Origin of the sequence: Sphingomonas pituitosa NBRC 102491 (assembly GCF_001598435.1) — a bacterium.
GTDB classification, from domain to species: Bacteria; Pseudomonadota; Alphaproteobacteria; order Sphingomonadales; family Sphingomonadaceae; genus Sphingomonas; species Sphingomonas pituitosa.
Map to the genome: position 1 here is coordinate 1 of NZ_BCYY01000012.1, position 56,419 is coordinate 56,419.

Annotated in this window: 52 protein-coding genes (1 of these 52 cut by a window edge); 28 read left to right on the top strand and 24 right to left on the bottom strand. The window is 68.5% G+C overall.

Translation table 11 applies throughout. From position 1 onward, the window contains the following. From SPI01S_RS10855 to SPI01S_RS10865, 3 genes are all read right to left on the bottom strand, one after another. Window positions 1-2,012, bottom strand: a 2,012-nt coding sequence (locus SPI01S_RS10855) for a gluzincin family metallopeptidase (RefSeq protein ID WP_157084649.1), incomplete at its 3' end; no start/stop codon positions are given. Window positions 2,013-2,196: 184 nt separating this feature from the next. Next, the gene (locus tag SPI01S_RS10860; RefSeq protein WP_066722048.1) at window positions 2,197-2,646 is read right to left on the bottom strand and encodes a PH domain-containing protein; all 450 of its coding nucleotides are present in this window, start codon (window positions 2,644-2,646) and stop codon (window positions 2,197-2,199) included. A 42-nt stretch (window positions 2,647-2,688) separates the two neighbouring features. Next, window positions 2,689-3,150, bottom strand: coding sequence for an EF-hand domain-containing protein (locus SPI01S_RS10865; protein WP_066722050.1), 462 nt, complete (start codon window positions 3,148-3,150; stop codon window positions 2,689-2,691). Window positions 3,151-3,281: 131 nt separating this feature from the next. Here SPI01S_RS10865 and purB point away from each other — a divergent pair, with 131 nt between their 5' ends. The 3 genes from purB (at window position 3,282) to SPI01S_RS10880 (ending at window position 7,805) form a co-directional block, all read left to right on the top strand. Beyond that, window positions 3,282-4,598 (top strand): adenylosuccinate lyase, encoded by a 1,317-nt coding sequence (purB, locus tag SPI01S_RS10870; protein WP_066722052.1) that lies wholly within the window; start codon window positions 3,282-3,284, stop codon window positions 4,596-4,598. 90 nt (window positions 4,599-4,688) lie between these two features. Next, entirely contained in the window at window positions 4,689-5,234 is a 546-nt protein-coding gene (locus SPI01S_RS10875; RefSeq protein WP_066722054.1) for a biliverdin-producing heme oxygenase, read from the top strand. Further along, window positions 5,235-7,805: an HWE histidine kinase domain-containing protein gene (locus SPI01S_RS10880; RefSeq protein WP_066722056.1), complete on the top strand. Its 2,571-nt coding sequence runs from the start codon at window positions 5,235-5,237 to the stop codon at window positions 7,803-7,805. 221 nt (window positions 7,806-8,026) lie between these two features. On the opposite strand, the gene SPI01S_RS10885 is transcribed toward SPI01S_RS10880, so the two are convergent. Then, on the bottom strand, window positions 8,027-8,506 hold the full coding sequence (locus SPI01S_RS10885; protein ID WP_174539096.1) for a cupin domain-containing protein: 480 nt from the start codon (window positions 8,504-8,506) through the stop codon (window positions 8,027-8,029). A 67-nt stretch (window positions 8,507-8,573) separates the two neighbouring features. Then, the gene (locus tag SPI01S_RS10890; protein ID WP_066722058.1) at window positions 8,574-9,467 is read right to left on the bottom strand and encodes a LysR family transcriptional regulator; all 894 of its coding nucleotides are present in this window, start codon (window positions 9,465-9,467) and stop codon (window positions 8,574-8,576) included. 127 nt (window positions 9,468-9,594) lie between these two features. On the opposite strand from SPI01S_RS10890, the gene SPI01S_RS10895 reads away from it, so the two are divergent. After that, on the top strand, window positions 9,595-10,644 hold the full coding sequence (locus SPI01S_RS10895; RefSeq protein ID WP_066722060.1) for an NAD(P)-dependent alcohol dehydrogenase: 1,050 nt from the start codon (window positions 9,595-9,597) through the stop codon (window positions 10,642-10,644). Between the two features lie 38 nt (window positions 10,645-10,682). On the opposite strand, the gene SPI01S_RS10900 is transcribed toward SPI01S_RS10895, so the two are convergent. From SPI01S_RS10900 to SPI01S_RS10910, 3 genes are read right to left on the bottom strand one after another with little or no spacing between them, the layout of a single operon-like run. Next, a complete protein-coding gene (locus SPI01S_RS10900) occupies window positions 10,683-10,910 on the bottom strand; it encodes a hypothetical protein (protein WP_066722062.1) in 228 nt (75 codons plus the stop codon). Continuing rightward, window positions 10,907-12,349, bottom strand: a complete 1,443-nt coding sequence (locus tag SPI01S_RS10905) for a radical SAM protein (RefSeq protein ID WP_066722064.1) — start codon at window positions 12,347-12,349, stop codon at window positions 10,907-10,909. Before SPI01S_RS10905 ends, SPI01S_RS10900 begins: the two co-directional genes overlap by 4 nt. Beyond that, window positions 12,240-13,022 (bottom strand): prolipoprotein diacylglyceryl transferase, encoded by a 783-nt coding sequence (locus SPI01S_RS10910; RefSeq protein ID WP_066722282.1) that lies wholly within the window; start codon window positions 13,020-13,022, stop codon window positions 12,240-12,242. The genes SPI01S_RS10905 and SPI01S_RS10910 overlap by 110 nt, the downstream gene beginning before the upstream one ends. Window positions 13,023-13,109: 87 nt before the next feature. Here SPI01S_RS10910 and recO point away from each other — a divergent pair, with 87 nt between their 5' ends. The 3 genes from recO to SPI01S_RS10925 are packed head-to-tail and all read left to right on the top strand — an operon-like array spanning window position 13,110 to window position 16,052. After that, on the top strand, window positions 13,110-13,841 hold the full coding sequence (gene recO, locus SPI01S_RS10915) for a DNA repair protein RecO (RefSeq protein ID WP_066722066.1): 732 nt from the start codon (window positions 13,110-13,112) through the stop codon (window positions 13,839-13,841). Between the two features lie 58 nt (window positions 13,842-13,899). After that, window positions 13,900-14,952 carry a 3-isopropylmalate dehydrogenase gene (gene leuB, locus SPI01S_RS10920; protein WP_066722068.1) on the top strand — a complete coding sequence of 351 codons (1,053 nt, stop codon included), beginning with the start codon at window positions 13,900-13,902 and terminating at the stop codon, window positions 14,950-14,952. Beyond that, window positions 14,949-16,052: a glycosyltransferase gene (locus tag SPI01S_RS10925; RefSeq protein ID WP_066722070.1), complete on the top strand. Its 1,104-nt coding sequence runs from the start codon at window positions 14,949-14,951 to the stop codon at window positions 16,050-16,052. The genes leuB and SPI01S_RS10925 overlap by 4 nt, the downstream gene beginning before the upstream one ends. Before the next feature lie 133 nt (window positions 16,053-16,185). Here SPI01S_RS10925 and SPI01S_RS10930 read toward each other — a convergent pair whose 3' ends face one another. Both SPI01S_RS10930 and SPI01S_RS10935 read right to left on the bottom strand, forming a co-directional pair. After that, window positions 16,186-17,304 (bottom strand): NADH:flavin oxidoreductase, encoded by a 1,119-nt coding sequence (locus SPI01S_RS10930; protein WP_066722072.1) that lies wholly within the window; start codon window positions 17,302-17,304, stop codon window positions 16,186-16,188. 84 nt (window positions 17,305-17,388) lie between these two features. Next, the gene (locus SPI01S_RS10935) at window positions 17,389-18,693 is read right to left on the bottom strand and encodes a phospholipid carrier-dependent glycosyltransferase (protein ID WP_066722074.1); all 1,305 of its coding nucleotides are present in this window, start codon (window positions 18,691-18,693) and stop codon (window positions 17,389-17,391) included. Between the two features lie 119 nt (window positions 18,694-18,812). Here SPI01S_RS10935 and SPI01S_RS10940 point away from each other — a divergent pair, with 119 nt between their 5' ends. From SPI01S_RS10940 to SPI01S_RS10950, 3 genes are read left to right on the top strand one after another with little or no spacing between them, the layout of a single operon-like run. Then, the gene (locus tag SPI01S_RS10940) at window positions 18,813-20,021 is read left to right on the top strand and encodes a trans-sulfuration enzyme family protein (protein WP_066722076.1); all 1,209 of its coding nucleotides are present in this window, start codon (window positions 18,813-18,815) and stop codon (window positions 20,019-20,021) included. Beyond that, on the top strand, window positions 20,018-20,422 hold the full coding sequence (gene apaG, locus SPI01S_RS10945; RefSeq protein ID WP_066722078.1) for a Co2+/Mg2+ efflux facilitator ApaG/CorD: 405 nt from the start codon (window positions 20,018-20,020) through the stop codon (window positions 20,420-20,422). Before SPI01S_RS10940 ends, apaG begins: the two co-directional genes overlap by 4 nt. Continuing rightward, window positions 20,419-21,213 (top strand): LysR family transcriptional regulator, encoded by a 795-nt coding sequence (locus SPI01S_RS10950; protein ID WP_066722080.1) that lies wholly within the window; start codon window positions 20,419-20,421, stop codon window positions 21,211-21,213. Before apaG ends, SPI01S_RS10950 begins: the two co-directional genes overlap by 4 nt. Here SPI01S_RS10950 and SPI01S_RS10955 read toward each other — a convergent pair. Next, the gene (locus SPI01S_RS10955; RefSeq protein ID WP_066722082.1) at window positions 21,210-21,992 is read right to left on the bottom strand and encodes an ABC transporter ATP-binding protein; all 783 of its coding nucleotides are present in this window, start codon (window positions 21,990-21,992) and stop codon (window positions 21,210-21,212) included. The genes SPI01S_RS10950 and SPI01S_RS10955 overlap by 4 nt on opposite strands. Continuing rightward, complete coding sequence (locus tag SPI01S_RS10960) at window positions 21,983-22,954, bottom strand: FecCD family ABC transporter permease (protein WP_066722283.1); 972 nt, start codon at window positions 22,952-22,954, stop codon at window positions 21,983-21,985. Before SPI01S_RS10960 ends, SPI01S_RS10955 begins: the two co-directional genes overlap by 10 nt. Window positions 22,955-23,155: 201 nt before the next feature. Between SPI01S_RS10960 and SPI01S_RS10965 the strand changes: the two genes are divergently transcribed. The 12 genes from SPI01S_RS10965 (at window position 23,156) to guaA (ending at window position 34,180) form a co-directional block, all read left to right on the top strand. Then, a complete protein-coding gene (locus SPI01S_RS10965; RefSeq protein ID WP_066722084.1) occupies window positions 23,156-23,716 on the top strand; it encodes a helix-turn-helix domain-containing protein in 561 nt (186 codons plus the stop codon). Between the two features lie 115 nt (window positions 23,717-23,831). Then, on the top strand, window positions 23,832-24,413 hold the full coding sequence (locus tag SPI01S_RS10970) for a M17 family peptidase N-terminal domain-containing protein (protein WP_066722086.1): 582 nt from the start codon (window positions 23,832-23,834) through the stop codon (window positions 24,411-24,413). Between the two features lie 73 nt (window positions 24,414-24,486). Beyond that, complete coding sequence (locus SPI01S_RS10975; protein ID WP_066722088.1) at window positions 24,487-25,149, top strand: response regulator; 663 nt, start codon at window positions 24,487-24,489, stop codon at window positions 25,147-25,149. A 246-nt stretch (window positions 25,150-25,395) separates the two neighbouring features. Then, window positions 25,396-26,052 (top strand): hydrolase, encoded by a 657-nt coding sequence (locus tag SPI01S_RS10980; protein ID WP_066722090.1) that lies wholly within the window; start codon window positions 25,396-25,398, stop codon window positions 26,050-26,052. 45 nt (window positions 26,053-26,097) lie between these two features. Beyond that, window positions 26,098-26,937 carry an alpha/beta fold hydrolase gene (locus tag SPI01S_RS10985; RefSeq protein ID WP_066722092.1) on the top strand — a complete coding sequence of 280 codons (840 nt, stop codon included), beginning with the start codon at window positions 26,098-26,100 and terminating at the stop codon, window positions 26,935-26,937. A gap of 26 nt (window positions 26,938-26,963) precedes the next feature. Then, window positions 26,964-27,212 carry a DUF1427 family protein gene (locus SPI01S_RS10990; RefSeq protein WP_066722094.1) on the top strand — a complete coding sequence of 83 codons (249 nt, stop codon included), beginning with the start codon at window positions 26,964-26,966 and terminating at the stop codon, window positions 27,210-27,212. 89 nt (window positions 27,213-27,301) lie between these two features. Next, window positions 27,302-29,155 (top strand): amidohydrolase, encoded by a 1,854-nt coding sequence (locus tag SPI01S_RS10995; protein WP_066722284.1) that lies wholly within the window; start codon window positions 27,302-27,304, stop codon window positions 29,153-29,155. A gap of 26 nt (window positions 29,156-29,181) precedes the next feature. Next, the gene (locus tag SPI01S_RS11000; RefSeq protein ID WP_066722096.1) at window positions 29,182-30,066 is read left to right on the top strand and encodes a VOC family protein; all 885 of its coding nucleotides are present in this window, start codon (window positions 29,182-29,184) and stop codon (window positions 30,064-30,066) included. Beyond that, complete coding sequence (locus tag SPI01S_RS11005; RefSeq protein WP_066722098.1) at window positions 30,066-30,494, top strand: DoxX family protein; 429 nt, start codon at window positions 30,066-30,068, stop codon at window positions 30,492-30,494. The genes SPI01S_RS11000 and SPI01S_RS11005 overlap by 1 nt, the downstream gene beginning before the upstream one ends. Window positions 30,495-30,510: 16 nt before the next feature. Beyond that, window positions 30,511-31,857, top strand: a complete 1,347-nt coding sequence (locus SPI01S_RS11010) for an alginate export family protein (protein ID WP_066722100.1) — start codon at window positions 30,511-30,513, stop codon at window positions 31,855-31,857. A gap of 11 nt (window positions 31,858-31,868) precedes the next feature. Further along, a complete protein-coding gene (locus SPI01S_RS11015; RefSeq protein WP_066722101.1) occupies window positions 31,869-32,570 on the top strand; it encodes a YoaK family protein in 702 nt (233 codons plus the stop codon). A gap of 50 nt (window positions 32,571-32,620) precedes the next feature. After that, window positions 32,621-34,180 carry a glutamine-hydrolyzing GMP synthase gene (gene guaA, locus SPI01S_RS11020; RefSeq protein ID WP_066722102.1) on the top strand — a complete coding sequence of 520 codons (1,560 nt, stop codon included), beginning with the start codon at window positions 32,621-32,623 and terminating at the stop codon, window positions 34,178-34,180. Between the two features lie 65 nt (window positions 34,181-34,245). On the opposite strand, the gene SPI01S_RS11025 is transcribed toward guaA, so the two are convergent. Beyond that, window positions 34,246-35,253 (bottom strand): aldo/keto reductase, encoded by a 1,008-nt coding sequence (locus SPI01S_RS11025; RefSeq protein WP_066722103.1) that lies wholly within the window; start codon window positions 35,251-35,253, stop codon window positions 34,246-34,248. A gap of 340 nt (window positions 35,254-35,593) precedes the next feature. On the opposite strand from SPI01S_RS11025, the gene SPI01S_RS11030 reads away from it, so the two are divergent. From SPI01S_RS11030 to SPI01S_RS11040, 3 genes are read left to right on the top strand one after another with little or no spacing between them, the layout of a single operon-like run. Next, on the top strand, window positions 35,594-36,511 hold the full coding sequence (locus SPI01S_RS11030; protein WP_066722285.1) for an alpha/beta fold hydrolase: 918 nt from the start codon (window positions 35,594-35,596) through the stop codon (window positions 36,509-36,511). Continuing rightward, on the top strand, window positions 36,508-36,963 hold the full coding sequence (locus tag SPI01S_RS11035) for a cupin domain-containing protein (RefSeq protein WP_066722105.1): 456 nt from the start codon (window positions 36,508-36,510) through the stop codon (window positions 36,961-36,963). The genes SPI01S_RS11030 and SPI01S_RS11035 overlap by 4 nt, the downstream gene beginning before the upstream one ends. 37 nt (window positions 36,964-37,000) lie before the next feature. Beyond that, window positions 37,001-37,612 carry a hydrolase gene (locus SPI01S_RS11040; protein ID WP_066722107.1) on the top strand — a complete coding sequence of 204 codons (612 nt, stop codon included), beginning with the start codon at window positions 37,001-37,003 and terminating at the stop codon, window positions 37,610-37,612. A gap of 15 nt (window positions 37,613-37,627) precedes the next feature. Here SPI01S_RS11040 and SPI01S_RS11045 read toward each other — a convergent pair whose 3' ends face one another. From SPI01S_RS11045 to SPI01S_RS11055, 3 genes are all read right to left on the bottom strand, one after another. Beyond that, complete coding sequence (locus SPI01S_RS11045; protein WP_066722287.1) at window positions 37,628-38,269, bottom strand: response regulator; 642 nt, start codon at window positions 38,267-38,269, stop codon at window positions 37,628-37,630. Next, a complete protein-coding gene (locus tag SPI01S_RS11050; protein WP_066722109.1) occupies window positions 38,266-41,223 on the bottom strand; it encodes a sensor histidine kinase in 2,958 nt (985 codons plus the stop codon). The genes SPI01S_RS11045 and SPI01S_RS11050 overlap by 4 nt, the downstream gene beginning before the upstream one ends. Window positions 41,224-41,603: 380 nt before the next feature. Further along, window positions 41,604-42,710: an LLM class flavin-dependent oxidoreductase gene (locus SPI01S_RS11055; protein ID WP_066722111.1), complete on the bottom strand. Its 1,107-nt coding sequence runs from the start codon at window positions 42,708-42,710 to the stop codon at window positions 41,604-41,606. 24 nt (window positions 42,711-42,734) lie between these two features. Here SPI01S_RS11055 and SPI01S_RS11060 point away from each other — a divergent pair, with 24 nt between their 5' ends. Then, entirely contained in the window at window positions 42,735-43,838 is a 1,104-nt protein-coding gene (locus SPI01S_RS11060; protein ID WP_174539097.1) for a Gfo/Idh/MocA family protein, read from the top strand. Here SPI01S_RS11060 and SPI01S_RS11065 read toward each other — a convergent pair. From SPI01S_RS11065 to SPI01S_RS11095, 7 genes are all read right to left on the bottom strand, one after another. Next, window positions 43,820-45,046: an MFS transporter gene (locus SPI01S_RS11065; protein WP_066722113.1), complete on the bottom strand. Its 1,227-nt coding sequence runs from the start codon at window positions 45,044-45,046 to the stop codon at window positions 43,820-43,822. The genes SPI01S_RS11060 and SPI01S_RS11065 overlap by 19 nt on opposite strands. Continuing rightward, window positions 45,027-47,258 (bottom strand): TonB-dependent receptor, encoded by a 2,232-nt coding sequence (locus tag SPI01S_RS11070; RefSeq protein ID WP_245653556.1) that lies wholly within the window; start codon window positions 47,256-47,258, stop codon window positions 45,027-45,029. Before SPI01S_RS11070 ends, SPI01S_RS11065 begins: the two co-directional genes overlap by 20 nt. 132 nt (window positions 47,259-47,390) lie before the next feature. Next, window positions 47,391-48,335 carry a formylglycine-generating enzyme family protein gene (locus SPI01S_RS11075; RefSeq protein WP_157084651.1) on the bottom strand — a complete coding sequence of 315 codons (945 nt, stop codon included), beginning with the start codon at window positions 48,333-48,335 and terminating at the stop codon, window positions 47,391-47,393. Next, entirely contained in the window at window positions 48,332-49,987 is a 1,656-nt protein-coding gene (locus SPI01S_RS11080) for an arylsulfatase (protein WP_066722293.1), read from the bottom strand. Before SPI01S_RS11080 ends, SPI01S_RS11075 begins: the two co-directional genes overlap by 4 nt. Window positions 49,988-50,051: 64 nt before the next feature. Next, window positions 50,052-51,005: a TauD/TfdA dioxygenase family protein gene (locus SPI01S_RS11085; RefSeq protein WP_066722117.1), complete on the bottom strand. Its 954-nt coding sequence runs from the start codon at window positions 51,003-51,005 to the stop codon at window positions 50,052-50,054. 18 nt (window positions 51,006-51,023) lie between these two features. Further along, window positions 51,024-52,424: an MFS transporter gene (locus tag SPI01S_RS11090; protein ID WP_066722119.1), complete on the bottom strand. Its 1,401-nt coding sequence runs from the start codon at window positions 52,422-52,424 to the stop codon at window positions 51,024-51,026. 4 nt (window positions 52,425-52,428) lie between these two features. Further along, entirely contained in the window at window positions 52,429-54,855 is a 2,427-nt protein-coding gene (locus SPI01S_RS11095) for a TonB-dependent receptor (RefSeq protein WP_066722121.1), read from the bottom strand. A gap of 500 nt (window positions 54,856-55,355) precedes the next feature. On the opposite strand from SPI01S_RS11095, the gene SPI01S_RS11100 reads away from it, so the two are divergent. Continuing rightward, on the top strand, window positions 55,356-55,724 hold the full coding sequence (locus tag SPI01S_RS11100) for a cupin domain-containing protein (protein WP_066722124.1): 369 nt from the start codon (window positions 55,356-55,358) through the stop codon (window positions 55,722-55,724). An 88-nt stretch (window positions 55,725-55,812) separates the two neighbouring features. Then, entirely contained in the window at window positions 55,813-56,364 is a 552-nt protein-coding gene (locus SPI01S_RS11105; protein WP_066722126.1) for a PRC-barrel domain-containing protein, read from the top strand. Between the two features lie 16 nt (window positions 56,365-56,380). On the opposite strand, the gene SPI01S_RS11110 is transcribed toward SPI01S_RS11105, so the two are convergent. Then, window positions 56,381-56,419, bottom strand: partial view of a hypothetical protein gene (locus SPI01S_RS11110; protein ID WP_066722128.1) — the 3' end only. Its footprint extends 378 nt past the window's final position; 39 of the gene's 417 nt are visible here — the last part of the coding sequence; its start codon lies off the right edge, out of view — the gene reads right to left on this strand; the stop codon is at window positions 56,381-56,383.

Genomic DNA, 56,419 nt, shown 5'->3' on the forward strand with positions numbered 1-56,419 from the left:
CCACTGCGAAAGGCGCGTTCGCGCTCCAGCCGGTCGTCATCGTCGATCCGCTTGCGCAGGATACGCAGCAGCCGGCCGTCGCGAAGGTCGACATGCAGCGTCGCGCCACCGCGAAACCAGAAGTCCGGCGTCGTCCAGCGGGCATCGCCGATCACCTGCCTGTCGCCCCGATCGGCAGCGGCCTGTTCTTCCCGGTCAAAATAGCCGCGGCGGCGCTGGACGATCTCGGCAATCAGCATGTGCATCTCGTATCCATCCGGGCCGGTGCGCCGCGAGATCCGGGCCGAATGGACCTCGAACTTCGGCTGCGGCTTGCGCCGCCGATCGCCAAGGCTGCCTTCGATGGAGAGCAACGGGTTGCAGGTGTCGTCGGGCCGGTTCGCCAGCGGCATCAGGCGAAGGCCGAGCAGCCGCTCCCAATCGGCCGAATCGGTGACGCGGCCGGCCAGCCAGTCGTGGATGGCGCGCTGGTTGTGGACGACCACTTCCATCGCGAGGTTGCGCAGGTTGCGGTGCCGATAATCGCCCATCGCATAGGCAGCGTCGCCCTTGCCGGCGGCCTCGAAGGTCACACCGAACTTGAGCCGGCTGAGCATGTCGGTGAACAGCATGTTCAGCGCATCGGCCGGGTCCGCCAGCGGCGCCGGCAGATCGGCCTCGGCGTGCTTGAGGATCTCCGGATAGTCCTCGAGCCGCGGCGCGTCCCACAAAAGGCTGTCCGGCGCCATCGAGATGCAGCCGGGTACGGTAATGCCCCAGCGCTTGAACGCCTCGACAAAGGCGATGCGGTAGCGGAGCGGATCGTCGCGGACGAGATCGGTGTCGGCGGTGATGATCGCGCGCAGATATTCGCCGTACTTCACCGCCGCGGGCGGCAGGTAATCGAGCGCGCGGACGCACATGCGCAGCACCTGGTCCGCCGCCGTCGCCGCCTCGCTCGCCAGCCGCCCGACCAGATCGGGGCTGAGCCCGTTGCCCGTCACCAGCCCGGGCCGGGCCAGCCGCAGCAGGTCCTCGGTGCGGCGCTCGTAGATGGTGACGAACGCATCGAACACGGCGGCGACCAGGAAGCCGCCGCGCGCGTGCGGCTCGGTCGTTTCGCCCAGCCTGGCGATGGCGGCGGCGATGCTGGCCGCCGAACCGTCGGCCGGCGCCGCCGCGCGGTCGCCCAGCGCCTCCAGCGCATAGCGGAGCGACTTGCTGCGGCCGATCGCCCGACCGAACTGTTCGGCCAGCCCCGTCAGCAGACCGGGTTCACGCAGCGAACCGCCATTGGCGGCGAGCAACTGCCGAACCACCGGCGTCATCGAGAAATGCTGGAGCAGCGCGACGATGTCCGCAAAGCCCTCGTGAAAGGCGGCGGCGTCGATGCCGCTCGGCTCGATCGAGCGCTGGCGCATGCCGTGGAGGATGGCGTGGGTGGTCTCATGCGTCACGATGTCCTGCGACAGGCAGGTGAACACCCAGCCGGCCTGCACGTCGGCGGCCTCCTGGTCGGGCTTGAAATAGCCGAACAGCAGGGCGCGCTTCGCCGGGCTGTAATAGGCGTTCGCTTCGCGCAGCGCGTGGGGATAGATGCGCAGGCGGCGGGTGAAGTTGCGCTCCACCGGAGTCAGCCCGTTGTCCCGCCACGAAAGCTGGTCGTCGCGCGCCCACAGCACGACGCGGCCCAGCGCCCGCTCGAACGCGCGGATCGTCCGCATCACCACCGCGAACACCATCTGCTGGTGGAACTGCGGCCGCCCCTCCGACGGATCGAGGCCGCCGTCGCGCAGCCAGGGATCGTCGAGGTCCACCGGCGCGTAGAACAGCCCTGCGGCCGGATCGACGTCGATCACCTCGACATAGTCGTTGACCGGCCCCTTCTCGAGCGGCGCTTCCCAGCGCTCCTCCCAGGGCAGCTCGATGACATAATCGTTGGCCATCGCCGTCGACAAGGTGACCGACGCCTGCGGATCGAAGGCATAGACCTTCAACCGGCGAACGGCTGGTTTCGGATAGTTCGTACCCACACGCCTCTCCCCCTTGAGAGCAGTGTCTTGCGATCAGAACGTTACGATTTTTATGGTGCGACCGTCAGATGAAATTCCGGCCGTGCGAAACTCCCGAATGGAGCAGCGATGGCAGGACGCAGTACGAGTCGATATACATTGACTAGCAGCTTAGCGTGACGATGGATAGCGTTTCGTACGGGGCTCAGCCGCGCAGGTCTTCCTGCACCATGTCGATTTCGCGCACCCCGCGCAGGCGGCGGGCGTTGCTGACCAGTTCGCGCAGCTTCTCGCGACGTTCGCGGGCATATTCCACGTCGCGGATCACCAGCGGGCCGCCGCGCGTCGTCTCGTCGGAGGCGGTGATGGTCAGCGTGCCGATGCCGGAGATCTGGTTGACGATCGAATAGTCGAGCCGCACGTCCTTCACCCGGTACAGCTCGATCTCGTCGATCGATTTGCGGACGATGCCACGATAGAGGATAATGCGATCCTCGGTCACTTCGTACAGCGTCGCCTTGTTGCCGACCCAGCGCACCGCGAGGATCACGAACCCGATCCCGACCAGGCACGAGGCGACGGTCGCCCAGCCGGCGAACGAGCCCTTCAGCCAGCCTGCGGTGGAGGATTGAAAGCGATCGATCAGCTGCGCCATGCACGCATCATAGCCGGGGCAGCGTCCATCGCAACGGCGAAGTCATCCGGCCTTGGGGGTGAGGAAACGAACGAGTTCGTCGCGGCTCACTTTCTGGTCGCGGTTCGCATCCGCCGAGGCGAAGCTGCCGTCGATCCAGCCGCGCCCTTCGGGGCTGTCCGCCTTGAAATCCGATTCCTTCGCGGTCCGCAGCGCGACCAGCCAGCTGCTATATTCGGCCTTGTCGAGCACGCCGTCGCCATTGGCGTCGTAGCGCGCGAACTGTGCGTCGACCGGTAGCCTGGCCGGATCCGGGCGCGGCGTGGGCTGCGCGGCTTCCGCGGCGGGGGGTGGCCCGGCCGAGGGCGCGGGGCTGGCCATCGGCCGGTCGGCCGGCACGGGTTGCGTGCCGGGCATCGCCTGGGTCGCAGTGGGGGACTGGCCCGTCCGCGAAGGCTGGGCCGGCAGGTCCTGCGCCGGTGCGGTTGCCTGCAGCGCGGCGGCGAACAACAGGGACGTGAGCATCGGGCATCTCCTCTGCGAGGGATAACGGCCGGCATGCGCGTTCGGTTGCCGCTGTGGCCGGTTCTTGCTAGGCGCGGCCGCGACCCGCCCGGGGCTGCCGGGCACTCCCTTTCCGGACACAAAGGAACGCCATGGTCCCCCGTTATGCCCGCGCCGCGATGACCGACATCTGGTCGCCCGAGACGCGCTTCGCCATCTGGTTCGAGATCGAAGCGCATGCGACCGAAGCCCTCGCGGAACTCGGCGTGGTGCCGAAGAGTGCCGCCAAGGCGCTGTGGGACTGGTGGGCGACCAAGCCGGTGATCGACGTCGCCGCGATCGACGCGATCGAGGCGGTGACCAAGCATGACGTGATCGCCTTCCTCACCTGGGTGGCCGAGCAGGTGGGCGACGAAGCCCGCTTCATGCACCAGGGCATGACCAGCTCCGACGTGCTCGACACCTGCCTCGCGGTGCAGCTGGCGCGCGCCAGCGACCTGCTGCTCGCCGATATCGACGCGCTGCTGGAAGTGCTCGAGCGCCGCGCGCGCGAGCACAAGATGACGCCGACGATCGGCCGCAGCCACGGCATCCATGCCGAGCCGGTAACCTTCGGCCTCAAGCTCGCCGAGGCGCATGCCGAATTCCAGCGCGCCAAGGTGCGCCTGCTCGCCGCCCGTGCCGATGTCGCGACCTGCGCGATCTCGGGCGCGGTCGGCACTTTCGCCAATATCGATCCGCGCGTCGAAGCGCATGTCGCGGCCAAGCTGGGCCTCTCGGTCGAGCCGGTTTCGACCCAGGTGATCCCGCGCGATCGCCACGCGATGTTCTTCGCCACCCTCGGCGTGATCGCCTCGTCGATCGAGCGCGTCGCCACCGAAGTCCGCCACCTGCAGCGCACCGAAGTGCTGGAGGCCGAGGAATATTTCTCGCCCGGCCAGAAGGGCAGCTCGGCGATGCCGCACAAGCGCAACCCGGTGCTGACCGAGAACCTGACCGGCCTCGCCCGCATGGTGCGCGGCTATGTCACCCCCGCGCTGGAGAATGTGGCGCTGTGGCACGAGCGCGACATCAGCCACTCCTCGGTCGAGCGCTATATCGGCCCCGACGCGACGATCACGCTCGATTTCGCGCTCGCCCGCCTCACCGGCGTGGTTGACAAGCTGCTCGTCTACCCGGTGCGGATGCAGAAGAACCTCGATCGCATGGGCGGCCTGGTCCACTCGCAGCGCGTGCTGCTGGCGCTGACCCAGGCGGGCGTGAGCCGCGAGGATTCCTATCGCCTCGTCCAGCGCAACGCGATGAAGGTGTGGGAATCGGACGGCGAGCTCTCGCTGATGGAACTGCTCAAGGCCGATCCGGAAGTCACCGCGGCGCTGAGCCCGGAGACGATCGAGGAGAAGTTCGACCTCGGCTACCATTATCGCCATGTCGATACGATCTTTGCGCGGGTCTTCGGCGCGGCGTAACGAAGGGGCCGAATCGGCCGCATTGGAACGGATCTGCGGCGAGTGCTTTGTGCTCGCCGTGGATCGCCGCTTCATGACATCTTCGCCCGCATGAACCTCGCACATCTCCGGTTGCGAGAGTCGACGGGTGCCGCACATGCACGGGTCGACACGCTGTTCAGCCGCTTCGATCTCGCCCGCCGCGACGATTACGCGGGGCTGCTCGCCGCCCATGCCGAGGCGCTGCTGCCGGTGGAGGCGCTGCTCGACCGGGGGGGCGCGGAAGCGATCACCGGCGACTGGCCGCAGCGCCGCCGTGCAGGCGTGATACAGGTAGATCTGGACGCGCTTGGCATCAGGGTGCCCACGCCGAAAGCCGAGGATTCCGTTACGTCCAGCGCGGCGATGGCGGGCATGCTCTACGTGCTCGAAGGCTCGCGGCTGGGGGGGCGGTTCCTGGCCCGCAGCGTGCCGGACAGCTGGCCCCGCGCCTATCTCGGTAGTCACCAGCCGCCGCATATGTGGCCGGAATTGCTGGAAAAACTCGAAGCGTTCCTGTACGAGCCTGCGGCATTGGAGACTGCCGTAACCGCCGCCAACCAGACCTTCGGGCGGTTCGAGGCCGCCGGCACGAAGTGGCTGGCGAAGGTTGGTTAAGTGGACGATGGCGTTTTTCAGGTCGATCTGACCAATTGTGACCGCGAGCCGATCCACCAGCTGGGCGCAATCCAGCCGTTCGGTTTTCTCATTGCCTTCTCCAGCGACTGGCTGATCAAGCGCGCTTCCGCCAATGTCGGGGAGCATCTGGACCTTTCGGCCGAGGAAATGCTCGGTACGCACGCCAGCGACTATCTCGAAGACGAGGCGATTCACGCGCTGCGCAACCGCCTGACGCTGCTGCGCGGCGACGATGCGCTGGAGCGGATCTTCGGGATCAAGGCGCTGCGCATGCGGGCCGGTGCCTATGATCTCGCGCTCCACATGATCGGCGACACGATCGTCGTCGAGGGCGAGCCCTGCAGGTCCGATGCGGCGGGAGATGCGGCCAGCACGCTCCGCGCGATGATGGGCCGGCTGGACGAGAAGGAAAAGCTCGCCGACTTCTTCCGCGAAGGCGCACGGCAGGTGCGGGCGCTGACCGGTTTCGACCGGGTGATGGTCTATCGCTTCGAGCGGGACGGTTCGGGCGTGGTGGTGGCGGAGGCGGCGCGGAGCGGCATCGGCAGCTTCATGGACCTGCGCTACCCGGCCAGCGACATCCCCCAGCAGGCGCGCAAGCTTTACCTGCGTACGCCGTTCCGGATCATCGCGGACGTGCACTCGACGCCGGTGCCGATCGTGCCGCAGCGCGACGAATTCGGCGCCCCGCTCGACCTGTCGCTGTCGGTGCTGCGTTCGGTTTCGCCGATTCATGTCGAATATCTGAAGAACATGGGGGTGAAGGCCTCGCTGTCGATCTCGATCATCGTCGAGGGCAAGCTGTGGGGCCTGTTCGCCTGCCACCATTATGGCGGCCCGCGCTGCCCGGGGTTCGAGCGCCGTTCGATGGCCGAGCTGTTCGGCCAGATGTTCGCGCTGAAGCTCGAAAGCCGCGAGCGCAAGGAGCTTTCGATCTACGAGGCGGCCGCGCGGGCGACCAGCGACCGGTTGCTCGCGGCGGTGGCGAGCGACGGCGGGTTGCTCGACGATCCCGAATGGCTGGGTAGTCGGCTTCGCGAAGTGGTGCCGTGCGACGGCATCGCGATCTGGATCGGCGGCAAGGTGGCGTTCAGCGGCATCACGCCGCCGCCTTCGTCCTTCGCCGCAATCACCCGCCGCCTCAACGCGATGGCGGCCGGGCGCGTCTTCGCCACCGATCGCCTGGCCGATGTGCTGCCCCAGGCGGCGGACTATGCCGATGTGGGGGCCGGGCTGCTGGCGATCCCGATCAGCCGTAGCCCGCGCGACTATGTGCTGCTGTTCCGCCAGGAGCTGGTGCGCACGGTCAACTGGGCGGGCGACCCGCACAAGCCGGTCGAGCTGGGGCCGCACGGTGCCCGCCTTACGCCGCGGCAGAGCTTCGAGACCTGGAGCCAGGAAGTCCGCGGTCGCTCGCTGCCGTTCAGCGAGGTCGAGCTGCGCATCGCCGAGGTGCTGCGCGCCTCGCTGATCGAGGTGGTGCTGCGCCTGTCCGACGACGCGCAGGAAGAGCGCCAGCGCGCCTCCGAGCGGCAGGAACTGCTGATCGCCGAGCTCAACCACCGGGTGCGCAACATTCTCGGCCTGATCCGCGGCCTCGTGCGCCAGTCGCGGGCGCCGGGGATGGATGCAACGACCTATATTCGCCTGCTCGAAGGGCGGATCGAGGCACTGGCGCGCGCGCACGACCAGATCACCGAAGACAATTGGGCACCCGCGCCGCTCGGCCGGCTGCTGCGGACCGAGGCGGCAGCCTATCTGGGCGACCGTTCCGGCCGGCTGGAGCAGGACGGGCCCATGGTGCTGCTGCGCCCGGCCGCTTTCTCGACGCTGGCGCTGGTGTTCCACGAACTGATGACGAATTCGGCCAAATATGGTGCGCTGTCGGACAGCGGGATCGTCTCGGTGCGGTGGTGGCTCGACCCCGAGGGCGACTGCCGGGTCGAGTGGCGCGAGCGCGGCGGGCCGGTAGTCCAGCCGCCGACGCGCCAGGGCTTCGGCACCACGATCATCCAGCGCTCGGTGCCGTACGACCTGGGGGGTAAGGCGACGGTGCGCTACCCGCTGACCGGCCTTGAAGCGGAGTTCTGCATCCCGGCACGGCACGTGGTGCTCGACGGGGCCGCTGCGGCGAAGCACGCGCGCGATGTGGAAGAGCCGGTGCCGCTACCGGCGAGCGGGGAACTAAGGCCGGTGCTGCAAGGGCCGGTGCTGCTGGTCGAGGACAGCCTGATCATCGCGATGGACGCGGAGGACATCCTGCTGCGTCTCGGCGCAGACCGGGTGGCGACGGCAGCGTCGATCGGCAGCGCATTGGAGGAAATCGGCAGGGAGCGGTTCGACGTCGCGATCCTGGATGTGAACCTGGGTGCCGAGACCAGCCTGCCGATCGCCGATCGTCTCCGCGCAGAGGGCGTGCCCTATGCCTTCGCCACCGGCTATGGCGAGCAGCTCCAGCTGGGCGAGGAGCATGCCGGGGTGCCGGTGCTGCAGAAGCCCTACACCGCCGTGAACATGGCGCGGATGCTGGAAGGGCTGCTGGGCCGGTAGAGCGTTCGAAACGCATCGCTCCCGTGCAAAGCGGGGGCATCGCATACGGCCACCCATACCCCGTCATCCCGCGAAGGCGGGGATACATTGGCGCTGTGGCCGCGGCTCATTCCCCCAGCGCACTGGCGAATGGATTCCCGCCGTCGCGGAAATGAGGGTGGTTTTTGGCGATGCCGTCCTCTCTTTCCAGCTGCCTTACCCTGCTCGCAGAGGAAGTATTTTCACTGCCCCTTGGGCAGCTTGATGCCCAGGAGCACCAGCCGTTCGCCGGTGATGCCGAACCAGTGCGGCACGCCGGCCGGCACCAGGATCACGTCGCCTGGCGCGAGGGTGCGGGTGGTGCCGCCCTCGATGCGGCTGCCTTCGACCAGCGTGGCGTTGCGGACCTCCTGATCGGGCATCGTCCCGCCTGAAATCAAGGTGCCTGCGCCTTCCAGCACGATCGCATATTCGGCCTGGTCGGGGTGCACGGCCGGCTTGCCCGGCGTCTTCCAGATCTCGATCGCCGCGATGTTGGTGCCGTCGCGCACCAGCGGCTTCCATGCGAAGCCCTGGCCCGGCTTCATCTCCGCCAGCATCGTCTTCAACTGCGCCTGCACGTCCTTGGCGGCGGCGAACGATGTCGGATCGGCGGCGGTCTGGGCGGCGGCGGGGGCGGCGACCAACACGGCCCCGGCAAGGGCGCTGAGCAGGATCTTCACGACATCTCTCCCTGTAGGCGATTGAGAACGCTTGGCGTTCCTTCGCCGACACCCTGCCACAGCCCTGTTACCCTCGCCAGCGCAACCGCTCGACCAGCAGCGCGAAGGCCGGGGTCGGCTGGCGGCGGCTCGGGTAATAGAGATGGTAGCCCGCGAAGGGCGGCGAGAAGCGCGTCAGCACCGCCTCCAGCGCGCCGCTCGCCAGATGCGGCTGTACCACCGCATCGGGCAGGCAGGCGATGCCGAAGCCATCCAGCGCCGCGCGCAGGATCGGGAAGACCGAGGAGAAGGTGAGCGGCCCGTCCACCCGCACCTTGCGCTCGCGGCCCTCTTCCTCGAACTCCCAGGCGTAGAGGCCGCCATAGGTGGGCAGGCGCAGGTTGATGCAGGCATGGGCGGTGAGATCCTCGATCGACTGCGGGCGCCCGGCGCGCTCGAAATAGGCGGGGGAGGCCACCGCCAGCATCCGCGCGTCAGGGCCGATCGGCACCGCCACCATGTCCTTGGCGATGATGTCGCCGAAGCGCACGCCCGCGTCGAACCCCGCGGCGACGATGTCGGTGAGGCGATAGTCGGTATCGATGTCGATCCGGATGTCGGGGAACTCGCGCAGGATCGGTGCGAGGCGGGGCCAAAGCAGGGTCTTCAGCGAATGCTCGTCGGCGCTGATCCGGACGAGGCCCGCCGGCTTCTCGCGCAGCGCGCTGAGTGCCGCCACCTCTGCTTCGATCTCGTCCAAGCGCGGGGCAAGGGTCGCGAACAGCCGCTCGCCTGCTTCGGTGAGGTTCACGCTGCGGGTGGTGCGGTGGAGCAGCCGCAGGCCCAGCCGCTCCTCCAGCCCGCGCATCGCGTGGCTGAGCGCGGAGGGAGTGACCCCGCTCTGCGCCGCCGCCCGCGTGAAGCTCTTCTGGCGGGCGACGGCGAGGAAGGCGGCGAGTTCGGACAGCTGCTGGCGGTTCATTGCTGAACTCTATTCAACACTGCATGCAGCTTCCAGCGTCTAATCGCATGCTGGCGCGTTCCCCATGTTGTGCGACGAGGGGCTATTGCGCCCCGAGTTTTCAACCGCACCCAAGGGGACCCGACACATGGCCACCAAAGCCTATGGCGCCTATGCCGCCGACAAGCCGCTCGAGCCGATCGACATCGAACGCCGCGCGCCCGGCGACCACGACGTGCAGATCGACATCCGCTATTGCGGCGTCTGCCACTCGGACCTCCACCAGGTCCGGTCGGAATGGGACGGGACGCTCTATCCGTGCGTGCCGGGCCACGAGATCGTCGGCCGGGTGAGCGCGGTCGGCGGGCACGTCTCGAACTTCTCGGTCGGCGATGTCGTCGGCGTCGGCTGCATGGTCGACAGCTGCCAGCATTGCGCCTCGTGCGACGAGGGGCTGGAGCAATATTGCGAGAACGGCTTCGTCGGCACCTATAACGGCCCGACGCCGGACGCCCCCGGCCACACGCTGGGCGGCTATTCGCAGCGCATCGTTGTCAGCGACAAGTTCGTGCTGAAGGTCGGGCATGGCGAGGAGCATCTCGCCGCCGTCGCGCCTTTGCTCTGCGCGGGCATCACCACCTGGTCGCCGCTGCGCCACTGGCAGGTTGGCCCGGGCAAGAAGGTCGGCATCGTCGGCATCGGCGGGCTCGGCCATATGGGCGTGAAGCTGGCGCATGCGCTCGGCGCGCACGTCGTCGCCTTCACCACCTCGGAGAGCAAGCGTGCCGATGCGCATGCGCTGGGCGCCGACGAAGTCGTCGTCTCGCGCGACGCCGATGCAATGGCCGCCCATGCGAACAGCTTCGACTTCATCCTCGATACGGTCGCGGCGAGCCATAATCTCGATGCCTTCACCACGCTGCTCAAGCGCGACGGCACGCTGACGCTGGTCGGCGTGCCCGAGCATGCGCACCCGTCGCCCAACGTCGCGGCGCTGATCTTCAAGCGCCGCTCGATCGCGGGCTCGCTGATCGGCGGCATCGCCGAGACGCAGGAGATGCTCGATTTCTGCGCCGAACACGGCATTGTCGCGGACATTGAGATGATCCGCGCCGACGAGATCGAGTCGGCGTATGAGCGCATGCTCAAGAGCGACGTGAAGTACCGCTTCGTGATCGATATCGCGTCGATGGGCTGAGGCCCGGCGCTCCCGCCCGGTTTGACGGGCGGGAGCCGCTAGTCCTCCTGTTCGTCTCTGCGGAGTTCCCAGAGCATGAATCGGCCCGCCGCGAACACGCCATAGCCGACAGCGAACGGCACCCCGCCAAAACCCAGCATCAACAACAGCATAAACGCGTCGATATACTGCCAATTATTCACGACAAACGAGAGTGAGCAGAGCCCGCTGGTCGTCATGATCAGCAGCCCGATGCTGATCAGCAGTCCCGAGAAAAAGCGCTTCATGCCATCGCCCTCCCGCGCGCCAGCACGCCCGCGCCCTCGGCGCCCGGGCGATAGAATGTATTGTACGTATCGAAGGGGATGATCTGCCCTTCCGGAGTCACGAAGTGGACGCAACTGCGCTTCACCGTGCCCAGGTCGAAATTGTATCGGTCGAGGAATTGCTGGATCACCACGCGGAAGCTGTTCGCATAGGTTATCTCCTGCGGCACCAGCGCCTGGGGCAGGCAGCAGAGCAGGTCGGCCAGCTTGTCCTCGGTATTGCACTGGGCGGTGGCGAGGCTCAGCAGTTCCAGCACCGCCTCCCGAAGCTTCGGATAGGCTTCGTAGCTCACCGTATTCGGCCCCTGCAGGATCAGCTCGCGCGGCAACAGCGAGGTGACGGGTGTCACGTCGCGGCCGCTGCGCACGCCATAGCCGATGCAGATCTGGTCCGGATTGCACGGCAGCGGGATCATGTCCTCGGCGGCGAACACGCCCGCCTTCACCACCTCGCGGCGAATCTGGGTGAGCAGCATCCGGTTCGCTTTCCCGTCGAACCCCTCGTTGCGCCCGGCATCCTGCACCGGCTGGAAGGTCACGCCGCGCACGCACGCCCATTCCAGCGCATGCTGGACGATGGCGGCGACCTCGCCGTCGTTCACCCCGCGCTTCACCACCGCGACCAGGGTGGTGGAGAGCGCCGCCCGTTCCAGCGCCTCCAGCGCCGCATGGCGGACGCGGGCGAGCCGGGCGCCGCGCAGATCCATCAGCGCATCGTCGTTCAGGCTGTCGAACTGGAGATACACTTCCAGCGCCGGCTTGTAGGTTGCCAGCCGCGCGACGAACGCCGGATCCTGCGCGATCCGCACCCCGTTGGTATTGATCATCACATGGCGGATCGGTCGGCGCTTCACCGCGTCGAGGATCTCGAAGAATTGCGGGTGGAGGGTCGGCTCGCCGCCGGAGAGCTGCAGCAGATCGGGCTCGCCTTCGCTGGCGACCAGCGCGTCGAGCATCGCCTCGATCGTCGCGAGCGGCAGATGCGCCCCGTGCAAGTCCTCGGCATCGGCGAAGCAGACCGGGCAGGCGAGGTTGCAGGCGGAATTGATCTCGACGATCGCCAGGCAGCTATGCTGTTCGTGATCGGGGCACAGCCCGCAGTCGAACGGGCAGCCGGCCTCGGTGCGGGTCTGCGTCGCCAGCGGGCGATCGCCGGGCTTCAGCCAGTCCTTCTGCGCCCGCCAATAGGCGAGGTCGTCGCTGATCAGCGTCTTCTGCACGCCGTGGCTGCGGCAGCGCTTCAGGTAGTAGACGCAGTCGTCCTCGAGGATCACCTTTGCGGGGACGACCTCAAGGCAGGTCTCGCACAGGCTGCTCGTCTGGCCGTGGAACAGATAGGGCGCCGCCTTGCGCGGCGGCGCCGCCAGTGCGGTTTCCGCGTGCGATCCAGACAAGGGCATAGAGGCACAATCCCATCATGGTGAGGTGGAAGACGTTCAGCGGGCCGATCAGCGGCGGATAGGGCTTGAGGAATTCCCAGGCAAAACGCTGCACGGCATAGGCCAGGACGAAGACGTGGAAGCCATGCGCCGTCGCCCAGTGCCGTCCCGCCCGCAGCGCGCGGGCATAGACGAGCAGGAACAGCCCCACCGCCAGCGATTCGTAGAGTTGCACGGGGTGGCGGGCGATGCCGTCCCCCAGGTCGATCCCCCAGGGCAGGCTGGTCGGTATGCCATAGGTCTGGTCGGCCGGCCCGGCGAACAGACATCCCCACCGCCCGACCATGATGCCCAGCGCCAGCGGCACCACGAACGGGCCGCCGGTCGAGCCGCGCACGCCGCGCAACAGCTTCCAGAGTTCGACCGCGACGATCGCCCCGGCCAGCGCCCCGGCGATCGAGTGCGACAGCACCGGCCGGGCATCGCGCAGGGTGTTCAGCGAGCCCAGCAGCCACGCCCCCAGCGCGCCGCCGATCGCGAGGGTCACGAAATAGCTGGGGTCGGTCTGCCGGGCGAGCCCCTCGACGCTGGCGCGCCGCTGCCGGTATACCCAGCGCCCACCGGCCGCCGCCACAAGCCAGGCCGCTGCGTCGCCGACATAATGGAGCCAGGGTGCGGTGGGCAGATAGAGCATCGCCGCGAGGCTAGCGGCACTTCGCGCGGGCAGGAAGAGCGTGCTCCGCCATTTCCCTTTCCGGCGCGCAGACCCTACATCGCGGTGATGCATCTCCGCGCCGAAGCCATCCTGCTCAGCGTTCGCGCGCATGGCGAACATGGTGCGATCGTCCGGGCGCTCACCGAAGGCGAGGGCGTACAGCCCGGCTATGTGCGCGGCGGGCGCTCGCGCGCGCTGCGGCCGGTGCTCCAGCCGGCGAATCTCATCCTCGGCGAATGGCGGGCGCGGACCGAGGAGCAACTCGCCGGCCTCACCGTCGAGCTGCTCCATAGCCGCGCGCCGATGTTCGGCGAGCCGCTGCCGGCTGCCGCGCTCGCCTGGGTGACCGCGCTCACGGCGGCGACGCTGCCCGAGGGGCTGCCTTATCCCCGTCTCCACGAAGCGCTGGGCGGCGTGCTCGATGCGATCGAGGCCGCGCCCGCCGCCCGGGGCTGGGCGGTGGCGCTGGTGCGCTATGAGCTGCTGCTGCTCGCCGAACTGGGCTTCGGCCTCGATCTGGAACGCTGCGCGGCGACCGGGGGCAGCGACGATCTTGCCTATGTCAGCCCCAAGAGCGGCATCGCGGTGAGCCGGGCAGGGGCTATCGGCTATGAGGCGCGGCTGCTCGCGCTGCCCCCGTTCCTTACCGAGGGCGGAGCGGCGGAGTGGGACGACATTCTCGCCGGCCTGCGCCTCACGGGTCACTTCCTGGCGCGCGATCTGCTGATCGGGCGGGGGGCGGAACTGATGGCCGCGCGGGAGCGGCTGGTGGACCGGTTGTTGCGAGCGGTTGCATAAACGGCCCCGAGGCGGCTAAGCGGCGCGCGTACCAGCTGCTGCTTGCGTGGGGATCGGAATGCCGTTGATTGCTGTTCTGCCGGGTGACGGGATCGGCCCCGAGGTGACGCGCGAGGCGCGCCGCGTCCTCGAGGCGATGAATCTCGGCCTCAGCTTCGAGGAAGCGCCCGTCGGCGGCGCGGGCTATCTCGCGTCCGGCCATCCGCTGCCCGAAGCCACGCTGGCGCTCGCCAAGCGCGCCGATGCGGTGCTGTTCGGCGCGATCGGCGACCCGCGGTTCGAGAAGCTGGAGCGCCACCTGCGCCCGGAAGCCGCGCTGCTCGGCATCCGCAAGGCGCTGGGCCTGTTCGCCAATCTGCGCCCGGCCACCCTGTTCCCCGGCCTCGAAGACGCCTCGCCGCTCAAGCCCGAGGTGGTGAACGGCCTCGACATCGTCATCGTCCGCGAGCTGATCGGCGACATCTATTTCGGCGAGAAGGGCCACCGCACCACGCCCGACGGCCTGCGCCAGGGCTATGACGTGATGAGCTATGACGAGCAGGAAGTGGGCCGGATCGCCCGCGTCGGCTTCGAGATGGCCAAGCGCCGCCGCAAGAAGCTCTGCTCGGTCGACAAGGCGAACGTGCTCGAGACTTCGCAGCTGTGGCGCGACGTGGTGATCGAGATGTCGGCGGAATATCCCGACGTCGAGCTGACCCACATGTATGTCGACAACGCCGCGATGCAGCTGGTGCGCGCGCCGGCGAGCTTCGACGTGATCGTCACCGGCAACCTGTTCGGCGACATCCTCTCCGACCAGGCGAGCATGTGCGCCGGATCGATCGGCATGTTGCCCTCGGCCTCGCTCGCCGCCTGGTCGGGCGCGAACGGCATGTACGAGCCGATCCACGGCAGCGCGCCGGACATTGCCGGCCAGGGCAAGGCGAATCCGTGCGCCGCCATTCTTTCCGCAGCCATGCTGCTGCGACACTCGCTGGGCGACGAAGCCTCGGCGCAACGTATAGAAAAAGCGGTTGCCGCAGCCCTCGCCAAGGGCGCGCGGACGGCCGATCTCGGGGGTACTCTTTCGACCGCTGCCATGGGGGACGCGGTGCTGCTGGAGCTTCAGTGAGCGACACTCTGCTCGAACTCGCGATCGTTATTCCTACGTTCAACGAACGCGCCAATGTTCCCCTGCTGATCGCCAAGCTGGACGCGGCCCTTGCCGGTCGCGCCTGGGAAGCGATCTTCGTCGACGACGACAGTCCGGACGGCACGTCGGATGCTGCGCGCGACATCGCCCGGCGCGATCCGCGCGTGCGCGTGATTCAGCGGATCGGGCGGCGCGGCCTGTCCTCCGCGTGCATCGAGGGGATGTGCGCGACCGCGGCGCCCTGCGTCGCGGTGATCGACGGCGACCTGCAGCATGACGAGACGCTGCTGCCGAAGATGCTCGACGCGCTGCAGGCCGATGCCGGGCTGGACGTGGTGATCGGCTCGCGCTTCTGCGAAGGCGGTTGCACCGGCGAGTGGGACAGCGAGCGCGTCGCCAAGTCCGCCTTCGCGACCAGGCTGTCCCGCAAGGTGCTCAAGGCCGACCTGACCGATCCGATGAGCGGCTTCTTCATGATCCGCAGCGAGATCGCGCGCAAGCTGGTGCCGGTGCTCTCCGGCATCGGCTTCAAGATCCTGCTCGACATCATGACCGCCAGCCCGAAGCCGCTGCGCTTCCTGGAGCTGCCCTATACTTTCCGCGTGCGCACGGAAGGGGAGAGCAAGCTCGATTACGTCGTCGCGATGGAATATCTGATCGCGCTGTACGATCGGATGTTCGGCAAGGTCGTGCCGGTGCGCTTCGCCATGTTCTCGGCGATCGGTGCGATGGGCGCGGCGGTGCACCTCGGCGTGCTGTTCCTGCTGTTTCGCCTGGGTAGCCTGCCGTTCGTGACGGGGACGATCGTCGCGACGATCGTGGCGATGACGTTCAACTTCCTGCTCAACAACGCGCTCACCTATCGCGAACGGCGGTTGAAGGGGCCGGGGGCGTTGTTCGCGGGCTGGGTGAGCTTCTGCCTGGTCTGTGGGGTGGGGGCGGCGGCCAATGTCGGCCTCGCGGCCTTCCTGCACAATGTCCAGCATGGCGACTGGCGGCTCTCGGCGCTGGCGGGGATCGCAGTGGCGGCGGTGTGGAATTTCGCGCTGTCGTCGCGGTTCGTCTGGGGGCGGTACTAGGCTGCCGGTAAAAGCCCCTCCCTTCAGGGGAGGGGTTGGGGTGGGGCAGTGTCTCACAGAGACCAACGAGTGGTCTGGAATCCCTCCACCCCAACCCCTCCTCCGAGGAGGAGGGGCTAAAGATGGTTCAGCCTTACACCAGCTCCGCCAGCGCCGCCGGGCTGAAGCCCTGCAGCTCGTCGCCGGCACCCGCCTGGACCTTCTTCACCCAGTCCGCATTGCTGATCAGCGCGCGGCCGACCGCGATCAGGTCGAACTCGTCGCGCTCCATCCGCTCGACCAGCTTGTCGAGGTCGCTGTGCTGCGACGTCTCGCCGCCAAATGCCGCGATGAACTCGCCCGACAGGCCGACCGAGCCGACGCTGATCGTCGCCGCGCCGGTGAGCTTCTTCGCCCAGCCGGCGAAGTTGAGGCCGTTCTCGCCGTCGATCTCGGGGAACTCCGGCTCCCAGAAGCGGCGCTGCGAGCAGTGCAGCACGTCCGCGCCGGCATCGACCAGCGGCTGCAGCCACGCGGCCATCTCGTCCGGCGTGGTGGCGAGGCGGGCGCTGTAATCCTGCTGCTTCCACTGGCTGAGGCGCAGGATCACGGGCATGTCCGGGCCCACCGCCGCGCGCACCGCCTTGACCACGTCGACCGCGAAGCGCGAGCGTTCCGCGATCGTCGCGCCGCCATAGCCGTCCTCGCGGGTGTTGGTACCGGCCCAGAAGAACTGGTCGATCAGATAGCCGTGCGCGCCGTGGATCTCGACGGTGTCGAAGCCGAGCCGCTTGGCGTCGGCGGCGGCCTTGGCGAAGGCGGCGATGGTCGCCTCGATGTCCTGCTCGGTCATCGCCACGCCGCGCGGCTTGCCCGGCGCGACCACGCCCGAGGGGCTCTCCACCGGCGACTCCGGCTGCCAGTTGCGATCGGGGCCGAAGGTGGAGCCGGTGTGCCAGATCTGCGGCGCCATCTTGCCGCCGGCGGCATGGACCTCGTCGATGACCGTCTTCCAGCCCGCCAGCGCGGCGTCGCCGTGGAAGAACGGAATGTTCGGATGGTTGCGCGACGCGGGGCGGTCGATCACCGTGCCTTCGGACAGGATCAGGCCCACGCCGCCTTCGGCGCGGCGACGGTAATAGGCGGCATTGGCCGCGCCGGGGATGCCCTCGGGTGCGAAGGTCCGCGTCATCGGGGCCATGACGATCCGATTCGGCAGATCGAGCGACTTGATGCGGAAGGGACGGAAAAGCACGTCTGTCGTCGCGGTCATGGGGGCTCCGTTGCGATTTGAAACTGGCCAGAAGCTAAGACCGCCCGCGCCGCAATCAAGATGGCGACGGGCCCGCAACGAAATTTAGCGCCAGCTCTGGAGCCACATCCAATGGGTGTAGCCCTGGGCGTCGCCCAGCGGCGCGGCGGAGAGGATCGGGTAGAAATAGCCGAAGCAGACCAGCGCCAGCCCGACATACCATTCCTCCCAGCCCTTCGCGCGCAGCCGGTCGAACTGGTGGAACGTCACCGGCAGCAGCATGCACAGGAACAGCGCGGAGAGGTGGTAGTAATAATAAAAGCCCAGCGACTTCGGGATGATCGCATAGATCGCCACCGAGAAGGTCCAGAGCAGCGCCAGCACCAGCGGCCGCCATGCCCGGGTGCGGAACCAGAGCAGGTAGCCGGCCAGCACCGCGACCAGTCCGCCCCACATGATCACCGGGTTGCCGATCAGCAGCACGCCGCGCTGCGCGCCATGATCCCATTCGTAGAAGAACCAGATCGGCCGGAGCATGATCGGCCAGCTCCACCATTCGGACTGGTAATTGTGGTGGGGCAGGACCTGGGTCTGCGCCGCATACATCTCCCGCTGGAGATGCAGCAGGCCGCGCAGCCCGTCGGTCGCGCCGGTGAGGTAGAAGAAGGTCGGCGCGAAGGTCGCGAAATAGACGGGTATGCTGATCGCGCCCAGCAGCACGAGCCCTGCGAGAGTCGACAGCCCCGGCCAGTGCGGCTGGTCGCCGGAGAGAATTGCCGTCGCCAGAGGACGTCTGGCGCGACGGGCGTCGATCAGCCGCACGGCGATCAGCGCCAGCCCGATTGCGGCGATGTACGGCGCCGCTGCCCATTTCACCGCCGTCGCCAGTCCGAGCAGCGCCGCGCCGGCGCACCAGCGCCATCGCACCTGGTTCCGCGTGCCGTGCATTGCCCACAGCAGGAACACCAGCCCCCACAGCAGGAAGGCGCCGAGGAACACGTCGAGCATCGCCGTGCGCGCCTGCACGAACAGGCTCTGGTCGAGCATCGCCAGCACCGCGCCGGTTACCGCCACGCGCATCCGGCCGCGCATCAGGATCCACAGGAAGGCGAAGATGCCGAGCACGGTCGCCGTGCCCGCGACCGTGGGCATCAGTCGCCAGCCGAAGGGATTGTCGCCCAGCAGCTCCATGCCGGCGCCGATCAGCTCCTTGCCGAGCAGCGGATGCTCGGTGTTGCGCGGGCCCGACAGTTCGATCAGCGATTTGGCCGCGGGCACATAATGCACCTCGTCGAACATGATGCCGCCCGGCTGGTCGATATGCAGCGTGAACAGCAGCTGCGCGGCGATGCCGATCAGCAGGGCGACGAGCCAGGGGCGGGTGGCGAGGGCCGAAAGGCGAAGGCGCATGGCACAGGCCTAGCCGAGCACGCGGCGGATCGGAATAGCCCGCGGATCCTTCCTGCACCGGAAAGGATCAACGCACCCAAAGGTTGACGCCGCGCCCCCAAGCGCCGCAAAGCACGCCCATGAAGCGTCGTACCGGACAGGATCCCAGCGTCACCCGTAACTGGAAGCCCGCGACTCAGGCGGTGCGCGGCGGCACCGCGCGCTCGGAGTTCGGCGAGACCAGCGAGGCGCTGTTTCTCACCTCGGGCTATGCCTATGATTGCGCGGGCGACGCCGCCGCGCGCTTCGCCGGCGAACAGGCGGGCATGACCTATTCGCGCCTCCAGAACCCGACCGTGGAAATGCTGGAGCAGCGCATCGCCCTGCTGGAAGGCGCGGAGGCCTGCCGCACCATGGCCACCGGCATGGCGGCGATGACCGCGGCGTTGCTCTGCCAGGTGAGCCAGGGCGACCATATCGTCCAGGGCCGCGCCGCCTTCGGTTCGTGCCGCTGGCTGACCGACAGCCTGCTGCCGCGCTTCGGCGTCACCACGACGACGATCGACGCGCGCGACCCGCAGCAGTTCGAGGACGCGATCCGGCCGAACACCAAGATCTTCTTCTTCGAGACCCCCGCCAACCCGACGATGGACGTGGTGGACCTCGAAGCCGTCTGCGCGATCGCCAGGAAGCACGGCATCGTCACGGTGGTCGACAATGCGTTCGCGACGCCCGCGCTGCAGCGCCCGATGGAGTTCGGCGCGGACGTCGTCGCCTATTCCGCCACCAAGATGATGGACGGGCAGGGCCGCGTGCTGGCCGGTGCGGTGTGCGGCACCGAGGATTTCATCACCAACACGCTGCTGCCCTTCACCCGCAACACCGGGCCGACGCTCAGCGCGTTCAACGCCTGGGTGGTGCTGAAGGGCCTCGAGACGCTCGACCTGCGCATCCGCCGCCAGAGCGAGAATGCGCTGAAGGTCGGCAGCTTCCTGGAGGGCCGCGTCCCCCGCGTGAACTTCCCGGCGCTGCCCAGCCACCCGCAGCACGCGCTGTTCATGCGCCAGATGGCCGCGGCGGGGCCGATCTTCAGCTTCGAGCTGGACGGCGGCCGTGCCCAGGCCCACGCGCTGCTCGACGGGCTGGAATTGATCGACATCTCGAACAACATCGGCGACTCGCGCTCGCTGATGACGCACCCGTCCTCCACCACCCATTCGGGTCTGGCCGAGGAGAAAAGGCTGGAGATGGGCGTGGTCGAGGGCATGATCCGCATCAATGTCGGCCTGGAAGACGCCGACGACCTGATCGCCGATCTCGACCAGGCGCTGCGGGGCGCCGGCTTGTGAAGGCGCTCTTCACCGACGAGGCGACGACGCGCGGCGTGGTCGTCCGCGTGTCGGTGTCGTATCTGCCCGAACAGTCGGAGCCGCATCGCGGCCGCTGGTTCTGGGCCTATCATATCCGCATCGAGAACGAAGGCCCGGTGGCGGTGCAACTGCTCACCCGCCACTGGATCATCACCGACGGGCGCGGCCTGCGCCACACGGTGGAGGGCGAGGGCGTCGTCGGCGAACAGCCGATGATCGCGCCGGGCGGCAGCTTCGACTATGTCTCGGGCTGCCCGCTCTCGACGCCGAGCGGATCGATGCAGGGCAGCTACCACATGATCGCCGAGGACGGTTCGGCGTTCGACGTGTCCATCCCGCGATTCGCGCTGATCGCCCCGGCGGTGACGGGCGAACAATGAAGCGGACCCATCTCCCCCTCAACGGCATGCGCGTGCTCGATGCGGCCGCGCGGCACCTGTCGTTCACCCGCGCCGCGGACGAACTGGCGGTGACCCCCGCCGCGGTCGGCCAGCAGATCCGCGCGCTGGAGGATACGCTGGGCGTCGTGCTGTTCCGCCGCACCACCAAGGGGCTGGAGCTGACCCCCGAGGCGGAGAGCGGCCTCACCGCGCTGCGCAACGGCTTCCTCCAGTTCGAGGAAGCGGTGCGGGCGATGCAGGCGGGCCAGTCCTCCAAGTCGCTGACCATCGCCGCGCCGCGCGACCTCACCGCCAAATGGCTGATGCCGCGCCTGTCGGACATCGCCCGTGCGGACCCGGACCTGCGCTTCGTGCTGGTGCCGGCCGACGATGCGCTCGATTTCACCGAGGCCAATCTCGATCTCGCGATCCGCTGGGGCGAAGGCCCGGGCGAGCATGAGGGCGAGGCGCTGGAAAGCGACGGCATGGTCACGGTCGAGCGGCCGGGCGGCGGCGGGATCGACGTGCGCATCTCGTGGCTGGGCTGCATGGCCGAGGATGCCGGATCGCTGGTCCGCGTCGCCGATGCGGGCCTCGCGATCGATGCGGCGGCGCAGGGGCTGGGGCGGGCGACCGTCCCCGAGCTTCTTGCCCGCGCCGATATCGAGGCGGGCCGCGTCGCCCTGGTCGGTGAGCCCAAGGCCTCGCGGCTAGGCTATTGGCTGGTCGCGCCGCTGCCGCAGTGGCGGCAGAAGAAGGTGCAGACGCTGGTCGAGGTGCTGGGCAGCTAGCTGCCCTTCACCCGCCCGATCGGCACCGGCAGCAGCCGGCCCTGATCGTCGCCGATCACCATCACCTCCACGCCGAACGCGTCGCGCAGCGGCTGATGGGCCAGCGCCGTCCCGGCCGGACCGAAGGCCACGACGCGGCCTTCGCGCAGCAGCAGCACGTCGTCGGCCGCGCGGGCGGCCTGGAGGAAATCGTGCAGCACGATCACCACGCCCATCCCGCCGGCGGCCAGCGCGCGCAGCCGATCGAGCAGATCGAGTTGGTGCACCGGATCAAGGCTCGCGAGCGGTTCGTCCGCCAGCAGCCAGTGCGGCTCGCCGGCGAGTACCCGCGCCAGCAGCACGCGCGCCCGCTCGCCGCCGGAAAGCCGGGTGACGCGCCGATCGATCAGCGGGCGGACGGCGGTGGCGTCGATCGCGGCGTCGATCGCGGCGTGATCGGCGGCGGAAAGTCCCGCGAAGGGCGCGCGGTGCGGTGCCCGGCCGAGTGCGATCACCTCCGCCACCTGCAGATCCCAATGCACGGTGGCGTCCTGCGGCAGATAGCCGATGCGACGCGCGCGCTCGCGCGGCTCCAGCCGGGCGAGCGGCTTGCCGCCGAGCTTCACCTGACCGGCGTCGGGATCCAGCAGCCCGGCGAGCGTGCGCACCAGCGTCGACTTGCCCGAGCCGTTGGGGCCGAGGATCGCCGTGACCCGGCCGGGCCGCAGCACCGCATCCAGCCCGTGGAGTACGCGGCGCTTGCCGAGGCTGACCGCGAGATCGGAGATGCTCAGTTCCATGTCGACCGCCGGAGCTTGAGGAGCAGCACGAAGAAGAAGGGGGTGCCGAGCAGCGCCATCGCGACGCCCAGGCGCACCTCGCTCGGGCCCGGGGACAGGCGCACGAGGCTGTCCGCCGCCAGCAGCAGCGCGGCCCCGCCCAGGGCGCTGGGGAGCAGCAGCGCCGAAGGGCGTGCACCGGTGAGCGGGCGGAGCAAATGCGGCACGATCAGCCCGACGAACCCGACGATGCCGGTGACCGCGACGCTGGCGCCGACCGCCAGCCCGGTGCCGAGCACGACCAGCAGCTGTACCCGATCCAGCCGCACCCCCATCGAGCGGGCGGCCGCCTCCCCCAGCGTGAGCGCGTCGAGCGCGCGGCCGGTGAACAGCAGCAGCGCGCACCCGATCGCGATGAAGGGCAGGGCGAGCTGCACTTCGGCAAAGCTGCGATCGGTGAGCGCCCCCATGATCCAGTCGAGGATTTCGGCGGTGGCATAGGGGTTGGGCGCGATCGAGATCAGGAAGCTGGTGAGCGCCGCGCCCAGGCTGGCGAGCACCGTGCCGGCGAGGATGAAGGCGACGGCGCTTTCCGCCCTCCAGGCAAGCCCCGCGAGCAGCAGCATGGATCCGCAGGCTGCCGCCATGGCGCAGCCGAACAGAACCAGCGGCGCGCTGCTCCCCAGCAGCACGATGGCGCCAACCGCGCCCAGCGCCGCGCTGGAAGAGACGCCCACCACCGCCGGGTCGGCGAGCGGATTGCGCAGGAACCCCTGCAGCGCCGCGCCGGACAGCCCCAGTGCCGCGCCGATCGCGAGGCCCAGAATGGAGCGCGGCAGGCGCAGCTCGGCGATGATCCACCAGCGCGGATCCGGGCTGAACCAGACGGCGGGGGGCACCCAGAACTTGCCGGCGATCAGCGAACCGGCGAACAGCAGGGCGACAAGCAGCGCAAGGCCGAGGTTGAGGGCAAGCCGGTGCATGCCGGGCGCCATAGCATCCCGGCGGCGTTCGCCTACCCCCACATTGCCCGTCGGCACGGGTGCGCAGGCGCGCAAACGGGCTTGACCACCCAAACCTTGGTTTAGTCTTCCCACATCAAAGCCGTGCCCGATGGTGCGGAGGTTCGATTCCGCCACGCGGCCGCCTGCGCGACACTCCATTCGGCAAGACGGGATGGAACCATGTACCACCAGGCGTTGATCGATGTTGCTGCAGGGGGCCAGGCGAGCGGCGCGCCGGACCTTTCGGCGCTGCTCGCCAGCGCGATGCGATCGCTGGACGAGGACCCGCCGCTCGCGCGCCGCTGCCTCGAACGGCTGCCCGGCCTGCTCGCCGCTCCCGATGCCGCCGGCCCTCCGGACCTGTTGCCCGAGGGGCCGATCCTGTCCGACGGCCCGGCGAAAGGGGGCTTGGCCGGCTGGCAGCTCCGCCGTGTGGCGGCGCATGTCGACACCCATCTTCAAGGGCCGATCTTCACCTCCACGCTGGCTGGCGTCGCCCAGCTGAGCACCGGGCATTTCTGCCGGGCGTTCAAGGCGAGCACCGGCGAGACGCCGCACGCCTATATCGTGCGCCAGCGCATTCGGCGCGCGCAGCTGCTGATGCGGGAGACGCGAGACACGCTATCGCAGATCGCCTGCGCCTGCGGGCTGAGCGACCAGGCGCATCTCACCCGGCTGTTCCGTCGCCTGCTGGGCACGACGCCGCACGCCTGGCGATGCAGCTGGCAACCGGCCGGCTGATCGCAGCAGGAATCTTCAAGACTCGTCGCTCGGACACCGGATGATGTGGCTTCGGCCGGGCGGGTGGCGAGCCGCTACGGTTGCAATGGAGGGGGCAGGAAGCTGGACGCCGGAAATGACCGATAATGTTTCGCTGCCGATCGGCACGTGGCGCGGCGTATCCTTCGCGGTGGCGCAGATCGACGTGCTGCGGGCGGCGGAGGACCTGCTCGTCGTCGGCATGCTCGAGAAGGATGTCGCCGGTGCGCACCGCGGCGGCGCCGAGGCCATCGATCATGCGCTGCACGGCACCCTTTCCCGATTGCGCGAGGGCGGCATCTTCACCGGCGGCTTCGGGGAAACGCTGATGCTCACCCGCCCGCCGGCGCCGATCCGCGCTGCGACGTTGATGCTGATCGGCATGGGCGCTTCCCTCACCGGCGATCCGGAGGTGGTGGGCGCGCTCACCGGCCTTGCGATGCAGGCCGCATTGCGGATCGGCGCGGCATCGGTGGGGTGTCTGCTCGGCTGGTCCGAACTCGATCTGCCGGCACCGCTGGTGGCGCCGAGCGCGGCCGCGATGATGCGCGGCGCGCTTGCCGCCATCGATGCGCAGGAGCAGCAGGCGGCTTCGATTGCCTGGACCTTCGACATCCGCAACGGTGCCGCCGCCCACACCACAACCGCGCTTCGCGAGGCGCTGGCCGCCTGGCGCTGACGGGTGGTCGAGGCGTGGCGACGGCGACGCAGCCATGCTAGGATGCGCTTCTCAGGGAGTTGATGCGCTTGCCATGTTGACCAGGGTTTCCAGCGGGCGTGTGCCGGCACGCGGCACGACGCCGATCCGCATCCTGCTGGTCGACGATCACATGCTGCTGCGCGAAGGGGTTCGGGCGGTCGTCTCCACCCAGGACGACATGGAGATCGTCGGGGAAGCGGGTGGTGGTGCGGAGGCGATTCGGGAATTCGCCCGGCTCCAGCCCGATCTGGTGCTGATGGACCTGCAGATGGCCGACATGTCCGGCCTCGACGCGATCACCGCGATCCGCGCGGCCACGCCCAACGCCAGGATCATCGTCCTGACCACCTATTCGGGCGACGGTCGTGCGATCAAGGCGCTGCGGGCGGGCGCGATGGGCTATCTGCTCAAGGCGAGCCTGCGCAACCAGCTGCTCGAGGCGATCCGCTCGGTCCATCACGGCGGCAAGCATCTCGACGCCAGCGTGGCGACCGCGATCGCGCTGCACGTGCTCGACGAGGATCTCACCGAGCGCGAGGTGTCGGTGCTGACCCTGGCGGCCTGGGGCAATTCGAACAAGCAGATCGCCGCCCGGCTCGCCCTCTCCGAAGAGACGGTGAAGGGCCATATGAAGGCGCTGTTCGCCAAGCTCGGCGCCAGCGACCGGACGCACGCGGTGACGATCGCCGCCAAGCGCGGGCTGATCGAGCTCTGATCCCGTCGCGCGGGCGGAACCGCGCGATCGCATCAAACCCGTCCAATACCTGTCCGACTGGCGCGCCCTAAAGATGGCGGCGGCGGTCCGTCGCCGTGCAGGCGTGATGCCGGCGGGCAGACGGAACTGCCGAACTATTCGAAAGAATGGAACGGTACGCGTAACTTTATCCGAGTTTTCGGAAAACGTGCGCCGGCTATTCTGCACCCATCACCGCCGGACCCCGGCAGCAACAGGAGCCGCACCATGACCCTCACCGCCACCGCCACGCCGGGCAAGTCGCTGATCTCGCCGACCAATCACGCGCTCGTCCTGATCGATTTCCAGTCGCAGATGGCCTTCGCCACCAAGTCGATCGACGCGACGATCCTGCGCAACAACGCGGCGCTGATCAGCCGCGGCGCCAAGTCGTTCGGCGTACCGACGATCCTCACCACGGTCGCCGAGAAGAGCTTCTCGGGCCCGATGTTCAGCGAAGTGACGGATGCGTTCCCCGGCCAGAAGCTGCTCGACCGCACCTCGATGAACACCTGGGAAGATGCGGCGGTGATCGAGGAGGTCAACCGCATCGCCAAGCCGCGCATCGTGTTCGCGGGCCTCTGGACCAGCGTCTGCATCGTCGGCCCGGTCGCCTCGGCGATCGACCAGGGGTTCGAAGCCTATTTCATCGCCGATGCCTGCGGCGACATCTCTCCTGAAGCGCATGAACGCGCGGTGCAGCGGATGATCCAGCTGGGTGCGGTGCCGATGACGTCGCTCCAGTATCTGCTCGAGCTGCAGCGCGACTGGGCGCGCGGCGAGACCTACGACTCGACCACCGGCATCGCGAAGCAGTGGGGCGGGGCCTACGGCCTCGGCGTCACCTACGCCAAGACGATGTTCGGCGCCTCCGAAGGCCATTGATCTCCAGACCCAGTTTCCTGCCCCCAAACGACAAGGAATGCTCCCATGACTTCCACCGTGACCACCAAGGACGGCGTCTCGATCTTCTTCAAGGATTGGGGCCCCAAGGACGCCCAGCCGATCATGTTCCACCATGGCTGGCCGCTCTCGTCGGACGACTGGGACGCGCAGCTGCTGTTCTTCCTCAACGAAGGCTTCCGCGTCGTCGCCCATGACCGCCGCGGCCATGGCCGTTCGGAGCAGGTGAGCGACGGCCACGACATGGACCATTATGCCGCCGACGCTGCCGCGGTCGCCGAGCATCTGGACCTGCGCAACGCCGTGCATATCGGCCACTCGACCGGCGGCGGCGAAGTCGCGCGCTATGTGGCGAAGTACGGCATCCCGCAGGGCCGCGTCGCCAAGGCGGTGCTGGTCGCCGCCGTGCCGCCGATCATGGCGAAGACCGAAGCCTATCCGAACGGCCTGCCGCTCGAAGTGTTCGACGGCTTCCGCAAGGGCACCGCGGACAACCGCGCGCAGTTCTTCCGCGATGTCGCCGCGGGGCCGTTCTACGGCTTCAATCGGGACGGCGCGACAGTCTATCCGGGCGTGATCGACAATTGGTGGCGCCAGGGCATGATGGGCAGCGCCAAGGCGCATGTCGACGGCATCAAGGCCTTTTCCGAGACCGACCAGACCGCCGACCTCAAGGCGATGACCGTGCCGACGCTGGTGCTGGCCGGCGACGACGACCAGGTGGTGCCGTACCACCAGGGCGCCGAGCTGCAGGCCAAGCTGCTGCCGAACCCGACGCTGAAGATCTACCCGGGCATGCCCCACGGCCTGCTGACGACGCACGCCGACGTGCTGAACCCCGACATCCTCGCCTTCGTGCGCGGCTGATCGACCGGCGCCGGGGAGGACGTACCATGAAGCCCTATCTGATCTCGCTCGCCATCGGCTTGCTGGTGGGGGTCATCTACAGCCTCTTCGGCGTCAAATCACCGGCGCCGCCGACGATCGCGCTGATCGGCCTGCTCGGCATGCTGCTGGGCGAACAGGCGGTGCCGGTGGCGAAGCGGCTCTTCGCCGGCCACGACGTGGTCGCCTATCTCCGCACCGATTGCGCCGAGCAGGTGCTCGGGCGTCCGGTGAAGAAGCCCGACGACCAGGCATGAGCCTCACCCGCCGCCAGACCCTCGCTGCCGCCGGCGCTACCGCCGCCGGCGCGCTGCTGCCCACGCCCCTCTTCGCAAGGAATGCCCGCATGCCCGCCACCGACCTGATCCTCGTCAACGCGCAGGTGACGACGCTCGACCGGGAGAACCCGGTGGCCGAGGCGGTCGCGATCCGCGACGGCAAGTTCCTGGCGGTGGGCAACGAAGCCGAAGTCCGCGCCGCCGCGGCACCGGGCGCGCAGGTGATCGACGCGCATCGCCGCCGGGTGATCCCGGGGCTGATCGACAGCCACATGCACATCATCCGCGGCGGCCTGAACTACAATATGGAGCTGCGCTGGGACGGCGTGCCGAGCCTTGCCGACGCGATGGCGATGCTCAAGCGTCAGGTCGACAATACCCCCGCGCCGCAATGGGTGCGCGTGGTCGGCGGCTTTACCGAGCACCAGTTCGCCGAGAAGCGGCTGCCGACGATCGACGAACTCAACGCGGTGGCGCCCGATACGCCGGTGTTCATCCTCCACCTCTATGATCGCGCGCTGCTCAATGCCGCGGCACTTCGGGTGGTGGGCTATACCAAGGACACGCCGAACCCGCCGGGCGGCGAGATCGTCCGCGATGCCGCCGGCAACCCCACCGGCCTGCTGCTAGCGCACCCCAACGCCACGATCCTCTATTCGACGCTCGCCAAGGGCCCGAAGCTGCCGGAGGACTATCAGCTGAATTCCACCCGCCACTTCATGCGCGAAGTGAACGGGCTGGGCGTCACCGGGGTGATCGACGCAGGGGGCGGCTTCCAGAACTATCCTGACGATTACGCGATCATCGAAAAGCTCCACGCTGACGGCCAGCTGACCGTACGGATCAGCTACAATTTGTTCACCCAGAAGCCTAGGCAAGAGCTCGCCGATTTCGCCGGCTGGGTGAAGCAGGTGACGCCGGGGCAGGGCGACGACAGCTACCGGCACAACGGCGCGGGTGAGATGCTGGTCTATTCCGCCGCCGACTTCGAGGACTTCCGCGTCGCCCGGCCGGACATGGCGCCCAGCATGGAAGCCGATCTGGAGCCGGTGATCCGCCTGCTCGCCGAGCATCGCTGGCCCTGGCGTCTCCATGCCACCTATGACCAGACGATCGGCCGCGCGCTCGACGTGTACGAGAAGGTCCACCGCGACATCCCGCTGACCGGCATCAACTGGTTCTTCGACCATGCCGAGACGATCAGCGACCGCAATATCGACCGGATCGCCGCGCTGGGCGGCGGCATCGCCGTGCAGCACCGCATGGCCTATCAGGGCGAATATTTCGTCGAGCGCTACGGCGCGAAAGCCGCCGAGCGCACCCCGCCGATCGCCAAGATGCTCGCCGCCGGGCTGCCGGTGGGTGCCGGCACCGATGCGACGCGGGTGGCGAGCTACAACCCGTGGGTGTCGCTCAGCTGGCTGGTCACCGGCCGCACCGTCGGCGGGCTGTCGCTCTATCCCGGCGCCAACCGCGTCAGCCGGGAAAAGGCGCTCGCCATGTGGACGCACGAGAACACCTGGTTCTCGAACGAAATCGGCAAGAAGGGGCAGATCAAGGCGGGCCAGCTCGCCGATCTCGCGGTGCTCTCCGCCGATTACTTCGCGGTGCCCGAGGACCAGATCGTCCACATCCGATCGGTGCTGACGCTGCTCGGCGGGCAGGTGGTCCACGGCGATGGTGACTATGCCCCGCTCGCCCCCGTGCTGCCCCGGCCGATGCCCGACTGGTCCCCGGTCGCGACCTTCGGGGGCTATCACCAGTCGCCCGAAGCGCGCGCCCAGCTCGCCTCTGCCTGCGCCTGCCACAGCGGCTGCTCGGTCCACGGCCACGACCATGCCGCAGCCCTCGGCGCGAACGTGCCCGCCGGCGACGTCCAGAGCTTCTGGGGCGCGCTCGGGTGCGGCTGCTGGGCGGTGTGAACCCTTTTCATTTTCAGGAGCCAGCCATGCGCCTCTTCCTTCTCGCCTCCACGCTCGTCCTCGCCACCCCGGCGCTCGCCCAGAAGGCGCCCGTCACCGCCGAGTATTCGGTCGGCGCGCAATACGACACGACCCACGTCTACGTGCCCGAGGACCAGTTCGACAGCTTCGTCACCAGCTTCCAGGCGACCTTCGGCGGGACCACCAGCAAGCAGGGCGTGTTCCAGGTGACGCCCACCACCAGCCTCACCAAGTCGCAGCTGGTGCTGACCCCCGCGGGGACGGTCTCGGTATTCGGGTTCAAGACGCCGATCCCGTTCCCGTTCGGCGACGAGCGTACCGGCTATCTGGTGACCGATCTCGACGCGGCGGTCGCCTCGGCCGTCAAGCACGGCGCGGTGCGCCGGCTGGTGACCTTTCCCGATCCGATCGGGCGCGATTCGCTGATCCAGTGGCCGGGCGGGGTGAACATGCAGCTCTACTGGCACACCACCAAGCCGAGCTACGCGCCGCTGCAGACGGTGCCGGAAAACCGCATCTACCTGACCGCCGACGTCGCCGATCGCTTCGTGAAGAGCTGGGTCGGCTATGCCAGGGCCAAGGTGACCGCCGATGATCGCGCTGCGCCCGGCGTGGAAGTGGGCGAGCCCGGCAAGACGATCCGCCGCATTTCGATCACCAGCGGCTATGGCAAGATGGTGGTGTTCGTCACCGACGGCCTGCTGCCCTGGCCCTATGGCCGCGACATGACCGGCTACGGCGTGCCGGACCTCGACGCGACGCTCGCCAAGGCCAAGGCTGCCGGGGTCGAGACGCTGGTGCAGCCCGTCGCGGCGGCCGGCGGCCGGTCGACGATCGTTCGCTTCCCCGGCGGCTATATCGCCGAGATCCACAGTCCGGCCGGCAAGTGATGCCCGGCGAACGCGACCCCCGCTTCGTCGACGCCATTCTCGACTGGCGGCCGACCTGGTTCCTCGCCCGGTTGCTGCTGGTCGGCGCCTATCTGCTCGGCGGGCTGGTGAAGCTCGCCGACTGGCCGGGCGCGGTGGCCGAGCAGGCGCATTTCGGCATGCACCCGCCGGCGCTCTGGGCGGCGCTGACCATCGCGGTGGAGCTGGTCGGGCCGGTGCTGATCCTCACCGGCCGCTGGGTCTGGCTGGGGGCGGGGATGCTGGGGGTGTTCACCCTGCTCGCCGCGTTCACCGCCAACGCCTTCTGGACGATGCCGCCGGGCCCCGCGCGGTTCGGCGCGACCAACGCGTTCTTCGAGCATCTCGGCCTGATCGGCGGCTTCGTCCTCGCGGCGCTGGTAGCGGAGCAGGCGAAGCGGCGTGGCTAGCCTTGCGGCGGCGGTGATGGTGCTGGCGGGACAGGTCGCCGGCTCCACGCCGCCACCGGTCCCCCCGGCCCCGGAAGCGTGGCAGGCGCCGACGCTCAGCATCACCCGCTATGACGAGGACTGGTCCGATCTCGCCGATGCCGAAAAACGCGCCCACCACTGGACCGGCCCGTTCAAGTACATCCCGCTCGGCGGCGATGCATGGCTTTCCACCGGCGTCGAGGTCCGCCTGCGCAGCGAGTCCTTCGCCAACAACGCGCTCGGCAACGCCGCGTCAGCCGACGACGCCTATCTCTGGACCCGCGCGCTGCCCTATGCCGACCTGCATCTCGGCCGGGTCCGCGCCTTCGCGCAGCCGATCCTCGCCTATGCCGCCGGGGTGCGGCCCGCCAACGGTCCGATCGACCAGACCCGCACCGATCTGCTGCAGGGCTTCGCCGAACTCGATCTCGGCGCGGTGACCCTGCGCGGCGGCCGGCAGATGCTGTCGCTCGGCACCGAGCGGCTGATCGGCACGCGCTATGGCCCGAATGTGCCGCTCGCCTTCGACGGCGTGCGCGGGATCGTGGCGGTGGGCCGGGCCAAGATCAGCCTGCTCGCCGTTGCGCCGGTAGCGCCGCGGCTGGGGACGTTCGACGATCGCACCTCGCCCACCAAGAAGCTCTGGGGCGCCTATGCGGTGCTGCCGGGGCTTGACCTCTATTATCTCGGCTATCGCAACCGCGCCGCGCAGTTCGGCACCCGCACCGGCCGCGAGCTGCGCCACAGCGTCGGCGCGCGCGTCTATGGCGCCCGCGACAACTGGCACTGGAACGTCGAGGGCGTCGCCCAGTTCGGCCGCTTCGCCGACGGGCCGATCGCTGCCTGGACGCTCGGCACCGAATTGGGGCGCACGCTGCCGAACCTGCCCTTCGCGCCCGACGCGGTGCTGCGCTTCAACGTGATCAGCGGCGACGGCCATGCCGGGGACCGCCGGCTCGGCACGTTCAACGCGCTGTTTCCCAAGGGCAAGTATTTCGGCGAGCTGTCGCCCATCGGCCCCTACAACCTGATCAACCTCAACCCGCGCATCGCCGGCACGTTTGCGCACGGCGTTTCCGCCAGCATCGCCGGCAGCGCCTATTGGCGGTACAGCGCGGCCGACGGGGTGTACGATGTTCCCGGCAATTTGCTCCGCCCGCCCGGTACCAGCCGCGCCCGCTTCATCGGCAAGCAGATCGAAGGCGCGATCGCCTGGCAGGCGACGGCAGAACTCGAGCTTTCCGCCTCGCTCTCCTTCTTCGAGGCCGGCCGCTTCCTGCGCGAGACCGGCGCGCCCCGCCCGATCCGGATGATCGGCCTCGAAAGCAATTTCCGATTCTGAGGACCTCCATCATGCCCGATCCCAAGACCACCAGTTCACCGCTGCCGCCGCTCCTCCTGTTGCTGTCCGTCACCACCGGGTTGGTCGACGCGGTGAGCGTGCTCGGGCTCGGCAAGGTGTTCACCGCGAACATGACCGGCAACATCGTGTTCCTCGGCTTCGCGGCGGCGGGTACGCCGGGCTTCACCATCGCCCCCTATCTGGTCGCGCTCGCCTCGTTCCTCGGCGGCGCGCTGGTTGCCGGAAAGGTGGGGACGCACCTCGCCGGGCAGCCGCTGCGGCGTTGGCTGGTGCTCGCCGCGGTGACCGAAGCGGTGCTGTTCGCCGTCGCCGCCGGGATCGCCGCCTGGGCGGGCACGATGGGCATCCTGCCGGAGACCTGCGTGTTCGCGATCATCGCGCTGACCGCGATCGCGATGGGCTTTCGCAACGCGACGATCCGCCAGCTCAAGGTGCCGGACCTGACCACCACCGTGCTGACGCTTACCCTCACCGGCATCGCCGCCGATTCGCACCTCGCCGGCGGGCGAAACCCGAATATCGGCCGGCGCCTGGCAGCAGTGACGGCGATCCTGCTCGGCGCGTTCCTCGGCGCGGTACTGGTCAACCGTTATGGTCTCGCGATTCCGCTGCTGGTGGCGGGGCTTACCGTGCTGGTGGGTACGCTCGCCTGCATCCGCCATCCGATCGCGGCAGCGCCGCTTGGCGTCTGATCGCGCGCCACCCCTTTGACAGCCCGACGATCGCTCCCTATCGGCCAGCCATGACGCTCCAGCACACCGACTCCATCCTGATCGTCGATTTCGGCAGCCAGGTGACCCAGCTGATCGCGCGCCGCGTTCGCGAAGCCGGGGTCTATTCCGAGATCGCGCCCTTCACCACCGCCGCCGAGGCCTTTGCCCGGATGAAGCCCAAGGGCATCATCCTGTCCGGCTCGCCCGCATCGGTGCTGGAGGAGGGTTCCCCGCGGGTACCGCAAGAGATCTTCGACAGCGGCCTGCCGGTGCTCGGCATCTGCTATGGCCAGCAGGTGATGATGCACCAGCTGGGCGGCGAGGTCGTGCTGGGCGACAGCGGCGAGTTCGGCCGCGCCTTCATCGAGATCCAGGACAGCTGCGTGCTGTTCGACGGGCTGTGGCAGGCGCGCGAAAGCCACCAGGTGTGGATGAGCCATGGCGACAAGGTCGTCCGGCTCGCTCCCGGTTTCCGCCCCGTCGCGACCAGCCCCGGCTCGCCCTATGCGGTGATCGCCAATGACGAGCGCCGCTATTACGCGATGCAGTTCCACCCGGAAGTGGTCCACACGCCCGACGGCGCCAAGCTGCTGGCGAACTTCGTGCGCCATGTGTGCGGCCTGTCGGGCGACTGGACGATGGCCGAGTTCCGCGCCGCCAAGATCGCCGAGATCCGGGCGCAGGTGGGCGACGGCAAGGTGATCTGCGGCCTGTCCGGCGGCGTCGATTCGGCCGTGGCGGCGGTGCTGATCCACGAGGCGATCGGCGACCAGCTGACCTGTGTGTTCGTCGATCACGGCCTGATGCGCGCCGGCGAGGCCGATCAGGTCGTCACGATGTTCCGCGAACATTACCATATCCCGCTCGTCCATGTGGACGCGGAGGAACTGTTCCTCGGCGGCCTTGCCGGCGTCACCGATCCGGAGGCCAAGCGCAAGTTCATCGGCAAGACCTTCATCGACGTGTTCGAGGCCGAGGCGAAGAAGATCGGCGGCGCCGATTTCCTGGCGCAGGGCACGCTCTACCCGGACGTGATCGAAAGCGTGAGCTTCACCGGCGGCCCGTCGGTGACGATCAAGAGCCACCACAATGTCGGCGGCCTGCCCGCGCGGATGAACATGCAGCTGGTCGAACCCTTGCGCGAGCTGTTCAAGGACGAGGTCCGCGCGCTCGGCCGCGAGCTGGGGCTGCCCGACGTGTTCGTCGGCCGGCATCCGTTCCCGGGGCCGGGCCTGGCGATCCGCATTCCGGGCGAAGTCACCAAGGAACGCTGCGACATCCTGCGCAAGGCCGATGCGATCTACCTCGAGGAGATCCGCAATGCGGGCCTCTACGACACGATCTGGCAGGCATTCGCGGTGCTGACGCCGGTCCGCAGCGTCGGCGTGATGGGCGACGGGCGGACGTACGACAGCGTGCTGGCGCTGCGCGCGGTAACCTCGATCGACGGCATGACCGCCGAGGCATTCGAGTTCCCCGGCGGCTTCCTGGCGCGCGTCTCGACCCGTATCGTCAACGAGGTGCGCGGCGTGAACCGGGTGACCTACGACTATACCAGCAAGCCGCCCGGCACGATCGAGTGGGAATGATCGTTAGGCTGCGCTTGTTCCAATAGGGTGTTGCTGGTCGCCGGAGGCTTGTCTGTTCGACGGGATCAACCCGGCAGCGGAGCCGCCGGGTCGACCAGTCCTTGCGCCCGCATTTCGCGCCAGAACGCTGCCGGGATCACCGCGTCGAACGCGGCGCGGTCCTCGGCGATGCGCTCCGGCCGGCTCGCGCCGGGAATGATCGCGGCGACGGCAGGGTTGGCGAGCGAGAATTGCAGCCCCGCCGCCTTCATCGAGACGCCGTGTCGATCGGCGATGGCCTTGATGGCCGCGATCTTGGTGAGGATCTCCGGCGAGGCCGGCGCATATTCGAAGTTCGGGCCGCCGACGAGGGCGCCCGAACTGTAGGGCCCGCCGACGACCACGCCCAGGCCGCGCTCCCGCACCTTCGGCATCAGACGCTGCAGCGCGCGACCATGGTCGAGCAACGTGTAGCGGCCGGCAAGCAGGAAGGCGTTGGGCTGCGGTTCGTCGAGGTCCAGCAGGATCTCGATCGGCTCGACCTTGTTGACGCCCAGGCCCCATGCCTTGATCACGCCTTCGTTGCGGAGCCTGTCCAGCGCGCGGAAGGCGCCGGTGCGCGCTTCCTCGAACCGCGCGATCCACTGGTCGCCCCAGAAATCCTGGGCGAGATCGTGGACGAAGACGAGCTCGACATGGCTGGTCTGCAGCCGGGTGAGGCTGTCCTCGATCGATTTCAGCGTCGCGTCATAGCCGTAATCGCTGACCATCCTGTTCGGGCGGCCATGGGCGAACACGTCGCCCTTCTCGCCATGATCGCGCAGGCTGACGTCCTCGACCTCGTCGAGCACGACTCGGCCCACCTTGGTGCTGAGCACATACTCCTCTCGCGGCTTGCCCTTGAGCGCCTCGCCCATGCGGAGTTCGGCAAGGCCCGCGCCGTAGAGGGGCGCATTGTCGAAATAGCGAATGCCCGCGTCCCAGGCGGCGGCAACGGTTTCCATCGCCTCCGCCTCGGGGATGGCGCGGAACATGTTGCCGAGCGGGGCGGTGCCGAAGCCGAGCTTGCCTTTCAGGATGGTGTCGAGTGCCATGTGGAGGTCCTTCCAGTTGCGGGGACGGGGGGCTTCCGGCGGTGGAGGCCCGCCGCGTCGCGGTGTCAAACGGTGCTCATGCCGCCATCGATGGTTCGTTCGCTGCCGACGGTATGACGGCTTCGTCCGGGGCCAGATGCGCTTCGGGCCGTCCGCTGGTCAGGATTCGCCGCATCTACCGCTCCGCTCTGCCTCGCTGCCGCGATCGATAGGCCGGGGCCGGGTGCGCGGCGAATACCCGATCGGGTAGTTTCCAGCGCCCGCCTTGGCATTGAGCGCAGCCGCACGGGCGCGCACCCTCCGCATCGAAATCACCGCGATCTGGAGGCGCGTCGTTCCCATGTTGAGATCCGTTTTGCTTGCTGCTGCATGCAGCATCGCCGCGCCCGCGATGGCGCAGGTCCCCGCCTTTCCGGGATCGTTCAAGACGCAGGAGATCGCCACCAACGGCGTGACCCTGCACGTCCGCATCGGCGGGCATGGCCCGGCGGTGCTGCTGCTCCACGGCTATGGCGAGACGGGCGACATGTGGGCGCCGCTCGCCGCGGCGCTGGCGGCGGACCATACCGTCGTCGTGCCGGACCTGCGCGGCATGGGGCTGTCCTCGCACCCGGCCGGCGGCTTCGACAAGCGGAACCAGGGGCGCGACATGCAGGGCGTGCTGGCGACGCTGAAGGTGCAGACGTTCGACATCGTCGCGCACGACATCGGCAACATGGTCGGTTTCGCGCTGGCGACCGAGGTGCCGGATCGGGTCCGCCATCTCGTGATGATCGACGCGCCGGTGCCGGGCGTCGGCCCGTGGGACGAGATCCTGAAGAGCCCGCTGCTCTGGCACTTCCGGTTCGGCGGGCCGGACATGGAGCGGCTCGTCGCGGGGCGCGAGCGAATCTATCTCGACCGCTTCTGGAACGAGTTCTCCGCCAACCCGGCCCGGTTCGACGAGGCTTCGCGCCGGCATTATGCGGCGCTCTATGCGCGGCCGGGGGCCATGCGCTCGGGCTTCGCGCAGTTCGCTGCGTTCGATCAGGACGCCGCCGACAACCGGGCGTGGCTGGCAGGCGGCAACAAGCTCAAGATGCCGGTGCTCGCGCTGGGCGGTGCCAAGTCGTTCGGAGGCACCATGGCCGTGGTGATGCGCGCGGCCGCTACCAACGTGACGGAAGGCGTCGTGCCGGATTCCGGCCACTGGATCATGGAGGAGAATCCCGCCGGTACCGTCGCGCTGGTCAAGCCGTTCCTGGGGGCAGGCGAATGAGCCGGCTGGTCCTCGCCGCCGCGATGCTCGCTACCGGCACCGCTCCGGCCGCCGACGTCCAGCAGGCACGGCTGACCCCGGCCGAGATCGCGGCGCTGCCCAAGGACGGCGCGGGGCCGGGCACCTCGGGCCTGACGGGCATTCGCACCACCGTGCTCGCCGGCGATCCTGCCAAGGCGGGGCCGTACACGATCGAGCTGCGCGTGCCTGCACACACCAGCATCCAGGCGCATACGCATCGCGATGCGCGCACGGCGATCGTGGTCAGCGGCACCTGGTATTTCGGATATGGAACGAAGGCCGATCCGGCGGTGGTGAAACGCCTGCCGCCGGGCAGCTTCTACAGCGAACCGGCCGCGGATCCGCATTTCGCGCTGACCCGCGATCAGCCTGCGGTCGTCTACATCACCGGCTGGGGCCCCACCGACACGGCATATGTCGCCAAGCCCTGACCGGCAGTTCCACCGTCCTCGAATGGGAGAAAACGCCATGACGTCGCCCGCGCAGATCCGCGATCCCAAGGCGGACGATCTGCTCACGCCGCAGAATGCCGCGTTGCTGATCATCGATTTCCAGCCGGTACAGGTTGCCTCCATCGTTTCGATGGAGCGACGCGAACTGATCGCCAACGTCGTCGCCGTGGCCCGGTCGGCGACGCTGTACGGCGTGCCGGTGATCCTCTCCACCGTGAACGTCGCGACGGGGCGCAATGCGCCGACCATCCGCCAGCTCCAGGACGTGCTGCCCGGCGTCACGCCGATCGACCGCACCGCGATCAATGCGTGGGAAGACGAGGATTTCGTCGCCGCCGTCAAGGCGACCGGGCGGCGCAAGCTGATCATGGTGGCGCTGTGGACCGAAGTGTGCCTGGCATTCCCCGCGCTCGACGCGCTGCGCGAAGGGTTCAACGTCTATCCGGTCGTCGATGCGGTAGGCGGCACCTCGGACCTCGCGCATGCGGCGGGGCTCGCCCGCATCCAGCAGGCGGGCGGGCGGCCGATCACCTGGATCCAGCTGGTGTGCGAACTCCAGCGCGACTGGAACCGGTGGGAGACGGTGGAAGGCTTCAGCGACATCGTCTTCGCGTCGATCCACCCGTGACGGGAGCGCCGGCCCTCAGCGCTCGATATAACCGCGCCGGACCGCGACCATCGCGGCATGGGTACGGTCATGGACGTCGAGCTTCTCGAAGATCGTCTTCACGGCGGCCTTGATCGTGTCCACGGACAGCCGGAGCGTTCGGGCGATTTCCTTGTTCGACTGGCCTTCGCCGATCAGTCGCAGGATCGCGATCTCGCGTTCGACGAGCGGCGTGTCGAGCGCATGCTCGGCAAGCGCATGCGCGATGTCGGGAGAGACGATGCGACGTCCGGCATGGACCGCGCGGATCGCATCGGCCAGTTCGGTCCGCACGCAGTTCTTGAGCAGATAGCCCGCAGCGCCGGCCCGCATCGCGCGGACGGCGGCGGCATCGCCCGCATAGGTGGTGAGGACGAGAATCCGCGCCTTGGGAGACAGCGCGCGGATCGCCTGGATCGCCTCGACGCCGTTCATGCCTTCCATGCGCACGTCCATCAGGGTTACGTCAGGACCCAGTTCCTTGAATTTGGCGACGGCTTCGGCCCCGTCGCCGGCTTCCCCGACCGCCTCCATGTCGCCGCAGCCGAGGAGCAGGCCGGTGATGCCGTCGCGCAGCATGGGGTGATCATCGACGATCAGCACGCGGATCGGCCTGGTCATGGTTGCAGCAGCCGTCATCGCACCCTCCTGATGCGCGCCCACCAACGACGTCGTCCCGGCAGATAGGCAACCCGCCCGGGGACCGTCAGCACCAGCTCGCTACCATGATCGGGAAGGGGGCGAAGCGCAAGCGTTCCCCGTAGCTTGCGGGCGCGTTCGCGCATGCCGCGCAACCCGAAATGGCCGGCCTTGCCCGTCTCGGCCACGACCGGATCGATCCCGACCCCGTCGTCGATGATCCGCAGGCGCAAGCGGCGACCATAGCCAATCTCGACGCCGACGCGCGTGGCGCCGGCATGCCGCCGAACATTGGCCAGCGCTTCACCGGCGATGCGGACGATTTCATCGAGCGCCAGCGGTTCGATCCGGCGGCGCCGGCCGCTTTCGGAAACCGTCACCTCCACGCCCGGCTCGAACCATTGCTGTGCGACGAGATCGCGCAGCAGCGGCTCCAGCGCATCGTGCTGCCGCGATCGCAGATCCTGCACGCGGTCACGCCCCTCCGCGATCACCTGGTCGGCCACGTCGAGCGCCTGCAGCAGCGATCCTCGCGCCGGCTGCTGGGCGGGCAGTTCGTTCACCACGCGCTGGAAACGCAAGGTCACCGACTGGATGCCCTGGAGCAGCGTGTCGTGCAGTTCGCGCGCGATCCGCTCGCGCTCCTCGAAGCGGTCGGTCATCCGCAGCCGGATCCGCGCCGCCACTGCCCGCAGACGGAGCACATAGCCTCCCCACAGGAGCCCGAGCAGCGCGGCGGCACAGAGCAGCTTGAACGGCGTGCTCTGCCAGAAGGTGGGGCGAATCTCGAAGTCCAGCGCCGCACCGGTCCGGTTCCAAACCCCGTCGGCGTTCGCCGCGACGACGCGGAAGCGATACCGCCCGGGCTCCAGGTTCGTGTAGCTCGCCATGCGCCGCGCGCCTGCATCCACCCAGTCGGCGTCCACGCCGTCCAGCCGGTAGCGGAAGCGAACGCGCTGCGGCACGATGAAGCTCAGGCCGGCATAGCGGATGTCGAGCGCGCGGGTCCCGGCGGGCAGGACCAGATCGGCAGGGTCCCGCCAGCGCAGCGTGCCGCTGGCGAGAGAACGGATAACCACGGGCGGCGCCAACGGATTCGATGCAAGCGCGACGGGCGCGAAATAGGCGGCGCCCTGGCGATTGAGGAACCACACCCGGCCATCGCCGCCGAGCGCTGCCTGCAGGCCGGAAAATCCGCTGTGCTGGGCGGGACTGATCAGCCCGTCCCGCGTATCGAAAAGCCTTCGCGGCAAAGGGGCGCCAGGGGCACGAAACGCTTGGTCCAGATCGGCGGTGGCGAGCCGCGAAATGCCGGTCCGCGCGATCAGCCAGGTTTCTCCCCGATCGGTTTGCACCAGCCCCCGCAGCCAGGCGAGCCACGGAAATCGCGTTTCCGAAAGCCGTTCCAATCGACCCGCGCGCAGGCGGACCAGACCGCGGTCGTCGCTGAGGAACAGGTCCGTCAAACCGGCGGCGAGCATGGTACTCGAACCGCTTTTCGCATGCAGGGAAAGCCGGTCTCCCTGCAGCGTGCCCAGCCCGCCCTTGGTCGTGAAGGCGATATCGCCGCCCCGTGTCGCGACGAGATCCCATACCCGCTGCTGCCCGAGAATACCGCCTGCCACATGCCATCCGGCCGCATCCCGCCAGCGCAGCGGCTGGCCGAGCAAGCCGACCCACAATCGACGTCGGCCATCCTCCGCGCAGTTCATCGGCGGCATCGGGCCCGGATACGGCCGCGTGCGCTCGAGACGTTCCCCATCGGCGTGCAGGGTCTGTGCCTGCTGAACGACCCACACGCCTCCCTGCCGCGCGGTGCATATGGCCGTATCGCCTTCGCTGGTCTTCGCGATGCGCTGGGGCAGGCCGCCCGGCGCGACGCGGTACAAGGTGGCGCGCGCGTGGATATAGACGCTTCCGTCATTCGCCTGGGCAATCGACAGTCCGTGGAGCGGATCGGGCGGCACCATCTCCTCCTGCGTCGCGCTCGCGCGGCGGAATTGATCGATGCCTGCATCCGTTGCGAACCAGACGCTTCCTTCACGATCGACGAGCGTCGCGTGCGTGATGTCGGCGCTCAGGCCGTCAGCGGCGGTAAATGCAAAGGCCGGGGAGGGGGCGGGGCGGGAGGGTTGGGGGACATAGGATAGGCCATCGGTTTCACTGGTCCGCCACAAGCCGCCCGCCCGGTCGAAAACGAGTTGTGCGGTCCGCACGTTGCCGGAAATCGGAAGGACCGCCGCGCGCTCGGGCCTGTTTCCGTCCCGATCGACGAGGATGCGCGCGCCGCGCCGATCGGAAAGCCACAGCGCGCCGCTTGGATCGACGCCAATCCGCGGCAGGCTTGCAATCTGGTCGGGCAGGAGGTGGAAGCGGTTCGCCCCCGGCTTCAAATACGCGACGGATCCGCTTTTCCCGTCGGCATGGGTCAGCGCGATCCAGAGCGTTCCATCCCTGGTCGTCGCGACACCCATCACGGCACCGGGCGGCATTGCCAGCGTTGCACCCACCGACTCCCAACGCCCTGCGCGCAGGCGACGCAACTGCCCGTCGAACCTCGACGAGGCGAACCACATGGTACCATCCGCGCCTTCCGTCATGGCGCCGATGGCAGCCGGGGGATCGGGCATGCCCACGTCCACCAACTGCCCGTTGCGATAGACGGCGACACCCGCAGCGCCGTTGAGGCCAACCCACAATTCGCCGGCACGGCTCACCATCAGGCCGACAGGATCGAGGCGCTTTTTCGCCGCGCCAGCGGGCCAGTCGATGCGTTCGAACGTCACGCCATCGAAGCGATGAAGCCCGTCGCTCGTCAGCCACAGATAGCCGTCCGGCGTCTGGGCCATCTTGAACACGCCATTGGGCGCGCCTTCGTCTGCGCCCCAGCGCACATGCTTGAACCCGGCGAAGCCGGGCGGAGGCTCCTGCGCGGAGGCGGATCCGATCGACAATAGTGCGGCGCAGCCAGCGGAAGTCGCCTGCCAACCCCCGCGACCCGGCCTCAGCCACCGCTGGAGGAACGCTCCGCCCCGCCATTTCACCAAGCGCTGCCCCCCCCGAGCCCATTGCACACTGCCCCCAGCCGCCTGAAATTGCCGCGAATCAGGGAACTATCAGGCACTACCCCCACGCGCCAGTTTTCCCATCCGGATCGCCGGGCAGCGGCAATGGCCCCGCCTGGAAGGTTCCTGGCACCGCACAATCAGAAGCAGCAGAGGTCGCGGCTTGACGCGAACCACCGGTCATTCCGCAGCGCGACCAGCAAGATCGGCAGGCTGGGGTACGGCGCGGGTTTTCCTTCCCTGTTGATATCCGGGCGCGAGCGAGGTCCCTAGTCCGCGAGCGGGCCGTGTCCGAGCCTCGGCAGCACGTGCCGGGCGAACAGGTCCGCTTCGGCCGCGTGCGGGTAGCCGGAGAGGATGAACGCCTCGATCCCCAGCGCGCGATAGGCGTTGAGCTTGGCGAGCACCTGGTCCGGATCGCCGACGATCGCGGCGCCGCAGCCGGAGCGGGCGCGGCCAATGCCGGTCCAGAGATGGTCCTCGGCATAGCCGTCCCCCGCCGCCGCTTCGCGCAACTCGGCCTGGCGGCGGACGCCGGCCGACTGGGCGTCGAGTGAGCGGGCACGGATCGCTTCGCCTTGCGCCGCATCGAGATGCGAGAGCAGCCGGTCGGCGGCGGTGCGCGCCTCGGCCTCGGTCTCGCGCACCACGACATGAACGCGGTAGCCGAAACGCAGGGTGCGGCCACGCCGGGCGGCGCGCGCGCGCAGGTCGTCCAGCGTGGCGGCGACGGCGTCCATGCGATCCGGCCACATCAGGTAGACGTCCGCGCCTTCCGCTGCGGCCTCGCGCGCATCTTCCGACAGCCCGCCGAAATAGAGCTGCGGCGCGCGGCCCGAGACGGTGGTGATGCGCGGCGGATCGACCTTGAGCTGCCAGAACTCGCCCTGGTGATCGAGCGCCTCGCCGTTCAGCAGCGTCTTCAGGATGTGCATTGCCTCGATCGTGCGGCGGTAGCGGGGCGCGGAGGCGAGCGTCTCGCCCGGCAGGTCCGAGGAGATGATGTTGACCGCCAGGCGGCCGCCGAGGATCCGGTCGATCGTCGCGATCTGGCGGGCGAGCTGGGGCGGCCAGCTCTCGCCTACCCGCACCGCCATCAGCAGGCGGATGCGGCGCACCAGCGTGGCGATCGCGGCGGCGAAGGCGGTGGTGTCGATGCCCAGCGCATAGCCGGAGGGCAGCAGGATATTGTCGAACCCGGCGCTTTCCGCCGCCAGCACGATGTCGCGGCAATGTTCCCAGCTGGAGAGCAGCCGCGGATCGGGCTGGCCGAGGAATTGATAGTCATCGTCGCACAGGGCGGAAAACCAGCTCACTTCGCAGCGGGGAAGTTGTTCTTGCTTGCCGGATGCGGCTGCGTCGGGATGGGTGGTCATGAATCAAAGCCTCTGGAGAAGAGTATGGCGTCGCGAATTCGGTACGGTCTGGTCGGGTGCGGGATGATGGGGGTGGAGCATATCCGCAATCTCGCGATCACGCCGGGGGCGGAGCTGGTGGCGATCGCGGACCCGGTCGAGACGTCGCTCGGCTGGGCGCGCGACGCGCTGGGCGGCAAGGCAAGGCACGTGACCGCCTACCGGGACGCCGAGGCGCTGGCGAAGCATGACGGGCTCGACGCGGTGATCGTCGCGAGCCCGAACTTCACCCATCGCGACGCGGTGGCGCCGCTGTTCGATGCCGGCCTGCACATCCTGTGCGAAAAGCCGCTGGCGACGACGATCGAGGACGCCCGCTGGATCGCCGAGCGTGCCGCGCGCCATGATGCGGTGTTCTGGACGGCGATGGAATATCGCTACATGCCGCCGGTCGCGGCGCTGATCGCGGGCGTGCACGGCGGCGACATCGGCCGGCTGCGCATGCTGGCGATGCGCGAGCACCGCTTCCCGTTCCTGGTGAAGGTCGGCGACTGGAACCGCTTCGCCCGCAACACCGGCGGCACGATGGTGGAGAAATGCTGTCATTTCTTCGACCTGATGCGGTTCATCGTGCGGTCCGAGCCGGTGCGCGTGTTCTGCTCGGGCGGGCAGGACGTGAACCATCTCGACGAACGCTATGACGGGCGGGCGCCCGACATCGTCGACAACAGCTACACCGTGGTCGACTTCGCCGACGGCACGCGGGCGCTGCTCGACCTGTGCATGTTCGCCGAAGGGGCGGAGGAGCAGGAGGAGATCGTCGCGACCGGCGATGTCGCGCGGCTCGACGTGAGCATTCCGGGCAGCGTGCTGACGCTTTCCCCGCGCACCGGCTTCGGCAACCCCAAGGCGCCCGAGCGCCGCACGATTGCGGTCGATCCGGCAGCGCTGGCGGCAGGATCGCACCATGGCTCGACCTTCTACCAGCATCAGGCCTTTGCCCGCGCGGTGCGGGGGCAGGGGCCGGTGGAAGTGACCGCCGAGGACGGGCTGAAGGCCGTCGCCATCGGCATGGCGGCGGAGATCAGTCTGCGGGAACACCGGGTGGTCGACATGGCCGAGCTGCTGGGTCAGCCCGCGTCCGCATAGGCGGTGCGCGGCAGGATCCAGCGCACCAGCAGCGCGCCTGCGAGATAGGAAAAGGCGGCAATCCAGAACATCGGCGCATAGCCATGGCCATTGTCGAGCGACCAGCCCGCCAGCTCGAGAATGGCCATGCCGGCGAGATTGCCGGCAAAGGCGCCGATGCCGATCACCGAACCGACGCGGTTGGCGGGAAAGATGTCGGTCGCGAGGCCGAACACGTTGGTCGAGAAGCCCTGGTGCGCGAACAGCGCGAGGCCGAGCAGCAGCGCGGCCACCCAGGGATTGCTCGCCACCAGCACCAGCGGGATCGGCAGCACCAGCAGCGCATAGCCGAGCAGCGTCGCCTGGCGCATCTTCTGCGGCGCCCAGCCGCGCGCGAGCAGCCAGCCCGGCAGCCAGCCGCCGCTGATCGCCCCCAGCGCAGCGAGGCTGTAGGCCAGCGCCACCGGCAGGCCCAGCGCGCCCTGCTCCAGCCCGAACTGGCGGTGGAACAGGTCCGGCGTCCAGAACAGCAGGAACCACCAGACCTGGTCGCTCAGCACCTTGGCGACGGCGATGGCGAGCGTCCGCCGGTCGCGCAGCAGGTGCAGCCACGGCACCTCGGAACGCGGGCCCCGCACGCCGGCGGCGGCGGGCACGTAGCGCAGCCACACCGCGACCCAGACGAGGCCCAGCCCGCCCGCGATCAGGAAGCTGCCCTTCCACCCGACCACCAGCGCCAGTGCCGGGATCAGCAAGGGCGTGAGGATCGCGCCGAAATTGGGCGCGGTGTTGCCGATGCCCAGCGCGCGCGAGCGCTCGGCGGGCGGGAAGAAGGTCGCGGCGGACTTCACCGCAGCCGGGGTGCCGATCGACTCCGCTGCGCCCAGCACGGCGCGGGCGGCAACGAACTGGGTGACGGTGGTGGCGAAGGCGTGCGCCATGCCGGCGACGCTCCACAAGGCCACGCCCAGCGCGAAGCCGCGCCGCAAGCCCACCCGGTCGAGGAACCAGCCGGTGCCGAGAAATGCCAGCGCCGCCGCGAACTGGAAGGCCGAGGCCATGTGCGCATAGTCGCGGTCGGACCAGTGGAACTCGCCCTGCAGCATCGGCTTCAACAGCGCGAGGATCTGCCGGTCGACATAGTTCAGCATCACCGCGCCGAACACGAGCGCGAGGATCGCCCAGCGACCCTGCGCCCCGGCGGTGGTGTCAGTAGCGGATGCGCGCATTCAGGCCGACATAGCGATCATTGTCCCGCGGCACGTAACGGACGACGCCCGCCGTGGTGCCATAGGCGAGGGTGTTGGCATAGTGCTGGTCGAGGATGTTCTTCACCAGCGCGCGCAGTTCCCAGCGCTCGCCGCCGATCAGCGCGATGCTGGCGTTCCACAGGCCATAGGCCGGCTGGATGGTGTCCGGCGTCTGGGTGATCGCGTACTGGGTCTTGCTCTTGTAGCTGGCGTCGGTCTGCAGCTCGATCGCCAGGCCGTCGGTGATCGGCAGCTTCCACGCCGCACCGCCGCTCAGCTTCCAGTCGGGTGCGAACGGCAGAGGCTGGCCGTCGATCGAGGTGCAGGTCGTGGCGGCCGGGCAGTTGAAATGCTGGATCCGGGCGTCCGTCCGCGCGACCGCGAAATTGAGCGTCAGCCGGTCGGTCGGCCGCGCGTTCAGGTCGGCTTCCACGCCCTTGGTCTGCACCTTGCCGGCGTTGATCAGCCGGGTGACGATCGCGCCGAGATAGGTGTCGGCGAAGTTCGCCTGGAACCCGTCATAGTTGGTGACATAGGCCGCGATCCCGCCGCTCAGCCGCCCGCCGAACAGGCTGCCTTTCAGGCCGACTTCGTAGTTGGTCGAGGTTTCGGGCGCGAGCGGCTGGGTGTCGAACGCCTGCATGTTGAAAAAGACGTTGTAGGCCGGGCCCTTATAGCCGCGCGAGAAGGTGAAATAGGTGTTGGCGTTGGGCGCCAGCTTGTACTGCACGCCGGCCCGCGCGCTGTAATCCACCCGGTCGGTCTTGCCGCTGCTGGCGAAGCCGGGGCGGATGCCGGCGACGCCGGTGGCGGTGTCGGACACGCGTTGGTGGAAATAGGTCAGCGAATCGTGGATCAGGCGGCCGCCGGCGATGAAGGTCAGCGCGTCGGTGGCGTGCAGGTTCGCCTCGCCGAAGAGCGCGTGGTTCTGCGCGCGGATGCCGTAATTCGCCACGCCGTTGTTGGTGACGGCTGCGCCGCCGATCAGCTGGGTGACGCTGCGCTGGTAGCGCTCGTCGGTATCGGCGGCGAGCAGATAGGCGCCGACGACATAGTCGACCAGCCCGCCCTGCGGCGAGGCGAGGCGCACTTCCTGCGAGAACTGGTCGAAATCCACCGTGCCGTCGTCGCGCCCCTGCGGGAAGCCGGCGGCGAGCACCGCGCGCGCGTCCCAGTCCGGCGTCTGGTGGTTCTTCCATTCGCGATAGGCGGTGATCGAGGTGAGCGTGTAGCCGCCGCCCAGCCGCCAATCGAGCGTGATCGAGCCGCCATAGTTGCGGTCGCGCACTTCGCTGTCGGAGGTCGTATTGATCCGCTTGTTGTTCGCAGAGGGCGTGATGCCTTCCTGCGCCAGCAGCCCGGCGAGCGTCGCGTTCGGCGTCACGACGTTGGTGGGGTAGGCCACCCGCGACGAACTGACATAGACGCCCTGCGGCGTGTCGTCGCGGTTGTAGAGATAGTCGCCGGCCAGCGTGATCGTCACGTCGTCGTTCGGCCTGGCGACGATCTTGCCGCGCACGCCCCAGCGGTCATAGCCGTTCACCCAGTTGCGCGTGCCGACGTTATAGACGTTGCCGCGATAGGCGGCGTACAGCCCGCTCAGCGCATAGCCGATAGTGCTGGTGATCGGGCCCGAGACGCTGCCCTTGATCCGCCCTTCGCCGCCTTCGTAATAGCCGCCCTCCAGCGACCCGGTCTGGGTCTTGCTCGGTGCCTTGGTGACGAGGTTGATCACGCCGGCCGAGGCGTTCTTGCCGAACAGCGTGCCCTGCGGCCCGCGCAGCACCTCGAGATGGTCGAGATCGAGCAGGTCGAGCGTCGCCTGGCCCGGGCGCACCAGCACCACGCCGTCGATCACCGTCGAGACCGAGCTTTCGACACCCGGCGACGTCGTGATGGTGCCCACGCCGCGGATGAACACGGTGCGGTCCTTGTTCGACTGTCCGTTACGGAAATCGACGGTGGGGATGACGGTGGACAGGTCCTGCAGCGTGTTGAGATTGCGGGATGCCGCCACGTCGCCGTTCACCACCGAGACGGCGATCGGCACGTCCTGCAGATTCTCGTTGCGGAAGCGCGCGGTGACGACGATGTCGCCGGTATCCTGCGCCGGTGCCGCCGCTTCCTGGGCCTGGGCGAGCGCTGGCTGCGCCACGCCCGCCAGCAATGCTGCCGCCATCCAACCGTGCATGCGCCCCATCCGTTCCTCCTTATGTGTTGGAGCGGTGGTAATTCCCAGCTGCGGAATAGGAAAATAAGCTTTTGCTTGCACGCGGCAAAGCAGGCCTTCGCGCCTCCGCGAAAACCTTTTGCATGCAGGCGTTTACCGGCTGACGGTGCGAAAGCCGAGATGCGATGCGGCGAGCGTCTCCTCCTGGGCGTGGCGGGCGGCGGGGCGGTAGCGGGCGCAATAGTTGCTGGCGCAGAGATAGGATCCGCCCTTGATCACCCGCGCGCGGGCATCGGGCTGGCGCGGATCGAAGCTCGGATTGCCGGGCGTTCCGTCGCCGACCGCAAAGGGCGCGTGGCTGGGCAGATACCAGCTGCCGGTCCATTCCCAGACATTGCCGATCAGGTCATAGGCGCCGGCACCGTTCGGCTGGAAGCAGCCGGCAGGCGCGCGGCCTGCATAGCCGTCGCGCTTGGCGTTGGTGTTCGGGAAGCTGCCCTGCCAGAAATTGGCGCGATCCGGGCTGGGCTCGGCATCGGGATCGGCGATGCCCACCCGCGCCGCCGCCTCGAACTGCTCCTCGCTGGGCAGCGCGCGGCCTGCCCAGCGGGCATAGGCCCGGGCATCGGCGAAGGTGACGGCGACCACCGGCTCCTCCTCGTGCCCGGCAATGCCGCTGCCCGGCCCCTCGGGGTGGCGCCAGTTCGCGCCCGGGACAAAGCGCCACCAGCGGCGCGGATCGGGCTCCTCGATCGCGGTTTTCGGCGGCACGAACACGAAGGCGCCGCCGCCGGGCTTCTCCGCTTCGGTGCGATAACCCGTCGCCGCGACGAAGGCGGCGAACTGGCGGTTCGTCACTTCGTGGGCGTCGATGTCGAAGGCGGGGACGTCCGCCTCGGTCGGCGGGCCTTCCTCGGGATAATAGCGGCTGCTGCCCATCACGAAGCGGCTGGCGGGGATGCGCACCGGCCGATCGACATGGCTGCCGGCGCACACCCGCGGCGGACCGGCAGGGGTGGGTGCCGCTGCCGGGCGCGTCGCCCAGAGCAGCGGCAGCGCGACCAGCGGCGGAATTGCGAGAAGCGCGACCGGCTTCACGGGAAGGTCGCCGGGGTGGTCTGCATCACGACGCGCGCGCCCTTGGCATAGCCGTCCCACGCGGCGACCAGCCTCTTCAGCCGGGCCGGCTGATCGGCGGCGCGGTCGCGGGTCTCGCCGGGATCTTCGGCGAGGTTGTAGAGCTTCCAGCCGTCGCCGAGATCGACGATCTTCCAGTCGCCCTGGCGGATCGCGCGGCGGCCGAACAGCTCGGTGCCGACGATCTCCTTCGGGCCATGCACCGCCTTGGACTGCCCACGCAGATACGGAAGCCAACTGCTCCCGCGCACCGGCTGCACCGCGCGCCCGCGATAGTCGTTGCCCTGCCAGCTGCCGCCTGCGGCTTCGACGAGCGTCGGCACCACGTCCATCACCGTGCCATAGGCATGGCTGATCCCGCCCTGCCGCTTCCAGCCGGGATAGGAAAGGAACGCGGCCACGCGCGTGCCGCCTTCGCTGGTGAAGCCCTTGTAGAGGAACGACGGCGTCGTCGCCGCCTGCGCCCAGCCGGGGCCATAGGCGGTGTAGGAGGTCGCCGCGCCCAGATTGTCGAGCCGGTTGTCCGCCGCCTTCAGCCGCGCCGCCATCGTCGGCAGCCTGGTGGTGGCGAGGTCGATGCCCTCCGCACCGTTGTCCGCCAGGAACAGGATGATGGTGTTGTCATACTGGCCGGTCGCCTTGAGGTGGGCGATCACCTTGCCGACATTCTGGTCGAGCCGGTCGACCATCGCCGCATAGACTTCCATCAGCCGCGCCTGCTCCTGCTTCTCTTGCGCGGAGAGGTGCGCCCAGTCGCGCCCGTCGGGCAGCACGAAGGGGTGGGGCTTCACGCCCGCCGGCACCAGCCCCAGCGCCTGCTGGCGCTTCAGCCGCTCGGCCTGGAGCACTTCGAACCCGGCATCGTAGCGGCCGCGATATTTGGCGATGTCCTCGGCCGGAGCCTGCAGCGGCCAGTGCGGCGCGGTGAAGGTGAGATAGGCGAAGAAGGGTTTCGCCGGATCGGCATGCCCGAGAAAGCCGATCAGTTTCGATGCGTAGGCGTCGGACGAATAGAAGTCCTTGGGCAGGCTCGGCAGGGTGGCGCCGTTCTCGCGATAGGTCGCCTGGCCGGGCAGCGGCACGGCGGTCGCGTCGATGCCGAAATGATTGGCACCGCCCTGGAGCAGCGTGAATGCCTGATCGAAGCCATGGCGGGTCGGATCGTCCTGCGGGCGCGTGCCGAGATGCCACTTGCCCGACATCGCCGTCGCATAGCCGAGGTCGCGCAGCCGTTCGGCCAGCGTCACCACATCGTCGGGCAGATAGCCCTGATAGCCGGGCTTGCCGACCTGGTTGGGTGCGACCAGCTCGGCCATGTTGCCCAGGCCTGCCAGGTGGTTGTCGGTGCCCGAGAGCAGCATCGATCGTGTCGGCGAGCAGGTGGGCGCGGCGTGGAAGCCGGTGAGCCGCAGGCCGTGTTCGGCCAGCGCATCGAGATTGGGCGTGTGGATCTCGCCGCCGAACGCACCGAGATCCGAATAGCCGAGATCGTCGGCGACGATGATCAGGATGTTCGGCCGCTTGGGGGGCGGGGCGGGGCGGGGCTGGTTCTGCGCCACCACGGCGGGCGAGGGGAGCAGCAGCAGGAGCAGGGCGGCGAGGCGAAGGCGCATCGAGGGCATATCCGAAAAGGGGCCGCGCCCCCTGAGGGGGGAGCGCGGCCGGTGCAGGCTGGGATCAGGCGGCGGCTTCGAGCGCGGCGACAGGCTCGGGCTTGAGCACCCGGCTGGGCGCACCATCGATGCCACGCGGCACATCCCCGGCGATGGTCGCGCGGCGCAGCGTGCGGCGCTGGGTGCCGAAATCGGCGATGGCGCGGTGCTGGGTGGCACGGTTGTCCCAGATCGCCACGTCGCCGGGGCTCCACCGCCAGCGCACCGTGTTCTCCGGCTTGGTCGCATGGTCCTGGAGAATGCCGAACAACCGGGCGAAATCCTCGCGGCTGAAGCCGACGAAGCTCTTCACGAAGCTGCCGAGCAGCAACAGCTTTTCGCCGGTGACGGGATGGACGCGCACCACCGGATGTTCGGTCTCATAGGCGGTGGAGGCGAATACCTCGCGGTGGCGGCGGACCTGCTCGCTGGTCGCCTCGGGCCGCTGCTGGGCATAGTCGAAGGCGTTGGTGTGGACCGCGCGGAGGTTCTCGACCAGCGCCTTGAGCGGTTCGGACAGTGTTTCGTACGCGGTCACCGCATTGGCCCAGAGCGTGTCGCCGCCCGCCGGCGGAATGGTGATCGCGCGCAGGATGGACGCGGCGGGATAGGCGGGCAGGAAGGTGATGTCGGTGTGCCACGCAGAAGCGGCTTCGCCTTCCTTGCTGTCCAGTTCGAGCAGGAAGCGCGATCCGGCCGCCACCGGCACCGTGGGGTGCGCGAGCGGATCGCCGAGCCGCTCGGCAAAGGCCTCCTGCGCGGCATCGTCGAGATGCGTCTGGTTGCGGAAGAAGATCACCTTGTGGCGGTAGAGCGCCGCGCGGATCGCCTCGACCGTGGCATTGTCGACGTCGCCGCCGAGGCGGACACCGCGGATCTCGGCGCCGATCCGGCCGGCCACGGGGTGCACGTCGAGCACGCTGTCGGGGTCGGCTGCGTTGGGGACGGCGGTGGTGAAGTCATGCGTCTGAACGGTCATGTGCATTCTCCTTCAGGGTCAGTCGTGGGGAAGTTGGCCGGCGGCACGCGCATCCAGCGCGCGACGGATGGTGGCGTGGCGCTGCGCATCGAGCGGAAAGCGCCAGATCAGGGCGGCGGAGAGGATGTGGGCGAGCGCTGGGCCGAGCGCGAAGACATATTTCAGCGTCTCCAGCGCCTCGGGCGTGTTCGCGCCCTTGGGGCTGAACCCCATCCAGGCGATCAGCGGCAGCGCAATGCCGATGCCGATCGCCGGCCCCGCCTTGGTGGCGAGGCTGAATACCGAGAAGAACAGGCCGGTGCGGTTGTGCCCGGTCTCCAATTCGTGATGATCGGCCACATCGGCGACCATCGCGCGCAGCATCAGGTTGCCGGAGCCTTGGGCGAGCCCCTGCGCGATAGTGAGCGCCAGCAGCAGCCCGATCCCGCCCGGCACCACGAACAGCAGGCCGAGGTTGATCGCGACCTGTACCAGCTCGCCCAGAATGGCGGTCTCGCGCTTGCCGAGGCGACGGCCGATCTGCAGCCAGATCGGGGCGGCGAATACGCCGAACACGAACTGGAACAGGTAGAGTCCGCTCGCCCAGGCCGGCGCGCCCATATAGTTCACGGCGAAGAAGGTGATCAGCCCGGCACGGATCGACTGGCCGGCGGTGACCGCCACGTCGGAGGCGAGCACGCGGACCAGCAGCCGGTCGCGCAGGATCAGGCTGGTGGTGCGCAGAAAGCCTTCGGGCTTGGGTTCGAAGGCGGGGCGGGGCGGCTCGCGAAAGGCGGTGAGGCTCAGCAGCAGCGCCGGCGCCAGCGTCAGCAGGATGAAGCCGCCGACGACGTGCAGTTTCAGCGCGATGTCGGCGGGGCGGATCTGTTCGAGGAGGGTCGGCAGGATCAGCACGAGGAGCAGGCCCGAGGCTTGCGCGGTCTGCTGGAAGGCTACCGATCGGGTGCGGCCGTGATAGGCGCCGGAAAGCTCGCCCGCCCAGGCGGAGAACGGCACCTCGATCATCGTCCAGCCGGCGTAAAAGATGAACAATGCGACGGCGAGGTAGAGCGGGGCGACCACCGCGGGCGGGAAGAACAGCAGCGCGGAGCCGAGGCCGAAGAGCAGGCCGCCCGCCGCGATCCACGGCCTGCGCCGGCCGAAGCGGCTGCGGGTGCGGTCGCTGAGCACGCCGACGATCGGATCGGCGGCGACGTCCCAGAAGCGGCCGAGGAAGAAGATCAGGCCGATGGTGGCCAGCGAAAGCCCGTACTGGGTGGCGTAGAGCTGCGGCACGAACAGGATCAGCGGCAGCCCTGCCCCCGCGATCGGTACCGCCAGCGAAGCGAAGCCGATCAGCCGCCAGGCCGGCGGATCGTCGGTACGATCCGGCGGATAGGCGATGCGGAACCGGGTGTCGTGGGCGGGGATCGTCGCCATGGGCTCACCATTTCGTCCGGAGGGTGGCGCCCAGCGTGCGCGGATCGCCGAGGATCGCCGTGACGAGCCCGGTGTTCGCGACGCTGAGCGTCTGGAAATAGTTCTTGTCGAAGACGTTGCGGGCCCAGACCGAGAGGTCGAACCTGCCCTTGTCCAGCCGCAGGCCGACGCGCAGGTTGGTCAGGTCGTAGCCGGGCACCAGGCCGTAGCGGCTGTTGCTGGCGACGGTGTAATATTCGGATCGCCACGACCAATCGGCATGGCCGTAGAGGTCGATCCGGTCGGTCAGCGCGTGGCTGGCATCGGCGCCGAGCGAGGCGGACCATTTGGGCACGCCGGCCAGCCGCTGGCCGCTCATGTTCTGGAGCGGCGATCCGCCCGGCTGCGCGGTGGTGGGGTTCAGCGCCTCCACCGGCGTCGGGCCGTTCGGATAGCTGCGGTAGGTCGCATCGGTATAGGCGAGCGCCCCGGTGAAGCCGAGCGCGGCGATCGGCTGCCACGCCAGATCCGCCTCGAACCCGCGCGAGCGGACCTTGGGAATGTTGGCGATATAGTTGATGTAGCTGTTGGTGCCGATCACCTGCTGGACAATCGTCGTCTGGTAGTTGGACACGTCCGCCCAATAGCCGGCGATATTCGCGGTCAGCGTGTGGTGGAACAGCTGCGACTTCAGGCCGACCTCGTAGTTATCGGTCTGCTCGGGATCGACGACGGGGCTGACACCGGCGGGGATGGTGGTGAGGTTCAGCCCCTGCGACTTGGTGCCGCGCGATGTCGTTGCGTAGAGCAGCACGTCGTCGACCGGCTTCCAGCTGAGCGTTGCCAGCCACGACCAGCTGTCGTCCTTGGCGTTGACGCTGTAGTTGGCGGGCGGGGCGAGGCCGTTGCGGATCGCCTGGGCGCGGGCGGCCTGGGCAGGCGTGAGCCCGGCGAGCGACTTGCCGTTGGTCTGCTGCGAGACATAGCTGCCCCATTTGTCCTCATGGGTGAAGCGCAGGCCGGTGGTGAGGCTGAGGCGCGGATCGATGTGCCAGGTGGTCTGCGCGAAGGCGGCGAGGCTGCGGGTGTGCGGATCGGAGCGCGAGCGCGAGGTGAAGCCGTTCACCGCCGCGTCGGAGACCGCGGGCGCGTCGGCCGGGTAGAGCCAGTTGGGTGCGTCCTGGCCGTAGATCGCGGCACCGACGCCGCGCACCACCTGCCAGAAATAATAGCCGCCGATCAGCCAGTCGATGCGGTGCTCGCCATTGGAAGCGATGCGCACCTCCTGGCTGAACTGGCGCTGGAAATTCTGCTGGTTGCTCTGGAGATTGACCGACAGCCGGGTGACGTCGGAATCGTTCGACGGATACCAGTTCCAGTGGCGGCCGGCGGTGATCGAGGTGATCGTGGCCCCGCCCAGATCATAGTCGATCTGGCCCGATAGCCCCCAGGTATCCATGATCGCGTAGAAGGGGGAATTGGCGTCGGTCTTCCGCGCGTACGGGTCGAAGGGCAGGGGCGTGTAGCCGGCGCGGGCGGCGCGCTGCAGCCAGTTGTTCGCGATGGTCGCGCCGTTGGTATAGCTGGTGAAGGCCGACACCGGCAGGTTGATGCAGCATTGCTGGCGCTGGTTCGAATAATCGCCGATCAGCCGGATCTGCAGCCCGGTCAGCGGCGTGACGAGCAGCTGCCCGCGCGCGGTGAAGTCGTCGTAGTTGTGGACGTCCTTGCCGGTCGTGACGTTGTGCAGGAAGCCGTCGCGATGCGTCTCGGCAAGGCTGATCTGCGCGGCGGCGAGGTCGGCGATCAGCGGCCCGCTCAGCGATCCGCGCAGCTGGCGGTAGCCGAAATTGCCGAAGCTCGCCTCGCCCTGCGCCTCGGTGGTGAAGCTCGGCAGGCGCGAGCTGATGTTGATCGCGCCGGCGGTGGTGTTCTTGCCGAACAGCGTGCCTTGTGGGCCCCGCAGCACCTCGACGCGCTCGAGATCGACGAGGTCGAACTGGCTCTGTCCCGGTCGGCCATAATAGACCCCGTCGATGTAGAGGCCGACGCCGTTCTCGATCCCGTCATTGGTGAGCGCGACGTTCGAGCCGAGGCCGCGAATGTTGATGTTGGTGTTGCGCGGGTTGAAGCTGAACACCTGCAGTGCCGGCACCAGCTGCTGGATCTGATCTAGCCGATAGTCACCGCGTGCCGCGAGCGTCTCGCCGCTGATCGCGCTGAGGGCAATCGGCACGTCCTGCGCGCGCTCGGTCCGGCGGCGCGCGGTGACGACGATGTCGTGTACCTGATCGGCCGGCGCGGCCTCGGCCTCGCTCGCCTCCCCCCCTAGCGGCGCGCGCACCGGATCGGCGGCCGCAAGCTGGACGGTCTGGGCCTGGGCGGCACCGGCGAAGAGCGCAACGAGGCTTGCGCCGGCAAGCCATGCCGACACGGACGAATGGAACGACAATGGTATCTCCCTGCTGGTCGTCGGCCGATCGTCCCTTGTCGGGCCGCACGGCCCCGCCGCCCGGGGATCGGTGCCCGAGCGCTCCGGCGGTCAGTGCGGATCAGTGGGGATCGTCGGCCTTGTGGAACCGCGAACGGGGGTCAGCGGCCCCGGCGCTTCGGTCGGATCATGGTACCTCCCTGTGGTGGTGTCTTATCTCTACTTAATTGGTAGAGATTCGGAACCTAGTTTGGCTTGGGCGCGACGAAGTGCAGCTTGGGCGCCGAGAGACGTCACCCGCGGCCAAGACCGGAACCGCCCGCTCCACCTCCGTCGGGCGCGCCAAGGCTTCCACATCCGCTGACCTCCGCCAGCCTTTGCGGGTTCACGATGCAGGATTGCACCGCTTCGCAATCGAACATGCGCTCGGACCCTTCGCGCCGGCACGTCGTTGAGAGCGGCGGTTCGGCCGGAGCAGGCTCGCCTCGGCACGAGTGTCCACACGAGCAAGGAGATGCCGCATGGCTGTATTCAACAAGGACATGATCGACCTGGCGACGAAGAACAAGAACTTCCAGAAGGAAGTCTATTACGACGACAACTGCCAGGTCGTCCTGATGAGCATCGAACCCGGCGAGGACATCGGCGAAGAGACGCATGACGCCGATCAGACCACCTTCTTCGTGGCAGGCGAAGGCCAGGCTGTGGTCGATGGTAGCCGTACGAAGGTGACGCCCAACCACATGATCGTCATCCCGAAGGGCGCGAAGCACAATATCATCAACAAGGGCGACGAACCGCTGAAGCTGTTCACCATCTACTCGCCGCCTGCCGAGGAGCAGGGGATCGCGCACAAGACCAAGGAAGAAGCCGAGGCCGCCGAGGCGTGACGGCATCGCCGGGGCGCGCCCGTATGCGCGCCCCGGCGGGTCGCGTCGGCGGCTGCGCTGCGCCCGCGCATGAGGGGAAGGACAATCGATGGCAGACATGGCGGGCTGGCTGGCCCTTGCGGCAACCTGTGTCGCAGCCCTGATGACGGCGTCCAATCTCGGCGCGCGGGTCACGGGCTGGGGCTTCGTCGTGTTTACGGTTGGCGCCGCTGCGTGGATCGTCGTCGGGATCGCGACGCACCAGACGCAACTGCTGTGGAGCAACATCTTCCTGGGCCTCGTCGATCTGTTCGGCATCTGGCGCTGGCTGGGGCTGCGCGCCCGCTTCAGCGATGCGGCCGAAGCCGAGCAGGAAATCAGCCGGCAACGGCCGGGGGAGAACCTCTTCGCCGCGTCCGGCCTCGACGGGATGCCGGTGAAAGGCCGCGACGGTGCTGTTCTGGCCTATGCGGTGGACGCCATGCTGGCATGCGCGGGCGGCGGGCTGTCGCACCTCGTCATCCGCGAGGGCGGCGTCGCCGGCATCGGTGAAACGATGCGCCGGCTGCCATGGCGTGACGTCCGCGTGCGGGATGGCGCTCTCGTGACGACGATGAATGCCGTGGCGCTGTCGAAGCTGCCCGTCGTGGAGCCCGTGTAGAACGCTCGACGGGCGCTCAGCTGCCGTGCTGCACCGGTTCCGCGACGTCGTGCAG

Bases quoted from the DNA above. Each gene is read 5' to 3' on its own strand.
- SPI01S_RS11045 (WP_066722287.1), bottom strand. From the start codon at position 38,269: ATGACGGCTGCTGCAACCATGACCAGGCCGATCCGCGTGCTGATCGTC.
- SPI01S_RS10875 (WP_066722054.1), top strand. From the start codon at position 4,689: ATGAACCTCGCACATCTCCGGTTGCGAGAGTCGACGGGTGCCGCACAT.
- SPI01S_RS10865 (WP_066722050.1), bottom strand. From the start codon at position 3,150: ATGCTCACGTCCCTGTTGTTCGCCGCCGCGCTGCAGGCAACCGCACCG.
- SPI01S_RS11005 (WP_066722098.1), top strand. From the start codon at position 30,066: ATGCCCGGCGAACGCGACCCCCGCTTCGTCGACGCCATTCTCGACTGG.
- SPI01S_RS11070 (WP_245653556.1), bottom strand. From the start codon at position 47,258: ATGCACGGTTGGATGGCGGCAGCATTGCTGGCGGGCGTGGCGCAGCCA.
- leuB (WP_066722068.1), top strand. From the start codon at position 13,900: ATGCCGTTGATTGCTGTTCTGCCGGGTGACGGGATCGGCCCCGAGGTG.
- SPI01S_RS11040 (WP_066722107.1), top strand. From the start codon at position 37,001: ATGACGTCGCCCGCGCAGATCCGCGATCCCAAGGCGGACGATCTGCTC.
- SPI01S_RS10935 (WP_066722074.1), bottom strand. From the start codon at position 18,693: ATGCGCCTTCGCCTTTCGGCCCTCGCCACCCGCCCCTGGCTCGTCGCC.
- SPI01S_RS10995 (WP_066722284.1), top strand. From the start codon at position 27,302: ATGCCCGCCACCGACCTGATCCTCGTCAACGCGCAGGTGACGACGCTC.
- recO (WP_066722066.1), top strand. From the start codon at position 13,110: ATGCATCTCCGCGCCGAAGCCATCCTGCTCAGCGTTCGCGCGCATGGC.
- SPI01S_RS10895 (WP_066722060.1), top strand. From the start codon at position 9,595: ATGGCCACCAAAGCCTATGGCGCCTATGCCGCCGACAAGCCGCTCGAG.
- SPI01S_RS10960 (WP_066722283.1), bottom strand. From the start codon at position 22,954: ATGCACCGGCTTGCCCTCAACCTCGGCCTTGCGCTGCTTGTCGCCCTG.
- SPI01S_RS11015 (WP_066722101.1), top strand. From the start codon at position 31,869: ATGCCCGATCCCAAGACCACCAGTTCACCGCTGCCGCCGCTCCTCCTG.
- SPI01S_RS10950 (WP_066722080.1), top strand. From the start codon at position 20,419: ATGAAGCGGACCCATCTCCCCCTCAACGGCATGCGCGTGCTCGATGCG.
- SPI01S_RS11025 (WP_066722103.1), bottom strand. From the start codon at position 35,253: ATGGCACTCGACACCATCCTGAAAGGCAAGCTCGGCTTCGGCACCGCC.
- SPI01S_RS10940 (WP_066722076.1), top strand. From the start codon at position 18,813: ATGAAGCGTCGTACCGGACAGGATCCCAGCGTCACCCGTAACTGGAAG.
- SPI01S_RS11080 (WP_066722293.1), bottom strand. From the start codon at position 49,987: ATGCGCCTTCGCCTCGCCGCCCTGCTCCTGCTGCTGCTCCCCTCGCCC.
- SPI01S_RS10975 (WP_066722088.1), top strand. From the start codon at position 24,487: ATGTTGACCAGGGTTTCCAGCGGGCGTGTGCCGGCACGCGGCACGACG.
- SPI01S_RS10980 (WP_066722090.1), top strand. From the start codon at position 25,396: ATGACCCTCACCGCCACCGCCACGCCGGGCAAGTCGCTGATCTCGCCG.
- SPI01S_RS10990 (WP_066722094.1), top strand. From the start codon at position 26,964: ATGAAGCCCTATCTGATCTCGCTCGCCATCGGCTTGCTGGTGGGGGTC.
- SPI01S_RS10985 (WP_066722092.1), top strand. From the start codon at position 26,098: ATGACTTCCACCGTGACCACCAAGGACGGCGTCTCGATCTTCTTCAAG.
- SPI01S_RS10900 (WP_066722062.1), bottom strand. From the start codon at position 10,910: ATGAAGCGCTTTTTCTCGGGACTGCTGATCAGCATCGGGCTGCTGATC.
- SPI01S_RS11090 (WP_066722119.1), bottom strand. From the start codon at position 52,424: ATGGCGACGATCCCCGCCCACGACACCCGGTTCCGCATCGCCTATCCG.
- guaA (WP_066722102.1), top strand. From the start codon at position 32,621: ATGACGCTCCAGCACACCGACTCCATCCTGATCGTCGATTTCGGCAGC.
- SPI01S_RS11035 (WP_066722105.1), top strand. From the start codon at position 36,508: ATGAGCCGGCTGGTCCTCGCCGCCGCGATGCTCGCTACCGGCACCGCT.
- SPI01S_RS10860 (WP_066722048.1), bottom strand. From the start codon at position 2,646: ATGGCGCAGCTGATCGATCGCTTTCAATCCTCCACCGCAGGCTGGCTG.
- SPI01S_RS10930 (WP_066722072.1), bottom strand. From the start codon at position 17,304: ATGACCGCGACGACAGACGTGCTTTTCCGTCCCTTCCGCATCAAGTCG.
- SPI01S_RS10910 (WP_066722282.1), bottom strand. From the start codon at position 13,022: ATGCTCTATCTGCCCACCGCACCCTGGCTCCATTATGTCGGCGACGCA.
- SPI01S_RS11055 (WP_066722111.1), bottom strand. From the start codon at position 42,710: ATGACCACCCATCCCGACGCAGCCGCATCCGGCAAGCAAGAACAACTT.
- purB (WP_066722052.1), top strand. From the start codon at position 3,282: ATGGTCCCCCGTTATGCCCGCGCCGCGATGACCGACATCTGGTCGCCC.
- SPI01S_RS11105 (WP_066722126.1), top strand. From the start codon at position 55,813: ATGGCAGACATGGCGGGCTGGCTGGCCCTTGCGGCAACCTGTGTCGCA.
- SPI01S_RS10890 (WP_066722058.1), bottom strand. From the start codon at position 9,467: ATGAACCGCCAGCAGCTGTCCGAACTCGCCGCCTTCCTCGCCGTCGCC.
- SPI01S_RS10955 (WP_066722082.1), bottom strand. From the start codon at position 21,992: ATGGAACTGAGCATCTCCGATCTCGCGGTCAGCCTCGGCAAGCGCCGC.
- SPI01S_RS10970 (WP_066722086.1), top strand. From the start codon at position 23,832: ATGACCGATAATGTTTCGCTGCCGATCGGCACGTGGCGCGGCGTATCC.
- SPI01S_RS11085 (WP_066722117.1), bottom strand. From the start codon at position 51,005: ATGACCGTTCAGACGCATGACTTCACCACCGCCGTCCCCAACGCAGCC.
- SPI01S_RS10965 (WP_066722084.1), top strand. From the start codon at position 23,156: ATGTACCACCAGGCGTTGATCGATGTTGCTGCAGGGGGCCAGGCGAGC.
- SPI01S_RS11010 (WP_066722100.1), top strand. From the start codon at position 30,511: ATGGTGCTGGCGGGACAGGTCGCCGGCTCCACGCCGCCACCGGTCCCC.
- SPI01S_RS11060 (WP_174539097.1), top strand. From the start codon at position 42,735: ATGGCGTCGCGAATTCGGTACGGTCTGGTCGGGTGCGGGATGATGGGG.
- SPI01S_RS11030 (WP_066722285.1), top strand. From the start codon at position 35,594: ATGTTGAGATCCGTTTTGCTTGCTGCTGCATGCAGCATCGCCGCGCCC.
- SPI01S_RS11065 (WP_066722113.1), bottom strand. From the start codon at position 45,046: ATGCGCGCATCCGCTACTGACACCACCGCCGGGGCGCAGGGTCGCTGG.
- SPI01S_RS10905 (WP_066722064.1), bottom strand. From the start codon at position 12,349: ATGCCCTTGTCTGGATCGCACGCGGAAACCGCACTGGCGGCGCCGCCG.
- SPI01S_RS11100 (WP_066722124.1), top strand. From the start codon at position 55,356: ATGGCTGTATTCAACAAGGACATGATCGACCTGGCGACGAAGAACAAG.
- SPI01S_RS11000 (WP_066722096.1), top strand. From the start codon at position 29,182: ATGCGCCTCTTCCTTCTCGCCTCCACGCTCGTCCTCGCCACCCCGGCG.